Here is a 57671-nt window from a genome sequence, read left to right on the forward strand (position 1 = left end):
ATGATCGGGCTGGTGCTGCTCTTGCGCCTGCACGCCATAGCGCCGCTGCCCGATGGCCGGCTGCCCGACATCGGCTTCATCGACGAGATGGGCTGGCTGATGGTGTGGGGCACGACGCTGCTGTTCATCGACGCCATCCTCATCATCCTGATCTATGAAAAGCTTGGCCGGTATCTGCGCGAGGCGCAGTTCGCACGCATCCTGATTTGCGTCGCCTGCGTGCTGACCTTCGACCAGGCGGGTTTCTTCACCGCGCTGCATTTCGTTGCCGGCGCGCCGATCGATGTCTTCTTCGGCGGCTGGTTCGCCAAGATGGCCGCGGCCCTGGCCTTCAGCGGCATGCTCGTGGCTTACCTCAGATGGTTCGAGGAGCGCGACATTCCGCTGCCGCGTGGGCTGACCGATATTTTCCAGACGCTGACATACCGCGAGCGCTACGAAGCACTGGTCGAGCATGTCGGCCGCGACGGCCTGACCGGCCTGCTGCATCGCGGCCGCTTCGATGCTGACGGGGAAGCCGCGGTCGAGATCAGCCTGCGCACGGCGAGGCCGCTCAGCCTGCTGATCATCGATGTCGACCATTTCAAGTCGATCAACGACCGTTTCGGCCATGCCGAGGGCGACAAGGTGCTGAAGACGGTTGCGACCCTGCTTCGCGAGGTGGCCAGCGCCGAAGACCAGGTGTTCAGGATCGGCGGCGAGGAATTCGCCGTCCTGAGTTCGCGCCCGCATTCGGTCGCCAGGCTGTTTGGCGAAAGCATCCGCTACGCGGTCAAGGCATCGGCCGTCACCAGCCGCTTCGAGCTGACCGTCAGCGCCGGGGTTTCAACCGTCGGCGAAACGACCCGCTGCCTTGCCGATCTGTTCGCGCTCGCCGACCAGCGCCTCTACAAGGCGAAGTCGACCGGGCGTGATCGCGTCGTCGGCGAGCCAGGCGGCCCCGAGGCCGATATGGCGGTCGCTTGGACCAAGTCGGGGCAAATCTAGCGCCGGTCACGGGCAGGCGACGGCCGTTCGGGCGGCGCTTACTGGAACCCGATCGCGTCGACGGTGCCGGTCGGGCAACCGGCCTTGTTGGTCGGCACCGAGGCCAGCAGCAGGTCCTTGAGCGAAGCGTTCGGGCCGATCGGGCCGGCAAGGCCAAGCGTCAGTTCGCCGATCAGCCGCCGGCCGCTCGTGGGATCGATGACGCAGGACACCCGCACGCGGTCGCCTGCCCCCGCGCCGAACGCGGTGTCGAAGGCGCCGCGGATCTGGTCCGCCGTCAGCTTGCCGCCAATGTTCTTGACGAAAAGATCGCGCACCGGCGAGCTGTTGACCTGCCGCATCAGGCTGAGCGCATCCGCAAAATACTCCTGCTGGCTCTTGCCGTAGCAGGTGCCGTGCTTGATCCACTCATGCCGTTCCAGCTGGGAGGCCGTCCCCGGCATCACCTGGTCGAGCTCCTTGCGGGTGCCAGCGTCCAGATTGACCGGCGGCAGGTCCTTCCAGTGAGCCGGATTGTCGTTGGCCTTGTCGTTGGCCGCCACCTGGCAATAGAAATTGCCGTTCGGCTGCGGCCACAGGCCGTGCAGGGTGAAATTGGTGGCATCGAACTCGTTCGGGTTCTGCGCCTTGCATTCGGTCTTGTTCGACTTGGTCTCGCAAAAAGCCGGCTGCCAGCTCAGCGCGAAGACATATTCGGGCTTGCCCGAGGCGGCGGGCTTGCCTTGTCCGCCAGGTGCAGCCGGCACCGTCGCGGCACTGCTGCCCGACAGATGGCCGCAACTGACCTTCACCCAGCGGCGCTCCGGATCGGCACCCGGCACCAGGATCAGATAATGTGTCGGCGCGTCCTTGTTGCCGGCCAGCAGCTGGTAGCTCTGTCCGGCATCGGTCGAGACATTGCCGGGATTCTTGCTGTTCTTGATGGCTTGCGTTGCCGGACAGGCAGCGTCGGCGACGAAAGTGCCGCTCATCTTGACGTCGGCATGCGCCGCGCCGGCCAGCGATACCGCCAGCATGGCCAATCCGAAAACAACACCAATGCGCATGAGAATCCCCGGCTGAAGAAAGTGGGCGACAGACTGAAGCTGTCTCCATGTCAGAATTGCGATGTTTTGCTGGCCAAACGCAAGAAACATCGTCGCGCAAAAGCAGTTACTGTGGATTGACGCGAAACCGGCGCCGGCGCAAACAAAACCAACAACGATAAATGGGGAAGAGAACAGGCGGCCATGCCTTTCAGTCAACAACGCATGGTCCGCTCACCGACCGGGGCCGATCTCAATCTCCTCGTCAGGCATGCCGATGGCCGGCCACGTGCCGTCGTCCAGATCAATCATGGACTGGCCGAACACGCCGCGCGCTATGCCGGTTTCGCCGATTTCCTGGCCGCGCGCGGCCTCCACGCCTATGTCCACGATCATCGCGGCCATGGCGCGACCAAGGCGCCCGACGCGCCGCTCGGCAAGTTCGCCGACAAGGATGGCCCAGCCAAGGTGATCGCCGACGTCGATGCCATCCATGACCTGATCGCCAGCGAATGCCCTGATCTGCCGGTCATCCTTTTCGGTCATTCGATGGGCGCGTCGATAGCGCTGAACTACCTTTTGAGCCACTCGCCGCGTGTCCATGCCGCCGCGATCTGGAACGGCAACTTCTCGCAAGGGCGGCTTGGGCAGGTAGCGCTCGGCATCCTTGCCTGGGAACGGATGCGGCTGGGCTCCGACGTCCCATCGCGCCTGCTGCCGAAACTCACCTTCCAGGCCTGGGGCAAGGCGGTGCCCAACCACCGCACGCCGTTCGACTGGTTGTCGCGCGACGAGGCCGAGGTGGCGAAATACATCGCCGATCCGCGGTGCGGCTGGGACGCCTCGGTGTCGATGTGGCACGATGTGGTCTCCATGGCGATGAACGGCGGCAAGGATGCCGGGTTCACGAGCGTGCGGCGCGACCTTCCGGTCGCGATCGTCGGCGGCGAGAAAGACCCCGCTTCGGACTACGGCAAGGGCATCACCCACCTTGCCAACCGCATGCTCAGGATGGGCTTTTCGAATCTCGTTTCAAAGGTTTACGCCGACACCCGCCACGAAAGCCTGAACGAGGTGAACCGCGACCTCATCATGGACGATTTCGCCGCTTGGGCCGACGGTGCCCTGAAGGCGTGACCGATTGGCCTATTGCAAGGGCCGTGACAGCCCTTGCCGGTCTTGGTAGAGCCTCTGCTCTCGCGGCAATCACGGTGATTGCCGCAATCATGGTGATTTATGGCTGAACCCCCGCTGAAAGGCGTCCGCGTCATCGAACTCGCCCGCATCCTGGCCGGCCCCTGGGCTGGACAGTTGCTCGCCGATCTCGGCGCCGATGTCATCAAGGTCGAAAGCCCCGACGGCGGCGACGACACCCGCAAATGGGGCCCGCCCTTCGTCATGAGCCATGACGGCGAGAACCTGTCGGCCGCCTATTACCATTCCTGCAATCGCGGCAAGCGCTCCATCGCCATCGACTTTTCGACGCCTGAGGGTGCGCAAACCATCCGCCGGCTGGTCGCCACATCGGATGTGCTGATCGAGAATTTCAAGCTCGGCGGGCTCAGGAAATACGGGCTCGACCATGACAGCCTGCGCCAGATCAACCCGCGCCTCGTCTATTGCTCGATCACCGGGTTTGGCCAGGACGGCCCGTATGCGCCACGCGCCGGCTACGACTTCATCATCCAGGCCATGGCCGGCATGATGTCGATCACCGGCGAGCCCGGCCGTGAGCCGCAAAAGGCCGGCGTCGCCATCTCGGACATCTTCACCGGGCTTTATTCGGTCATCGCCATCCAGGCCGCGCTGCGGCACGCCGACCAGACCGGCCAAGGCCAGCACATCGACATGGCGCTGTTCGACACGCAGATCTCGGCGCTCGGAAATCAGAACCTCAACTATCTCGTCTCCGGCAAGTCGCCGGTGCAGATGGGCAATGCGCATATGAACATCGCGCCTTACGAGGTGGTGCCGGTCCGTGACGGCCACATCATCCTGGCGGTTGGCAATGACGGCCAATTCCAGAAATTCTGTGCCGCCGTCGGGCTGGACGATCTGTTCGTCAATCCCGACTTCGCCACCAATCCCGCCCGGGTCGCCAACCGGGTCGAGCTGCGCGCGCGTATCATCGAGGCGCTGAGCATCCTTGATCGCGATCCGCTGCTGGCAAAGCTCGAAGCCGCCGGCGTGCCGGCGAGCCCGATCAACACGATCGGCCAGATGTTCGCCGACCCGCAGACGATCGCGCGCGGCATGCGGCTCGACCTCGACGACGGCCATGGCAACCGTCTGCCTTCCGTGCGCGCGCCGATGGTGATGTCGGGCACGCCGCTGGTCTATGAACGCCCTTCGCCGCGCCTAGGCGAACATACCGACGAAATCCTCGCTGAGCTGGAGAGATCAGGCAAATGAAGACTGGTGGACAACTGATCGTCGAAGCGCTGGAAGCGAACGGCACCGACCGCATGTTCTGCGTGCCGGGCGAATCCTATCTCGCGGTGCTCGACGCGCTGCACGACTCGGCGATCCGTACCATCGTGTGCCGCCAGGAAGGTGGCGCGGCGATGATGGCTGACTGCCAGGGCAGGCTGACCGGCAAGCCCGGCATCTGCTTCGTCACCCGCGGCCCCGGCGCCACCAACGCCTCGGCCGGCATCCACATCGCCATGCAGGATTCGGTCCCGCTCATCCTGTTCATCGGCCAGGTCGCCAGCCACGCCAAGGAGCGGGAGGCGTTCCAGGAGGTTGACTATAAGAGGTTCTTCGGCGACATCGCCAAATGGGTGGTCGAAATCGACGATGCCTCGCGCATCCCGGAATTGGTCACTCGCGCTTTCGCCGTGGCGACATCGGGACGTCCCGGCCCAGTGGTCATCTCGCTGCCCGAGGACATGCTGACCAGCGTGGTCGACGCGCCGGACGCACTTCCCCACACGCCGGTCGAGACATATCCCGGCGCGGCCGAACTCGACGCGCTGGAGATGCTGCTTAACGGCGCCAAGCGCCCGTTCGTCATTCTCGGCGGCACGCGCTGGAATGAGGAAGCCGTGGCGCACATGCGCGCCATATCAGAGACATGGTCGCTGCCGGTCGGCTGTTCCTTCCGACGCCAGATGCTGTTCGATCATCTGCACCCGAACTATGCCGGCGATGTCGGCATCGGCATCAATCCGAAACTGGCCAACGCCATCAAACAGGCAGACCTCGTGCTGCTGATCGGCGGCCGCATGGGCGAAATGCCGTCTTCGGACTACACCTTGCTGAAAAGCCCCTACCCCGACCAGGCGCTGGTCCATGTTCACGCCGATGCCGGCGAACTCGGCCGCGTCTATCGGCCGACGCTGGCGATCAACGCCTCGCCCTCGGCTTTCGTCGAGGCTTTCGCCAAGCGCAGACCGGCCGCGACACCAGGCCGGGAGGACGAGCCGGCGAAACTGCACGCCGCCTATCTCGAATGGTCGACACCACCGGAAACCGGCCCCGGCCCGGTCCAGATGGGGCCGATCATGAACTATCTGGAGAAGGTACTTCCCGACGACGCCATCCTCACCAACGGCGCCGGCAATTACGCCACCTGGGTGCATCGCTTCCACCGCTCCCGCCGCTTCGGCACACAAGCCGCGCCGACATCGGGTTCGATGGGCTATGGCACCCCGGCCGCCGTCGCCGCCAAGGCGCTGTTCCCGGAGCGCACCGTGATCGCTTTTGCCGGCGACGGCTGCTTCCTGATGAACGGCCAGGAATTCGCCACCGCCGTGCAATATGACCTGCCGATCGTCGTCATCGTCGTCAACAACGGCATCTACGGCACGATCCGCATGCACCAGGAGCGCGAATATCCCGGCCGCGTCGTCGCCACCGGCCTCAAGAACCCCGATTTCGCATCGCTGGCCCGCGCCTATGGCGGCCATGGCGAGACAGTCGAGAAGACGGCTGATTTCGCGCCCGCCTTCGAGCGAGCCCGCGCCAGCGGCAAACCGGCGATCGTCGAAATCAGGCTCGATCCGGAAGCCATCACGCCGACCCGCACGCTGACTCAAATCCGCGACAAGGCGTGATTCAAAAAGGGGCTGATATCAGCCCCTTTTTGAAGTGCTTGCGCTACTTCGCAGCCTCGATCTGGCCGCGGATCTCGCCATCCTTGTTGGCGGCGGTGTGGACGTTGACATAATAATTGCCGGCCGCAAGGTCGGCAGCCTGTGCGTCCGTCAGCGTCGCGGACCCCTTGATCGGGCTCTTGAGCTTGCCTTTGAACGGGATGACGGGAGCGGCATTCGCACCCATCGCCGCCGGGCCGTGAATATGCGCTGCAACAGCCGGTCCGCTGAGGCCGGAATATTTCACGTTCCAGCTGAGCTTCTTCTTGGTGGTGTCGAAGGTGAGCGTGGCGGTGCCCTTGCCCTTGGTGGTTACGGGCGGGCTCTGTTGGCTGCCATCGAGCGTCGCCTTGTACTTCACCACCTCGGCCATGGCCGGGGACGCGAAGAAGAAAGCGGTCGAAATGGCCAACGCCGAAAGTACCGGCAAGATGGAATATGTGCGCATTAAGGACCTCCGTGGCTGTCGCATGCGTCGCGAGCCCCCGTCGCGCGCATGCCTCAACTGGAACGGTTGGACGGCCCAATGTTTCCCTGCACACGGTTTTGTGACCGGGAACGCAGCAAAAGAGGCGATCGCTCGCCCCTTTCCGAAAGCCGGAAGAGCGGCTGTCAGACCGCCGCCAGCGCCTGCGTCAGGTCGGCGATCAGATCGTCCGGATGTTCGACGCCGATCGACAGCCTGACCGTGGTCTCGAGCACCCCGATGCGCTGTCGCACGTCGAAGGGAATGCCCGAGTGGGTCATCGCCGCCGGGTGGCTGGCGAGCGATTCCGTGCCGCCGAGGCTTACCGCCAGCTTGAAGATCTGCAGGGCGTTGAGGAAGGCGAAGGCCGCCTTCTCACCGCCCCTGATGTCGAAGGAGAAGGTCGAGCCGGCGCCGCTGCATTGCGCCCTGTAGGTGCGGCCAGCCGGCGTATCCTCGCCCAGGAACGGCAGATAATGCACCTTCTCGACCTTGGCGTGATCGCGCAGGAATTCGGCGACCAGGCGCGCATTGTCGTTAGCCCGCTCCATGCGGATCGACAGCGTCTCAAGCGAACGGCCGAGCATCCAGCAGGAATGCGGGTCGAGCTGCGTGCCGATCGCGCCACGCAGCGCCTTGATCGGCTTGGTGACCGCCTTGCTACCCATGGCCGCGCCCGCGATCAGGTCGGAATGGCCGCCGACATATTTGGTCAGCGAATAGACCGAGACGTCGGCGCCGTGCTCGATCGGCCGCTGGAAGACGGGACCGAGCAGCGTGTTGTCGCAGACGATGATCGGCCTTGAGCGCTGCCCGGCACCGATCTCGTCGGCGATCGTCTTGATCAGCGCAATGTCGACCAGGCTGTTGGTCGGGTTCGATGGCGTCTCGATCAAAATGACCGAAACACGGCCCTTCGCCACCGCGGCATCGGCCGCGGCGCGCACCGCTTTCTCGTCGACACCGTCGGCAAAGCCGACTGCGCCGATGCCGAATCCGGAAAGCGTGCGCGTGAGCAGCGTCTCGGTGCCGCCATAGAGCGGCTGCGAATGCAGGATGACATCGCCAGGGCGGGCATAGGCGAGCAGCGTCGTGGCGATCGCCGACATGCCGGATGAGAACAGGATGCAGGCATCCGTCCCCTCATAGACCGCCAGCCGATCCTCGACGATCTCGCTGTTGGGATGGTTGAAGCGCGAATAGACCAGGCCCGACGCCGTGCCGCTCGGCGGCTCCTTGCGGCCGGATGTGTAGTCGAAGAAGTCGCGTCCCTCTTCCGCCGATTTGAACACGAAGGTCGAGGTCAGGAACACCGGCGGCTTGACCGCGCCCTCCGAAAGTTGCGGATCGAAGCCGTAGCTCAGCATCAGCGTCTCCGGATGGAGCTTGTGGTTGCCGATATGGGTTTTCGACGGGCGCGGCGCGGTCATGGCTCTTCCTGTTTTTCGAGGGGTATTCCGCCGCAATTTATGCGATCCCGATCAGCCAGTCCTTGCTATTCCTGGGCTTGCATGGCTGCATGTCGGCAACAATTTGCCGCGAGAGAGCGAAAGTGCAGCAGAAGATAGCCGACGACTTCGACCTCAGGATTCTCAGGGAATTGCGGGCGGATGCCCGCATCACCAACAACGAGCTTGCCGAGCGCATCGGCCTGTCGCCGTCGCCTTGCCTCAGGCGTGTGCGGCGGCTGGAGGAGACCGGCGTCATCAGGGCTACACAACGCTGGTCGACCCCGCCGCCTTCGGCTGGAGCATGGTCGCCATCGCCACCATCCGGCTCAGCCGGCAGAACGAGGACGAGATCGTCATGTTCGAGGAGGCGATCCGCGGCTGGGAAGAGGTGTTGGAGTGCCACCTCGTTACCGGTTCGCGCGACTATGTGCTGAAGGTGGTGACCGGCAGCCTGGAACAGTATGAGCGCTTCATCAAGGAAAAGATCGCGCGGCTGAAATGCGTCGCCTCGATCGAAACCAGCTTCGTCATGAACACCATAAAGGAACGGCGCCTCTGAGGCGCCGTTCCATCTGGTCGTTTGAGCATGATCTTTCCGGGATCACGCTCCCACAGGCCTATTATTTGATCGCCTTGTCGGTGATCGCCGTCGTGTAGGCGCCTTTCGGCTCCTTGGTGATGATCTTCTGGTCGAGCAGCGCCTTGGCGGTGCGCTCGTAGGTCGCCGGGTCGAGCTTGCCATCGGCATTGTCGATCAGCTTGGCGACTTCGCTCATCATCCGCTTCTGGTGGTTCTCGTCCTGGCCGCCGCCGTCCATGACGATGCCGGCGGCTTCGTCATTGTTGTCGACGGCATATTTCCAGCCCTTCATCGAGGCGCGCACGAAACGGACCATCTTGTCCTCGAAGGCCGGGTCCTTGAGCTTGTCTTCCGAGGCATAGAGCCCGTCCTCGAGCAGGTCGTTGCCCATCGCCGAGTAGTTGAACACGGTCAGCTGTTCCGGCTTGTAGCCGGCGTCGATCAGCTGCCAGTACTCATTGTAGGTCATGACCGAGATGCAATCCGCCTGCTTCTGGATCAGCGGCTGCACGTCAAAGCTCTGCTTCAAGACCGTGACGCCGTCCGGGCCGCCGTCGGTCTTCAGGCCAAGCTTGTTCATCCAGGCGTAGAACGGATATTCGTTGCCGAAGAACCAGACACCGAGCGTGTGGCCCTTGAAGTCGGCTTCGGTCTTGATCGGGCCGTCCTTCGGGCAGACCAGTTCCATGCCGGCCTTCTTGAACGGCTGGGCAATGTTGACCAGCGGCACACCCTTTTCGCGCGCGGCCAGTGCGCCGCCCATCCAGTCGACGATCACGTCGGCGCCGCCGCCGGCAATCACCTGCTCGGGCGCGATATCGGGGCCGCCCGGCTTGATGTCGACGTCGAGACCCTCGGCCTCGTAGAAACCCTTGGCCTTGGCGACATAGTAGCCGGCAAACTGGGCCTGCGTGACCCATTTCAACTGCAACGTCACCTTGTCGGCGGCCATCGCCTGGAACGCGGCCAACGACATCGCGCCGGCCAGAACGGGAATAATCAGTTTTTTCATTCTTTTACCCTCTGAAGTTAGTGCCCTTAAACCCACCGCCCCTATCCACCACGGACAGAGGGATGCCAAAACGTGACGGCTCTTTCGACAAGAGCGACCACGCCATAAAAGACCGAACCCGCAAGTGCTGCAACTGCGATTTCGGCCCAGACCATGTCGATGTTCATCCGCCCGACCTCGGTCGAGATGCGGAAGCCCATGCCGACCACGGGCGTGCCGAAGAACTCGGCGACGATGGCGCCGATCAGCGCCAGCGTCGAGTTGATCTTCAGCGCGTTGAAGATGAAGGGGGCCGCCGCCGGCAGCCTGAGCTTGATCAGCGTCGGCCAGTAACCCGACGCATAGGTGCGCATCAGGTCGCGCTCCATATGGCCGGAGGCGGCCAGGCCGGCGACCGTGTTCACCAGCATCGGGAAGAAGGTCATGATGATGACGACAGCCGCCTTGGACTGCCAGTCGAAGCCGAACCACATCACCATGATCGGCGCCACGCCGATGATCGGCAGTGCCGAGACCATGTTGCCGATCGGCAAGAGCCCGCGCCGCAGGAACGGCACGCGGTCGGCGAGGATCGCGGTGATGAAACCGGCGCCGCTGCCGACGACATAACCGAAGAGCACCGCCTTGAAGATGGTCTGCCGGACATCGGCGCCGAGCACCGGCAGCGAGCTCGCGATGCGCACGCCGATGGCGCTGGGCGGCGGCAGCAGGATGAAGGGGATGCCTGCGCCGCGCGTCACCGCTTCCCAGATGATCAGGATCCAGGCGCCGAAGATGGCGGGTATGATCAGGCGCAGCGCGTTGCGGGCCAAGCCTCTCATCGGACGAAGGCTGGACAGCACCGCCACGCAGCGCCAGCCAAGCAGCCAGGCGGCCGCGAGCAGCAGGAAATAAGGTGCCAGTGCCGCGCCTTCGAACCCCGCGATGCCCGAGATCAGCAGCCAGGCAACGAGATGGGCGCCGACAAACAGCACGACGGCCTCCGCAAGCGAAGGGATCCTGATCATCGAGATCAGTGCCGCCACGATCGCCAGGCCGAGCATCAAACCCTTGGTTCCGAGATAAGGATAGTTGATGCTGGCGGTCGGGTCCGCGAGCGCTGCCGCTTCCGGCTTCGACATCGCGCCGAGGGCGACCGCGATCAGGCAGAGCACGATCGCCAGCACCGCTTGCCAGGAAGGTTTCAGCCAGTTCATGCCGGCCTCCCGCCCATGGCGCGGTCGACGATGCGCCCGGCAATGCCGACCACCATGACCAGAAGTGCCGCCACGATGGAACCCGCGACCAGCGCCGACCAGATGTCGATGGACTGGCTGTAATAGGCGCCGGCGAGCAGCTTGGCGCCGATGCCGGCGACCGCGCCGGTAGGCAGTTCGCCGACGATGGCGCCGACCAGGCTTGCCGCCACCGCCACCTTCATGGAGGTGAACAGGAACGGCACCGAGGCCGGGACGCGCAATTTCCAGAAGGTCTGCGCACGGCTTGCATTGTAGGTGTGCATCAGGTCGAGATGCATGATCTCGGGCGAGCGCAATCCCTTCACCATGCCGACGGTCACCGGGAAGAACGACAGATAGGTCGAGATCATCGCTTTCGGGATCAGGCCGGTGATGCCGATCGCCGCCAGCACGACGATGATCATCGGCGCCACCGCAAGGATCGGAATGGTCTGCGAAGCGATGATCCACGGCATCAGGCTGCGGTCCAGCGTCGCCACATGCACGATGCCGACGGCGATGATGATGCCGAGCGCGGTGCCGAAGGCAAAGCCGAGCAGCGTCGAGGACAATGTCACCCAGGCATTGTAGACGAGGCTGCGGTTCGAATTGATGGGCCGCAGGAAGGTGTTTTCAAAGAAATTCACCGCCACCTGATGCGGCGCCGGAAGCGTCGGCTTCGGCTGCGCCAGCGTCTTGCCGATGAATTCGACCGCGCCGGGGGTTTCGTTGGCACGAGTGTCGAGATCGCGCTGGAATGGCGTGTTGAGGATGACGGCCATGACGTACCAGAGCACGACCACGCCGGCCAGGATCGAGGTGACAGGGACGAGCTTGTCGCGGAAGGAGTCCATCTAGCGCTCCCCCTCTCCTCTCCCCGCCGGGGAGAGGATGGCCGGAGCGAAGCGGAGGACGACCACCTGTTTCTTCGTCATCCTAGGGCGAAGCAAGGAGCGAAGCGACGCGGCGTAGACCCTAGGATCCATGCCGTTACCTCTATGTTCCGCAACGGTGCGGAACACGGCACCCTTTGCGCGACCGCGGCTGGAAGCCGTTCTCCGCCGGTTTGACCCCTCGCCCGACGTCACGGCATGGATCCTAGGGGCTGCGCGACGCTTCGCGCCGCTCCGCCCTAGGATGACGAACGCGTAGGACGTTCTCTGGCGAGGGCACTCAATCATCATAGCTGTGCCCTGCCCGCAGACCATCGCGCACGCGCGCGGCGATCGCCAGAAACTCCGGCGTTTCGCGGATGTCGAGCGGCCGCTCCTTCGGCAGTGTCGATTCGATGATGTCGCTGACACGCCCCGGGCGCGGTGACATGACCACGATGCGCGTCGAGAGGTAGACGGCTTCCGGAATGGAGTGGGTGACAAAGCAGATGGTCTTGTTGGTGCGCGCCCACAGTTGCAGCAATTGCTCATTGAGGTGGTCGCGCACGATCTCGTCCAGCGCGCCGAATGGCTCGTCCATCAACAAGAGGTCGGCGTCGAAGGCGAGCGCACGCGCGATCGAGGCGCGCTGCTGCATGCCGCCGGAAAGCTGCCAGGGGTATTTCTTCTCGAAGCCCGAGAGGTTGACGAGGTCGAGCGTGCGCTTGATGCGCTCCGCCTGCTCCGCCCTGGAGAGGCCCATGATCTCCAGTGGCAGCGCGACATTGCGTTCGATCGTGCGCCACGGAAACAGCGCCGCGGCCTGAAAGACATAGCCATAGGCGCGCTTCTCGCGGGCCTGCTCCGCGGTCATGCCGTTGACCGAGATCGTCCCCGATGTCGGTTTCTCCAGGTCGGCGATGACGCGCAGCAGCGTGGTCTTGCCGCAACCCGACGGCCCGATGAAGGAGACGAATTCTCCCTTGCCGATGGTCAGGTCGACATTGGACAGCGCCTGGACCGGTCCGTCATTGGTCTGGAAGGTGAGGCCAAGTTTGCTTGCCGCGACGACGGCTGGCGAAATTCCGGTCATCGGCTGCCGCCTGCCTGTTCCCGCCCCTGCGGCGCCGTCCGGATTCCGATTGCTTTTATAGCGATGTTGTTTTCCACTCGCCCAGTCCCATTGGTCTTGTCCCACTCAAATCGACGCCCGGAGTTCCCCGATGTCGCCCAAACCCACTTGCCATCTTATCCGCCCTGAAAGCACTTATGAAGGCAAGCAGGGTTTGACCTATCTCGCCGGCATTGCCACGGAATCGGTCGGCTCCACCGGCATCTGCATGCACGTTCTCACCATGCCGCCCGGCGCCCGCGCCAAGGCGCATCTGCACGAGAGCCACGAGACGGCGATCTATGTGCTCTCCGGCGAGGTCCATACCTGGTATGGCGACCGGCTCGAACACCACATCGTCGTCAAGGCTGGTGACCTCTTCTACATTCCAGCCGGCGTGCCGCATCTGCCGGCCAATCTGAGCAACGCCCCGTCTTCGGCCGTCATTGCCCGCACCGATCCCAACGAACAGGAAAGCGTCGTCCTGCTGCCGGAACTGGATGCGCTGGTCGCCTGAAGTCGACGCAAAGGCTCGTGCCGTCATTTGCACCGAGAGACTTCGCCCATGACGTTGCCGTCCTCATCGGCGATCACCAATCTCTTGGCGTTCTTGGCGCTCTTCCTGATGGTGAACTGGCCGGGCGTCTCGCCCTCCTCGCCCTCCGCCTGGCAACTGGCCTTCACAACCAGCGACCCGTCGGCCTGGACCTTTTTTTCGGTGAAGGTGCAAGCGCTCGCCACCGTGACGAATGCCTCGCTGGTCAGAAGCAGCATGTCCTCGGCATAGACCTCTTGGCCGTTCTTGTTGATGCAACCGGACTTGTTGCCATAAGGCTTGCTGAGGTCGATGCCGGCCGCCGTCGCCTGGCTTGCCGCCAGAACCATAAAAGCGCTGACAAGAAGTCCCCCGCGCCGCATCTCAAACCCCCGTCGCCGGGATGCCTGTGCGTTCCACCTTGCGCGGCGCGGTGATCTCCTTCCACGTCGACAGCGCGCGGTTGACCGCGGCGTTCGGCTCGCGCCCGACGAACTGGCCGTGGCCGGGCCTGGCCTTCACCTCGGTCTCCTCGATCGACAGTTCGCCGCGCGAGAAGACGAAGCGTGGCAGGCCGGTCACCTCGACGCCTTCGAAGACATTATAGTCGATGACGGACTGCTGCTTCTTGGCTGCGATCGTCTTCTTGCGCTTCGGATCCCAGACGATGATGTCGGCGTCAGCACCTTCAACGATGGCGCCCTTTTTCGGATACATGTTGAGGATTTTTGCGATGTTGGTCGAGGTCACCGCGACGAACTCGTTCATCGTCAGCCGCCCGGTGTTGACGCCCTTGGTCCACAGCACCGGCAAACGGTCCTCGAGCCCACCGGTGCCGTTCGGTATCTTGGTGAAATCGCCTACGCCGAAGCGCTTCTGCTTGGTGGTGAAGGCGCAATGGTCGGTCGCCACCACCTGCAGCGACCCGGCCTGCAGCCCGGCCCACAGCGAATCCTGGTGCAGTCTGTTGCGGAAGGGCGGGCTCATCACGCGCCGCGCGGCATGGTCCCAGTCCTTGTCGAAATACTCGCTCTCGTCCAGCGTCAGGTGCTGGATCAGCGGCTCGCCGAACACGCGCATGCCCTTCTGCCGCGCCCGGCGGATGGCCTCGTGGCTCTGCTCGCAGGAGACATGCACGACATAGAGCGGCACGCCGGCCATGTCGGCGATCATGATGGCGCGATTTGTGGCCTCGCCCTCCACTTCCGGCGGGCGTGAATAGGCGTGACCCTCGGGGCCGTTGTTGCCAGCGGCGAGCAGCTTCTGCGACAGGGCAGCAACCACGTCGCCATTCTCGGCATGCACCAGCGGCAGCGCGCCAAGGTCGGCGCAGCGTTGAAACGACGCGTACATCTCGTCGTCATCCACCATCAGCGCGCCCTTGTAGGCCATGAAGTGCTTGAACGAGGTGATGCCCTTGTCGACGACGGTCGCCATCTCGTCGAACACCTGCTTGCCCCACCAGGTGATCGCCATGTGGAAGGAGTAGTCGCACGACGCCTTGGAGGTCTTGTTGTCCCACATCTGCAGGGCTTCGAGCAGCGATTGCTGCGGCGCCGGCAGGCAGAAATCGACCACCATCGTGGTGCCGCCGGCAAGGGCCGCACGCGTGCCGGACTCGAAATCATCGGCCGAATAGGTGCCCATGAAAGGCATTTCGAGATGGGTGTGCGGGTCGATGCCGCCCGGCATCACATAGCAGCCGGTGGCGTCGTACTCATGGTCGCCATGCAGGTCGGAGCCGATGGCGACGATCTTGCCGTGGCTGAACAGCACGTCGGCCTTCCAGCTGCGGTCAGCGGTGACGACGGTGCCGTTCTTGATGACTTTGGTCATTTTCGTGTTCCCTTGTTCTTTTCGCGCTTCTTCGTGAGCAGCGTTTGGAATCTGGATGTCTAAAGCTCACTCCACGATGACAGCCGTCTCCACCACAGCATGGAACAGCACGTCGGCGCCCGCGCTCGCCCATTCCTTGGTAATTTCCTCGGCCTCGTTGTGGCTCAGCCCATCGACGCAGGGGCACATCACCATTGCGGTCGGCGCCACGCGATTGATCCAGCAGGCATCGTGGCCAGCACCCGAGACGATGTTGCGGTGGGTGTAGCCAAGCCGTTCGGCGGCATCGCGGATAGCCTTCACGCAGCCGGCATCGAAGGTGACCGGATCGAAATGGCCGACCTGCTCGACCTTGTACTGGATATCCAGCGCCTCGCAGATCGTGTCGATGCCTTCGCGGATGCGGCCGTCCATGGCGTCCAGCACTTCTTTCTCGGGCGAGCGTATGTCGATGGTGAATACGGTGCGGCCGGCGATGATGTTGCGCGAGTTGGGATAGACCTCCATGTGGCCGACCGCGCCGACGGCGTCGGGCTGGTAGTCCATGGCGATCTCATGCACCAGTTCGATCACGCGAGCCATGCCGAGCCCGGCATTGCGGCGCTTGGGCATCGGCGTCGAGCCGGTATGCGCCTCCTTGCCGGTCAGCGTCACCTGCAGCCATTTCAGGCCCTGGCCGTGGGTGACGACACCGATGTCGATGTCTTCGTCCTCAAGGATCGGGCCCTGCTCGATATGCAGTTCGAAGAAGGCGTGGATCTTGCGATCGCCGACCTTCTCGGTGCCCTTCCAGCCGATACGCTCCAGCTCTTCGCCGAATTTCTTGCCGTTCTTGTCCGTGTGCTCGTAGACATCGGCCTGGTCGAGCACGCCGGCGAACACGCCCGACGCCATCATCGCCGGTGCGAAGCGCGAGCCTTCCTCGTTGGTCCAGTTGGTGACGACGATCGGATGTTTGGTCTTGATGCCGAGATCGTTGAGCGAGCGCACGACTTCCAGCCCGCCCAGAACGCCGAGCACGCCGTCATATTTGCCGCCTGTCGGCTGCGTGTCGAGATGGCTGCCGACATAGACCGGCGGCAGGCTGGGATCGGTGCCCTCGCGGCGGGCAAACATGGTGCCCATCTCGTCGACGCCCATTTCGAGCCCGGCGGCCTCGCACCAGCGCTTGAACAGATGCCGACCCTCGCCATCCTCGTCGGTCACCGTCTGGCGATTGTTGCCGCCGGCAATGCCGGGGCCGATCTTCGCCATCTCCATCAGCGAATCCCACAAACGGTCTGAATTGATTCGCAGATTCTCGCCGGGTGCGGCCATTCAAAACCTCTCCAATTGCGCGGCGTCCCCCTCCCCCTCGAGGGGAGGGTGGCCGCGAAGCGGTCGGGTGGGGTCGCCTGACATAAGCTCGCCCTTCCCCTTGACCAACTGCGCGACATGCCAAGCGCTGTTTATGACATCGGGCTCGTCAACGCGAAAGATATCGAACCCGAGCGAACGCAGATAGGCATCACGAACAGCGTCGTGCCGTTTGCCCTTTGCGTGTTCGTGCAGATCGCCATCCACTTCGACCACCAGCTTCACACCAAAACAGGCGAAGTCGACGATGTATGCTCCAATCGGGCACTGGCGGCGGAATTTAATACCGGTCGATTTCAGCTCGCGCAGTTCATACCAGAGCAGGGATTCGCCCTTGGTCGCGTGAACTCGAAGCGCGCGCGCCTTCTGGCGCATTTCGAAGCTTACGCGAGTCCGGGGCATCAACGGCGGCCTCGCGGCAAAAGATCAGGTCGGCGCCCGGTCGCACCGACCCCACCCGACCGCTTCGCGGCCACCCTCCCCTCGAGGGGGAGGGATATCCGCGCCCAGATCTTCAATCGATCGACCTCAATACTTCACGCACATGGTCGATCAGTTCGTTGATCTGGCCCTTGGTGATGATCAGCGGCGGCGACAGCGCGATGATGTCGCCGGTGGTGCGGATCAGCGCGCCGCGTTCGAACGCCTTGACGAAGGCCGAGAAGGCGCGCTTGGTCGGGCTGCCGGCGATCGGCGCCAGTTCGATCGCGCCGATCAGGCCGATGTTCCTGATGTCGATGACATGCGGCTCGTCCTTCAGCGAGTGCAGCGCGTCTTCCCAATAAGGCGCCAGTTCCTCGCCGCGGGTAAGCAGGCCTTCTTCCTTGTATGTATCGAGCGTGCCCAGTGCGGCCGCACAGGCGATCGGATTGCCCGAATAGGTGTAGCCGTGGAAGAACTCGATCATGTGCTCGGGACCGGTCATGAAGGCGTCGTGGATTTCCTTCTTCACGAACACCGCGCCCATCGGGATGACGCCGTTGGAGACGCCCTTGGCCGTGGTCATGATATCTGGCGTGACGCCGAAATAGTCGGCCGCGAACGGCGCGCCGAGACGGCCGAACCCGGTGATGACCTCGTCGAAGATCAGCAGGATGCCGTGCTTGGTGCAGATTTCGCGCAGCTTCTGCAGATAGCCCTTGGGCGGCAGGATGACGCCGGTGGAGCCGGCGACCGGCTCGACGATGACAGCGGCGATGGTCGAGGCGTCGTGCAGCGCGACGATGCGCTCCAGCTCGTTGGCGAGCTCCGCGCCATGTTCCGGCACGCCCTTGGAGAAGGCGTTCTTCTCCGGCAGATGCGTGTGCGGCATGTGGTCGACGCCGCCGAGCAGCGTGCCGAACATCTTGCGGTTGGTGACGATGCCGCCGACCGAGATACCGCCGAAATTGACACCGTGATAGCCGCGCTCGCGGCCGATCAGGCGGGTGCGCGAGCCCTCACCCTTCATCCGGTGATAGGCGATCGCCATCTTCAGCGCGGTCTCGACCGACTCCGAACCGGAATTGGTGAAGAACACGTGGTCCATGCCCTTGGGCGCGATGTCGACCAGGCGGTTGGCCAGTTCGAACACGATGGGATGGCCCATCTGGAAGGCAGGCGCGTAGTCGAGTTCGGCGGCCTGGTGCTGGATCGCCTCGGTGATCTTCGGCCGGCAGTGGCCGGCATTGACGCACCACAGGCCCGCCGTGCCGTCCAGCACCTTGCGGCCATCGCTGGTCGTGTAATGCATGTCCTTGGCGGACACGAACATGCGTGGCGCCTGCTTGAACTGCCGGTTTGCCGTGAACGGCATCCAGAATGCACTGAGATCGTTCGGCGTGACTTTCAGCCGGTTGGACATGACCAAGACTTCCCCTTGTAACCTGTTTCGGTGCGTCCAACGCTTGGTCTTTGCGCCGTTTTCATGCTACGCAAATTTTTGACCGATTGGACAAACGTTAGCACCGCCCTGTCGGCGGTCAAGGGATTACTAGCGGAAATGCGGGTCCTGAAGTGCGTTCCACAGCCTGGGGAAAAACTGGTCCAGAGAATTGGTCCAGATGACCTTGAACACGAGACTTGGCAACGCGAGGGCCCGCAACTGTGAACACCGGCACGGAAGCCCCCCGCCGCACACGCATCCAGCAGGAAAAGCGCGAAGTCATCCTGGAGGCCGCGCTCGAGGTGTTCTCCACAAACGGCTTCCGAGGCTCGACCATAGACCAGATCGCCGAAGCCGCCGGCATGTCAAAGCCGAACCTGCTCTATTACTTCCGCCGCAAGGAAGACATTCACGAGACCTTGATGCAGCGTCTGCTCGACACCTGGCTGGCGCCGTTGCGCGAGCTCGACGACATCGGCGATCCCATGACCGAGCTCAGGAGCTACATCCGGCGCAAGCTCGAAATGGCGCGCGATTTCCCGCGCGAGAGCCGGCTGTTCGCCAACGAGATCCTGCAAGGCGCGCCGCGCATCATGCCGCTGCTGGCCGGCGAATTGAAGACGCTGGTGGACGAGAAGGCATCCGTCATCAAGGGCTGGATGCGTGCCGGCAAGATCGCCAAGACCGACCCCTGGCACCTGATCTTCTCGATCTGGGCGACGACGCAGCACTATGCCGATTTCGACGTCCAGGTCCGCGCGGTGCTGGGACCGAACCGCGGCGGCGACGGCCGCTTCGAGGACGCGGCGCGGTTTCTGGAGCAGTTGTTTCTTGAGGGGCTGAAGCCGAAGCCCTGATCGCTGCCGCGACGGCTCAGGCGCTGCGCCGCTCGACCGGTAGCGCGTCCAGCAAGGACTGCAGCTTGGCGATCGAGTTCTGCTCGGCGAGCGGCGTATAGACGATCAGCTTCATGTCCGAGCCGTCATCGATCGACAGGCTCATATGCTCGAACACCATCGGACCGGCCGCGGGGTGGCGCAGGTGCTTCATGCCGGACAGCCGGTGCACGACGTCGCGCTGCGGCCACCATTCCCGGAACTCGGGACTTGAGCGCATCATCAGCGCGATCAGCCGCTCGAAATCCGGATCGCCGACATACTTCGCGCTCTCGGCGCGGAACGCGGCGAGAGTAGCGCGGGCCACCTGCTCCCAGTCGACCAGCAGATGCCGCCGGTGCGGATCGGTGAAAACGCCATGGATGATGTTGCGGGCGTCGCCCTCCAACAGGCCGTAGTCGCCGAAAATGGCAACAGCCGCGTCATTCCAGGCCAGCACGTCCCAGCGCGGGCCGACCACATAGGCGGGCTGCAGAACCAGGCTTTGCAGCATGTGCAGCAAGGGCCCGTCGACCTTCGCCGGCACGATGCGCCGCCGCTCTGGCTGCTGGCGGCCGGCAAGCGTGAACAGATGCCGCTTCTCAGCCGGGTCCAGCCGCAGTGCCTCGCTGAGCGCCGTCAGCACCTCCACCGAAGGGCGCACGTCCCTGCCCTGCTCCAGCCAGGTGTACCAGGTGGTGCCGACGCCGGCGATCATTGCCACTTCTTCGCGGCGCAGGCCCGGCGTTCGCCGCCTGAGGCCTGTCGCGATACCGGTTGCCGAGGGCGTCAGCCTCTCGCGTCGCGAGCGCAGGAAAGCGCCGAGTTCGCGCCGGCGGCTGTCTTCAGCGGAATGAGAGCGAGCATCCATGACGCTTATTATAGCAGTACTGATACCAGGATAAAGTTTGAACTGTTTGAGGCCTGCCGGATGTCCCATCTTCGAGCCGGAGCGACGAAATGGAGGCTCCGGACATGGACCTGCAAGACAAGACAATCCTCATCACCGGCTCGACCGACGGCGTCGGCCGCGTCGTGGCGCAAAGACTGGGCGCCGCCGGCGCGCGCGTGCTGGTGCACGGCCGCGATGCCAAGCGCGGCAAGGCCGTGGTCGCCGAAATCGAGGCCGCCGGCGGCAAGGCCGAGTTCTTCGCCGCCGACCTCGCCTCGCTGGCCGAAATTCGCCGGCTCGCCGAGGCCGTCCGCGCCAGGACGGACCAGCTCGACATCCTCATCAACAATGCCGGCATCGGCACGGCCGGCGCCAAGCGGCAGGTCAGCGCCGACGGCTACGAGTTACGCTTCGCGGTCAACTATCTCGCCGGCTTCCTGCTGACCTCGGACCTTCTGCCGCTGCTGAAGGCGAGTGCGCCGGCGCGTATCGTCAATGTCGCTTCGGCCGGCCAGCAGGCAATCGACTTCGGCGATGTAATGTTGGCCGGCGGCTATAGCGGCGTGCGCGCCTACTGCCAGAGCAAGCTGGCCCAGATTCTGTTCACCATCGATCTGGCGGAAGAGCTGAAAGGCACCGGCGTTACCGTCAACGCGCTGCATCCGGCGAGCTACATGAACACCACCATGGTCCGGCAAGCGGGGGTGACGCCATGGAGTTCGGTCGAAACCGGCGCCGACGCGATCGTCAATCTCGCGACCTCATCCGCGCTTGAAGGACGCAGCGGCCTCTATTTCGACGGCCTGCGCGAATCCCGCGCCGACGCCCAGGCCTACGACGCCAGGGCAAGACAGCAATTGCGGAGCTTGAGCCTCGACCTTGTCGGGCTGGCAGCAGCGAAGGAAGAACATTCATGACCGGCAAGACAGAACACACAGTCATCATCGGCGGCTCATCCGGCATCGGCCTGGCCACCGCGCGCAAGCTGATCGGGCCGGGCATGAAGGTAACGATCACCGGGCGCAACCAGGACAAGCTCAACGGCGCCTGGAAGAACCTTGGCGGCGCCGCGGAAAAGGCCGCGTTCGATGCTTCAAAGCCGGATGAAGTGCGTCAGTTCTTCGAGCGCCTTGGCCCGTTCGACCATCTTGTTCTGGCGGCGAGCGGCGGCAAGGGCCTTGGCCCCTTCGAGACCCTCGACCTTGCAGATATAGGCAGTGGCGTCGAGGAGAAGGTGCGGCCGCAACTGTCCTGCCTGCAGGCAGCCCTGCCGACGCTCAGCAAGACCGGATCGGTCACTTTCATATCGGCGGTATCGGCTCAGGTCGCCATGCCAGGCATCGCCGGCATCGGCGCCATCAACGGCATGTTGCTAACCGTGGCGCCGATCCTGGCGGTCGAACTGAAGCCGCTGCGCGTCAACGTCGTGGCGCCCGGCGTCATCGACACGCCCTGGTGGAATTTCTTGCCCGACGAGCAGCGGCAGGCGGTCTTCGCCGAATATGCCGGCAAGACTCCCGTGGGCAGGATCGGCCGCGCCGAGGATGTCGCCTCGGCGATAGCCTTCCTCGTCTCCAACGGCTTCATGACCGGCCAGGTCCTGACCCGCGATGGCGGGCTGAGGTTTGCGGCATAGGCGGCAGGTCCAATGCACGGCGGCAATCACGATGCGCCGCCGAGCAACAGGCGGCCGAGGAACAACGGGGTCGAAGGCAAATCGACGGGCATCAAACGCCCCTTTGAAAACTGTGGGAGCGCCGCCCCGGCGGCGCTCCCATGGCGCTGGAAAATCAGGCTGCCTTGGCGGCCGGCATCGGATGAATGGCGTGGAACGGGATGCAGAGCCGGTTCCAGGTGTTGATCATGCCGAGCGCAACCGACAGCTTGACGAGTTCCTCGTCCGAGAAATGCTCGAGCGTACGGGCATAGAGCTCGTCCGATACGCCATTGTTGGCGATCAGGGTCACCGCCTCGGTCCAGGCGAAGGCCGCGCGCTCACGTTCGGAGAACAGCGGCGATTCCCTCCAGGCAGAGACGAGATAAAGCCGCTGCTCTGTCTCTCCGTCGCGCCTCGCCTCGCGGCTGTGCATCTCGACACAGTAGGAACAGCCATTGATCTGCGAGGCCCTGAGCTTGATCAGGTGCAGCAGCCTCACCTCCAGCCCGCATTCGTCGACCGCCTTGTTGAGCGCCGACACCGCCTTCATGATCTCGGGCGCCTTGGCGAAGAATTGCATCCTCTGTTTCATCTTGATGTCCTTTCACATCTGCTTTGGATTTCGCGGGGTGGAACTGGATTTCTGGGGCCGTTGATGACGCGCGACGAAGGCGCAGCTCGCTGCGTACGATCTGGGATCCCCTTCCGCGGCGTATTCCGCCACGATGTCGGACAGCTTCGTCTCGGCGAGCGCTGCCCGATAGGCGCGTTCGCCTTTCAGCATCGCGGCGTTGATGCCGCAGGGTTTGACATAGGCCGAGGCGTCGAGCTTGACCGGGCCGTTGCGGCGGATCTCACCGCAGCGAAAGGCCGGTTCACGCCCCTCGATGGCCAGCACGATGTCGAGCAGCGTGATGCTCTCCGCCGGCCGCGCCAGCCGGTAGCCGCCCGCCGGTCCCGAGACCGATTCCAGGATGCGCGCCGCGCACAGCATGTTGAGATGCTTCAGCAGATAGCTCGGCGACAGGCCAAAGGACTCGGCAAGAGCCGCACCCGGCATGGTGCTGTTTCCGTCCACGCTGGCCAGTGTGGCCGCACAGTGGATGGCCGCTTCAACGCCCTCGCCAAGCTTCATGATGCCGATCTCCAATTCATGGATATCTATTATCGTGGATAATTTTTATCTGCAATAAGAAAATGCAGCCCTGCTTTTGAAACGAGAATACGTGGATGGCGAAATCGGAAATGACAGCGTCTTTCTCCCCGTCACTATACGGGGAGAAATGCCCGGCAGGGCAATGAGGGGCAGCGCCAACTTAGCGATCTGATGACTAAGACCATACAAAAGCGCCCTGTGCGAACGCACAGGGCGCTTGAGCCAGATCGTCAGGGACGCATGAAATGCGGGGACTGGTGGGCAGATCATCTCAAAGGTCGCACGGCCCCTCATCCGCCTACCGGCGCCTTCTCCCCGTATAGTGACGGGGAGCAGGGAGCTACTGAGTCCTCGGCGCCCTTCTCGTGACGAACCCCTACTCCGCCGCCACCTTGGCCATCGGATTGTTCGGGTGCGTCGTCCAGTTGGCATAGATTGGCGACACCGGCTTGCCGGTGCGCTCATCCATGGCGCCGGCGGCCAGCGGCTCCATGGTGATGCAATTGTCGACCGGGCAGACATTGACGCACAGATTGCAGCCGACACACTCGGCCTCGATCACCTCGAAATGCCTGACGCCGTTGACCATGTTGGTGATCGCCTGGTGCGAGGTGTCCTCGCAGGCGATGTGGCAGCGGCCGCATTTAATGCAGGCGTCCTGGTCGATATGCGCCTTGGCGACATAGTTGAGGTTGAGATACTGCCAGTCGGTGACGTTGGGCGTGGCGCGACCGATGACGTCGTCGAGCGAGCGGTGGCCCTTCTCGTCCATCCAGTTCTCGAGACCGGCGATCATCTCCTGCACGATCTTGAAGCCATAGGTCATGGCCGCCGTGCACACCTGCACATTGCCGGCGCCAAGCGCCAGGAATTCGGCGGCGTCGCGCCAGGTGGTAATGCCGCCAATGCCGGAGATCGGCAGGCCGCGGGTCTCGGGATCGCGCGCGATTTCGGCCACCATGTTCATGGCGATCGGCTTCACCGCCGGGCCGCAATAGCCGCCATGCGAGCCCTTGCCGTCGATGGTTGGCATCGGCGCGAAGCTGTCGAGATCGACACCGGTGATCGAATTGATGGTGTTGATCAGCGACACCGCGTCGGTGCCACCCGCGTGCGCCGCCCTCGCGGGCTTGCGGATATCGGTGATGTTGGGCGTCAGCTTGGTGATGACGGGCATGCGCGTGTACTGCTTGCACCAGCGCACCACCATTTCGATATATTCCGGCACCTGCCCGACGGCTGCACCCATGCCGCGTTCCGACATGCCGTGCGGGCAGCCGAAATTGAGCTCGATGCCGTCGGCACCGGTCTCTTCGACCAGCGGCAGGATGGATTTCCAGCTCTCCTCTACGCAAGGCACCATGATCGAAGCGATCAGCGCGCGGTCGGGCCAATCCATCTTGACCTGCTTCATCTCGCGCAGGTTGGTCTGCAGGTCGCGGTCGGTGATCAACTCGATGTTGTTGAGGCCGAGCAGGCGCCGGTCCGCACCCCAGATCGCGCCATAGCGCGGGCCGTTGACGTTGACGACCGGCGGGCCTTCCTCGCCCAGCGTCTTCCACACCACGCCGCCCCATCCTGCCTTGAAGGCGCGGATGACGTTGTAGGCCTTGTCGGTCGGCGGCGCAGAGGCCAGCCAGAACGGATTGGGCGATTTGATGCCGACGAAATTGTTGCGGATGTCAGCCATGACAGGTCCCTTTCAACGGAGACGAAGGAGCAGTTCCACGGGTGCAAGAATGCCGCCTTCAAGCGCGGCGGTGATATTGGCGATCTTGGTGCGGGCGCTCTCGCCCATGATGAGGCCGACGCCGGGCGGCGGTTTTTTGCCTTCTGCTTGCGCGGCGGCCATCCGAGCACGCACAGTGGCGAAGAATTCGATGGCAAAGGCGCCGCGTGGCCGCTCGGCGGTTACCGAGAACCCCGCGTCTGCAGCGGCCGCGCGATAGTCACCGGGCGTGGCAACGAAGGACATGGTTTCATCCGATGCCCATGGCAGCGGATAGGTCAGCGCGCCGTCCTTGAGCCGCATCACATCATAAACGGCGAAGACGCCGCCCGGACGGAGCACGCGCGCGGCTTCGCTCATCAGCTTTTTCTTGTCCGGAAGGTTCATGCCGACATGCAGGATCATGGCCGCGTCGAAGCTGGCGTTTTGGAACGGCATGTCCAAGGCGCTGCCCTGCACGAAGTGCGTCCTGTCGGCCATTCCCGTGCGCTTCGACAGGCTGGTCGCGATGTCGACATAGCTTTGCGTGAGATCGATGCCGGTAACATCAGCGCCGGCTTCGTTGGCGGCAAAGCGGGCCGGACCACCCACCCCCGATCCGATATCGAGCAGCCTGGCTCCAGGCTTCAAACCCATCTGCCCGATGAGTTCCCTTGTGGCGGCGATGCCGCCAATGTGGAATTCGTCGACCGCTTCAAGATCGCCCGCACTTAGATGGGCAACGTCCACGCCCGTATCGGCGAGCGCGGCAAGGATGCGCTGCTCGAGACCCGATATGTCGTAGTGACGGGCGACGCCCGGTTCCACCGTGGCCATGATCCTTATCCCTGCGTCAGACTCCTGTGTATGCTCTCCGCCGCATCGCGCCCTTGCGCCACGGCGGAGACGGTCAGGTCGTCGCCACCAAAGATGCAGTCGCCGCCGGCCCAGACTTTCGCCAGCGAGGTACGCCCTTCCGCGTCGACCTTGATACGGCCGGCTTCGAGCTCGATCGAGGCACCGCTGCCGTTGAGGGCGGCCGGAACAAAGCTCTGGCCGATCGCCTTGAACACCTGGTCGGCGACCAGCGTCAGCGTCTCGCCGGTGCCTGCGAGCCTGTCGCCCTTCAATGCCGTGTATTCGAGTTCGATGCCCGACACCTTGCCGGCCTCGGCGATCACCCGCTTCGGCTGCAGCCAGTGGCGGATGGTGACGCCGTTGGCGGCGGCCAGGTCCTGCTCGAACTCGGAGGCGTTCATATGCTCCTGGCCGCGCCGGTAACAGATCGTCACCTCCTCGGCGCCGAGCAACTTCGACTGCACGGCCGCGTCGATCGCCGTCATGCCGCCGCCGATGACGACGACGCGGCGGCCAACCGGCAGGCCGGCGAGATCGGCGGCCTGGCGCAGTTCGGCGATGAACTCCACCGCGTTGATGACGCCGGCGGCATCCTCGCCATCGGCGCGCAGCGCATTGACGCCGCCAAGCCCCATGCCGAGGAACACCGCGTCGTAATTGCGGATCAGGTCGGAGAGCTGGTAGTCGCGGCCGAGCGCCTTGCCGTTCTGGATGTCGATGCCACCGATCGCCGTGACATAGTCGACCTCGGCCTGGGCGAAATCGTCGACGCTCTTGTAGGCGGCGATGCCATACTCGTTGAGGCCGCCGGCCTTCGGACGCGCTTCCAGGATGGTCACGTCATGGCCATGGCGGGCGAGCCGATGCGCGGCGGCAAGACCGGCCGGGCCGGCGCCGACCACGGCAACGGTCTTCCCCGTCGCCGCGGCGCGCGCATAAAACTGTTTGTTTTCGGCCATCGCGACATCGGTGGCGTAGCGCTGCAGGCGGCCGATCTGCACCGGCTTGCCCTCCGCCACCTCGCGCACGCAGACCTCTTCGCACAGCGTTTCGGTCGGGCACACGCGGGCGCACATGCCGCCAAGGATGTTCTGGTCGAAGATGGTCTTGGCCGAGCCGATCGGATTGCCGGTCGAGATCTGGCGGATGAACAGCGGAATGTCGATCGAGGTCGGGCATGCGTTCATGCACGGCGCGTCGTAGCAGAAATAGCAGCGGTCGGATTCGACCAGCGCCTCGTGGTGATCGAGCGGCGGATGCAGGTCGGAAAAATTATCCGCATACTGCTCGGCCGCGAGCCGGCCGCCGGCAATACCTTCCTTGAACTGGCCTTCTGGCATTGTCAGTTCCCCATGTTTTGTTTTGGGGAAGGCTAGCACGTTTTATTTTTTTATCAATTGGTCAATTTTCGGCGCAAGCTACTGAAAAGGTTTGATAAAAACATGATTTTTTCACTCATGTTATGCTGAGGACGGCTGGTCTTGCCGAGCTGGGTGGCGCTCGTCGTCCGGCCGGCCATGGAGTGCCCGGACCTCGTCCGCCACCAGTTCCTGCAGCCGCCACAGATTGCGGTCGTGGATGCCGAACGCCTCGAGATGGCTGACAGTGTTGTAGAGATATTCGGCGCCGGAGCCGATATGGCCGCAGGCCCTGGCCAATATGCTTGCCACCTTGTCCAGTGGCTGGCCCAGCGACGTTCCCCGCCCCTTCACGCCAACCCAGAAACCAAGCGCCCGCAACGGGCCTTGCGCCGTATGCACGGGCAGCCACCGGACTGAGCTGACGCTCTCATGGTCGCTGATCTCGCGCCGCAGCAGCCTTTCGATCTGGGCCGGTTTTTCGCCCTCCTGCAAGCGGTAGATCACGCCGTTGCACCTTCCACCTCGTTCGAGCGCCATCATCAGCCCCGGCTGCTCCGCACTGCCGCGCCAGCGCACCATGTCGAGACAGAAGGAGCGGTGCCAGCCGAAGGCCGTGGCGAGCCTTTGCTCCACCGATTCGAATTCCGGCTTCCAGATCAGCGACCCGTAGGCGAATACCCAGAGCGGCCCTTCGTCCGCTTCAGCGGCAAGCCGCATGGCAAGGGTCCGGAAATCCTCGTCGTTCAGCTCGGTCCAGCTTGGGTCCGGTCCGGGATCAGCCTCCTGCCGATGGCACAGTGCGACAAGCTCAGGCGTGAGCGACATCAGGCGCATGAAACGACAACCCCTCTTTTGCCGCAGAGAAATTGAAAAAAGTCGGGCGCGCAACCCGGGAACGCATGCCATGCGTCGACATTATTCGTCCGGGCGGATGTCGGATTTCCGTCGCCAGGATCGTCCTGCGATGGATCGGACAACGATCGATGCTGAACGGTGAGGAGACCGACCATGCCCAAATCCCCGATGCCTTTCTTCTGGTACGAGCTGATGACATCAGACCTCGATGCCGCCGAGGCCTTCTATACCAAGGTTGTCGGCTGGACGGCGCAGCCCTTCGACACGGCGCCTGGCATGCCGCGCTATATCGTCATGAATGTCGGCGAGCGCGGCGTCGGCGGCCTGATGACCATGCCCGAGGATGTCAAAAAGATGGGCGCGCCGCCTGCCTGGCTTGGTTACATCAAGACCAAGGACGTGGATGCCGCGACGAAATCATTGAAAGCCGCCGGCGGCGGCGTTCATTGTGAACCCAGCGACATTCCGGGCGTCGGCCGCTTTGCCGTTGTCGCCGATCCGCAAGGCGCGGCCTTCATGTTCCTGCAGCCGAACGGCCCCGACCAACCCGTCGTGCCGGCCAGCACGCCTGGTCATATCGGCTGGCACGAACTCTACACCAGCGATTGGAAGGCCGCGTTCGATTTCTATTCCAGCCAGTTCGGTTGGACCAACGCCGGCGATTTCGACATGGGCCCGATGGGCATCTACCAGACTTTCACGGCCGGCCCCGAATCTGGCGGCGGCATCATGAACAAGCCTGCCCAGATCCCCGTCCCGGTCTGGCAGTTCTACTTCAACGTCACCGGCATCGACGCGGCCGCAAAACGCGTCACCGACAATGGCGGCAAGATCCTGATGGGGCCGATGGAGGTGCCCGGCGGCAGCTGGATCGTGCAATGCCAGGACCCGCAAGGCGCGCATTTCGCCTTGATGGCGCCGGTGCGCTGAAAGCTATGACACCGCTGGCATGAAGCGACGGCCTTTCTTCGCACCACCGATGAAGGGCCGCATGCCTCAACCGGCCGATTTATTCCGGCGTCAGCACCGCGACCTTCAGCTCAGCCTTTTTCGCGCCACTGAACTGGATGGTGGCCGGGCCGGCCGCCAGCTTGAAGCGCACGCTTTTGCGGATACCAGGGCAGGTTTTTACCCCGCTGTAGCCGGCCGATTTAACGGCCTTGCCGTCCTGGATGACATCGATCCACGCCTCGCCCGACAGGCTTATCTGAATGGCGCCTTCGGGCGGCACGGCCACGCTGGCGACAGCGCCAAACGTGCCCTCTCCCGGAGCATGTTCAGGGGGCACGGCGAAAGCGGCCTTGTCGACCGGCACCAGCGCCAGGTCAGCGGCCGCGCCGACCGCCAGCGTCCCTCCGGACGGCGTTGCCGGCGCCGCGGCAAACAACGCCTGTTCCCGCGTCACCGGCCATTTGAAGGCCTCGCAGCCGGCGTCCTCCGCCACGGCGAAACCGGTGCCCGCGACGAGTGCGAATAGGCTGATGATGACTTTTTTCATGGCAAGGAAATCCACCTGTTCAGAGCGCTTATGCTAATACAACCTTTGCGATACAAATGCAACCCAGGCGAGAAGAATATGGGAAGGGCATACCGGGGAACATTTCCAATCACCGATTGTTGATGACATGCCAACGGAAGTGAATGGTCCGTCGCTGGGCGATAATCTATCGCCGGGCCGGGAGGGTGAAAATGGAGTTCGGATGAAACTTTTTGAAGGCCTTGCCAGATACCAGCCGCAGGCACTCGGCGTGCTGCGTATCATGACCGCGCTGCAGTTCATCGAGCATGGCAGCCAGAAACTGTTCAACTTCCCGCTAAGCGCCCAACCTCATGCCCTGAACAGCCTGTCGCTCACCGCGGGTATCCTCGAATTCGCCGGCGGCATCCTGCTGGCACTGGGCCTGTTCACGCGGCCCGTCGCGTTTCTTCTGGCCGGCGAGATGGCGATCGCCTATTTCATGGCGCACTATCCGCGCGACTTCTTCCCCGTCAACAACAGCGGCGATGCGGCGATCTCGTTCTGCTTCATCTTTCTCTATCTGGTCTTCGCCGGCGCCGGCGCCTTCGCGCTCGACAATCGCCGCAACGCGTGATGCCCATGCCGCGGGGGTGAGCCTCACCCCCGCATCCGTTCGAAATTCGCATCGAACAGCGGCGCCGCCTGGATGCGCGCCGCGTGACGCTTGCCCAGCAATTCGATCTCGAATCCGTCGCTCTCGTCGGCGATCTCTTTCGGCACATAGCCGACGGCGACCGACTTTTTCGAATGATGCGCGAAGCCGCCGGACGTCACCCAGCCACGCACCGCCCCGCCGAACCAGATCGGCTCGTCGCCGATGACATCGGCATCGTCCGCATCGACGATGAAGGCGCGCAGCCGCAGTTTCCCGCCTTGCTTGCGCTCGGCCAGCGCCGCCGCCTTCCCTATGAAATCGGCGTCCTTGCCATAGGCGACGAAACGGTCGAGCCCGGCTTCCAGCGGCCCATAGATCGGCCGGTATTCGCGTCCCCATGAGCCGTAGTTCTTCTCCAGCCGCAGCGCGTTGAGCGCGCGCGAACCGAACAGGCCGATGCTGAACTCCTCGCCCGCCGCCACCAGCGCATGATAAGCCGCGCGCTGGTATTCGGGCGCCACCCAGATCTCGTAGCCGAGATCGCCGGTATAGCTGACGCGGCCGACAAGGCACGGCGACATGCCGATATCCATCCTCGCCGCCGCCATGAACGGAAACGCCGCGTTGGAGACATCGGCGCGACTGACCTTGGCCAGCACGTCCCTCGCCTTCGGGCCGGCAATGGCAAGACCGGTGAGCTTCGCGCCCAGCGCCTCGATATGAACCGAGCCATCTCCAGGCAGGTGCGCCTCGAACCAGCGCATATGATACTGCTCGGCAATGCCGGAGCCAGCGAGGAACCAGCTATTGGCGCCCAGATTGGCCAGCGTGAAATCGCCGATCAGCCTGCCGTCCTCCTTCAGCATCGGGGCCAGCGTCATGCGGCCGGGTTTCGGCAGTTTGCAGGCGAGCATCCGGTCGAGCCAGGCAGCCGCCCCCTCGCCCGTCACCTTGTATTTGGCGAAACTCGAAATCTCCGCCAGACCGACGCCGCCGCGCACGGTTGCGACTTCCCTCGCAACATGGGTGAAATCGCTTGAACGCCGCCACGAGAACTCATCCTTGATGCCCTCCGGCGCGTACCAAAGCGGCACTTCCAGCCCATAGGCGACACCCCACTGCGCACCCCTGGCCGACAAGAGGTCATAGACGGGGGTCGTCTTCAGCGGCCGTCCGGCCGGCAGTTCCTCATTGGGGAAGCGGATCGAAAACCGCCTGGAATAGTTCTCGCGCACCTTGGCATTGGTGTAGGCCATTCCAGCCCAGTCGCCATAGCGTGCCACATCCATGGCCCATATGTCGGCGCCGGGATCACCCTCGATCATCCAGTTGGACAGTGCCAGGCCGACGCCGCCGCCCTGGCTGAAGCCGGCCATGACGCCGCAGGCGACCCAGAAGCCCGGCAGGCCGCGCACCGGCCCGACAAGCGGGTTGCCGTCGGGCGCGAAGGTGAAGGGCCCGTTGATGATCTGCTTGATGCCGGTGTGCTGGAAAGCCGGGAAGTGGCGGAATCCGACCTCGAGAGACGGCGCGATGCGGTCGATGTCGGGATCGAGCAGTTCATGGCCGAAATTCCATGGCGTCTGGTATTCGGACCATGGCTTGTTGGCCTTCTCGTAGGTGCCCATCAGCATGCCGCCGCGCTCCTGGCGCAGGTAAAGCTCGCCGTCGAAATCGACCGCATGGATGATCTCGGTGCCGGTCTTGGCGTTCCAGGCGGCGACCTCCGGCATGTCCTCGGTGATCAGGTACATGTGCTCCATGGCCAGCACCGGCAGTTCGAGCCCGACCATGCGGCCGACTTCGCGCGCCCACAGGCCGCCGGCGTTGACGACATGCTCGGCCACCACCTCGCCCTTGTTGGTGATGACGCGCCACATCCCGTCGGGCCGCCGCACGATGTCCTCGACCTTGGTGAAGCGCTCGACCTCCGCGCCGAGCTTGCGCGCGGCCTTGGCATAGGCATGCGTGACGCCCGAGGGATCGAGATGGCCGTCCTCCTTGTTTCTGACGGCGCCGACGAATTGCTTGGGATCGATCAGCGGCATCAGTTCGGCCGCCTCGGCAGGCGAAATCACTTCCAGGTCGATGCCGAGATAGCGTCCCTTGGCGACGACGCCGCGCAGCCAGTCCAGCCGCGCCTCGGTCGCCGCCAGAAGCACGCCGCCGGTCAGATGCACGCCGGTGGCCTGGCCCGACAGCTCCTCGATCTCCTTGTAGAGGCTGATCGTGTATTTCTGCAGCTTGGCGACATTGGGATCGCCATTGATCGTATGCATGCCGCCGGCCGCGTGCCAGGTCGAACCCGAGGTCAGTTCGTCGCGTTCCAGCAGCACCACGTCGGTCCAGCCATGGCGGGCGAGATGGAACAGCACGGAGCACCCGACGACACCGCCGCCAATGACCACGACCTTTGCATGCGACTTCATGGATTTTTCTCTGATATCAATGGATTGGAGGGGAAAGTGGAATCAGGACGGAAGGCATCACGGCTCGCCCTGCCCGATCGCTTCCTTACGCTTGGCCACATAGGCCTCCAGCGCCTCACGAACGGCGATATCCATCGCCGGCTTGACATAGTCCTCGAGCGCCTTCTTCCACAGCCGCGTCGCGCGCGCCGTTGCGTCGAGCCCACCTGCCTCCTGCCAGGCCTCGAAATTCTGCCAGTTGGACAGCATCGGCTGGTAGAAGGCGGTGGCGTAGCGCTCCAGCGTGTGCGGCTCGCCGAAGAAATGGCCGCCGGTCGGCACCGCGCCCAGCGCCTCGACGGCAAGCTCGGCCTCGTTGACTTCGATCGGCCGCAGGAACTCCATCATGTGCTGGATCATCTCGACATCGATGATGAACTTCTCGAACGACGCCGTCAGCCCGCCCTCCTGCCAGCCGGCGGCGTGATAGACGAGGTTGCCATGGCCGAGCACGGCGCCCCACAGCGCCATCAGCGTCTCATAGGCGCCTTGCGCATCGGCGGCGTTGGAGGCCGAGCCCGGCGTTGTCCGGTACGGCAGGCCGTAGCGCCGGGCCAATTGCCCCGAGGCGATGTTTGCCTTGGTGTTTTCAGGCGTGCCGAAGGCCGGCGCCCCGGACTTCATGTCGACATTGGATGTGAAGGCGCCATACATGACCGGCGCACCGGGTCGCACCAACTGCGTCAGCACGACGCCGAACAGCGCCTCGGCGTTCTGCTGCGCCAAGGCGCCCGCCAGTGTCACCGGGCTCATCGCCCCCATCAGGGTGAACGGCGTCACCGCCACCGACTGGCCGAACTCGGCCATCGTCATCAGCCCCTCGGCCATCATCTCGTCGAAGCGGCGCGGCGAGTTGACCGAGATGATGGTGGCGATGCCGGGATCTTCCCGCAACTGGTCCAGCGTCAGCCCGCGCGCGATCGCCATCATCTCGATACCGTCCAGCGCCCTGCCCCGGCCGATCGCCGAGACATGGAAACTCTTGTCGCTCAGCGTCAGATTGGTGAAGTAGGTGTCGAGATGGCGCGAATTGGCCGGCAGCTCGACCGGCGCGCAGACCTGGTTGCCGAGCATGTGGACGCAGTTGAAATGCTGCGCCAGCCGGGTCAGGTCGGCATAGTCGCGCAAGTTTCCTGCGCGGCGGCCTCGCTCCATGTCGTGCACATTGGGCGGCCCGGCAACGAGGGTGAAATTGATGGTGTTGCCGCCCAGATGGATTGTGTTGGCCGGGTTGCGTGGTGTCAGCGTATAGGTGGGCCGTGTGGTCTTCAGCGCCTCGTCGACCATGCCGCGATCGATGCGGACATTGGCTGTCGCATGGTCGACCCTGGCGCCGGCTTTCTCGAACAGCGACAGCGCCCGGGGGCTCATCAGCTCGATGCCGAAATTCTCCAATACATGCATCGACGCCTGGTGGATCGCCTCGATCTGGTCGGACGAAAGCAGCGCCATTGGCGGATAGGGGTTCCTCACGCGCCTTTGCGGTAGTTGCGGGATGGGCGCTGGGCCCCGGTTGCTGGTGCGCTCGGCGCCGCGCTTGCGTCTTGGTTCATTCATGCCTGGCATCAAAGCTTCGGCAAACCAGGCAAGCTGTCGGAAATACGCCGCTTACAGGCGCGATTTTAGTCAAGGCGGCATCTTCGCAGTGTCATTTTATAAAAAGCGACAGAGGGCGTCGGAATGCCGATATGGCATTTTCCCGAGCGCTGATGGCCGCGGAGCATTAACGGAGCCGGCAAGATTCCCTTTATGATTTCGGCCTATTGCTCATCCAATGCGTAGGTCGAGTTTTAGTAAAATTGTAGCGGTTGGCGTGTTGCTGGCATTGTCGGCCTGCGCGACCGCGCCCAGCCATATCAACAATGTCTGTGCCGTCTTCGACCAGAATGACGGCTGGTTCGACAATTGGCAGTCGGCGGCCGAACGGACAGAGCGGAAATACGGCATCCCCGTCCCCGTGCTGATGGCGACGGTGCGCAAGGAATCGGGCTTCAAGAGCAATGCCCGGCCGCCGCGCACCAAGCTGCTCGGCTTCATTCCCTGGAAGCACGTCTCGTCGGCCACCGGCTTCTCGCAGGCGCTGGACGGCACATGGTCGCAATATCAGCGAGAGACCGGCAACTGGGCGGCGCGGCGCACCAAATTCGCCGACGCCGTCGACTTCGTCGGCTGGTATCATTCCAAGACATCAGACACCTACGGCGTCGCCCGCAACGACACCTACAATCTCTACCTCGCCTACTATCTCGGCTGGACCGCCTATGGCCGCGGCAACCGCGGCGACGCCGGGGTGCAGGGTTACGCCCGGGCCACCGACAAGATGGCCCGAGACTATGAAGCTCAGCTACGGCAATGCGGCTCCTGATACCTGCCTAGGTTAGTGCCGCCTCGTCGTGTCTTTCGGCTTCGAAACACCGGTTTCGGAGACCTCGTCGCGGACTTCGTGGCGACGGGCCCGCATGCCGGCCTCGCCCTGCTCCACGGCGTCCCCGATCTGGTCGGCTTCCGCGCTGCCCGTTTTGCCACGCGGCCGGTTGGGCGCTGTCCCGGCCAAACCGGGCCCGGTGCCGTGCGCATCGTCCGGCACGCCCTCATGCGCGGCGTGTTCCTTGTCGAACTTGATCACCGGCTCCATCTTCGCCAGCACGTCATCGGCCAGCCAGCACAAGCTCATATGGCCGTCACCGAGATGCTTGACCGGGGGCACCTTGGTCTCGCACAGATTGTCGGGCACGAGCTTCTTGTAGCCGCAGCGTGTCTGGAATGGGCAGCCAGACGGCGGATTCATCGCCGACGGGATGTCGCCCTCCAGCACGATGTGCTTCTTGACCACGCTGGTGTCGGCGATCGGGATCGCCGACAGCAGCGCCTCGGTATATGGATGATAGGGCGGCGCGAAGATCTGGTCGGTCGTGCCTTGCTCGACGATATAGCCGAGATACATAACGACGACGCGGTCCGCGATATAGCGCACGACGGACAGATCGTGGCTGATGAACAGCATCGTCGTCTTGTTCTTGCGCTGGATATCCATCAACAGTTCGGTCACCGCCGCCTGCACCGACACGTCGAGTGCGGAGACCGGCTCGTCGGCCACCACCACCTTGGCGTCGCCGGCAAAGGCGCGCGCCACGCCGATGCGCTGCTTCTGGCCACCGGAAAGCTGGCGCGGCTTGCGCGTCTCGAAGGCGCGCGGCAGCTTCACCAGGTCGAGCAGTTCCAGCATGCGCTTGCGCCGGTCGGCGACCGTCTTGCCGACGTTGAACTTCTCCAGCGTGCGGATGATCTGCGAGCCGACCGAATGGCTGGGATTAAGCGTGTCGAACGGGTTCTGGAACACCATCTGGATCGAGGACACGGTATCGACGCTGCGCTTCTCGATGCCGGTCGACTGGATCTCCTTGTTGCCCAGCGTCACCGTGCCTGCACTTGCCGTCTCCAGGCCGAGCAGAACCTTGGCCAGCGTCGACTTTCCGCAGCCGGATTCGCCGACGATGGCGACCGTCTCGGATTCGCGCGCCATGAAGGAGATGGTCTCGTTGGCCTTGACGACACGGCCTTCGCTCGACCCGAACACCTCGCTGCCGCCGACCTTGTAGTACTTCCTCAGATCCTCGATCTTGAGCACCGGCGCGCCGGGCACGACACGCTCATTGACCTTCTTTGCGCCGGGAGGCAACGCTTCCCAGTCGATCTCGTTGAAGCGCACGCAACGCGAGAAATGGCCGTCATGGCCGGCGACCTCGACCATGGGGATTTCGGCGGCGTTGCAGACGCCCTCGACGAAATGGTGGCAGCGCGGGCCGAAATTGCAGCCCTTGGGCCGCTCGTGCGGCAGCGGCAACTGGCCCGGAATGGCGATCAGCGGCCGTGAATTCTTGTCGGCGCCCGGCAGCGGGATCGAGCGGAACAGCCCCTGCGTGTAGGGATGGCGCATGCGGTCGAAGACGTCCTTGATCTTGCCGGTCTCGACCGCCTCGCCCGAATACATGACCGTGATCCTGTCGCAAGTCTCGAGGATGAGGCCCAGATTGTGCGAGACGAAGATCATCGAGGTACCGAACTTTTCGCCCAGCCCCTTGACCAGTTCGACGATACCCGCCTCCACCGTCACGTCGAGCGCCGTCGTCGGCTCGTCGAGCAGAAGCAGCGCCGGCTTCGACAGCAGCGCCATGGCAATGACGATACGCTGCTGCTGGCCGCCCGACAGCTGGTGCGGATAGGAGCGCATCATGCGCTCGGGGTCCGGCAGCTTGACCGAGCGCACCATTTCGACCGCGCGTCTATAGGCCTCTTCCTTCGACACCTTGTCGTGGATCAGCGGCACTTCCATAAGCTGCTGGCCGATCTTCATCGCCGGATTGAGGCTGGCCATCGGCTCCTGGTAGATCATGGCGATCTTGTTGCCGCGGATGGCGCGCAGCTCCTCCTCGGAGAGCTCGCCCATATCCTTGCCCTGGAACTTGATCTTGCCGCCGACGATCTTCCCGATGTTGGAGAGGTCGCGCATGATACCGAGCGACACGGTCGACTTGCCGCAACCGGATTCGCCGACGATGCCCATCGCTTCGCCGGGCATGACCGTGCAGGAAAAATCCATGACGGCCGGTATCTCGCCCTTGCGGGTGAAGAAGGAGATCGACAGGTTCTCGATTTCGATGATCGGCGCAGTGCTCGGCCCAGGGGTCGGCCCAGGGGTCGGCTTGTCGGGATTTCGAACTGCCTCGTTCATGGGTCGCTCCAATCCAAATTATACCAGAGGCGGGCCAAGGCCCGTCAATCAGTCTTTCATCGATTGCTCGCGCAGCGAGTCGGCCAGCAGGTTGAGCCCCAGCACGAACGACATCAACGCGATCGTCGGTGGCAGCGCCGGATGGATGAAGGAGCGCAGCAGCCGGCTGGCATCCTTGATCGCCGTGCCCCAGTCAGGGCTTTCCGGCGCCAGGCCGAGGCCGAAATAGCCGAGCGTCCCGAGCAGGATCGTGGTGTAGCCAATGCGCAGGCAGGCATCGACGATCAGCGGGCCGCGCGCATTGGGCAGGATCTCCCACAGCATGATGTACCAGGGTGATTCACCACGCGTCTGCGCCGCCGCCACATAGTCGCGCGTCTTGATGTCCATCACCAGGCCGCGCACGATGCGGAACACGCCGGGGCTGGAGGCGAACACCACCGCCACGAAGATGTTGAGCTGGTTGGGGTCGATATGCACGATGTGCAGCGGGTCCCTGTCGAAGACAAGGCCGAGATAGATCCAGCCGCCAACGATCAGCGTCAGGCCGAGCAGGATGTAGATCCGGTCCGGCCGGTTCTTGAAGCGCGTCCAGAACAGGACGCAGAAGAAGATGATCGGAAACAGGAAGAAGACGCCGGCCAGCGCATAGGGGATCGGCGTGTCCATGATCCCGGGCGTCACCAGCAGGTAGAACAGCAGGATCACGGGGAAGGCCAGAACGAGGTTGGCCAGGAACGACAGGATGGAATCGATCTTGCCGCCGTAATAGCCGGCCGGCAGGCCGAGCGTGATGCCGACCATCAGCGCGAAACCGGTTGCCGCCGGTGCGATGATCAGCACGATCTGGCTGCCATAGACCATTCGCGAAAACACGTCGCGCGCCAGCTTGTCGCCGCCGAAGAGATAGACGAGCCCCGATTGCGGCTCGATGGCGCCCGGCAGCGTGTCCTTCATGATCGGGATCTGGCCCAGCGGATCGAACGGCGAGATGGTCGAGGCAAAGATCGCCGTGAACAGCCAGAACAGGCAGATGAACACCCCCGCTATGCCGACGCCGCTGTCGAAAAGCTGGCCATAGAGCGCCAGCTTCTTCTTGTAGAGAAAGCTCGCCCCCATGACGATGGCGAGCGCGACCCAGACCGGCCAGAAGCGCCACAGCACTTCGAGGATGATGGTGGAGGCGCCGATATATTGAGCTTGCATGCGCCTTCTCCCTACTGAACCCGGATGCGCGGATTGAGGAACGCGTAGCCGACATCGGAAATGAGCTGCGTGATCAGGACGATGAACACCGAGACCAGCGAACAGCCGAGCAAGAGATCGATGTCGTTGTTGCCGGCGGCCTCGACCAGCGTGTAGCCGAAGCCCTGGTAGCGGAACATGACCTCGACGATGACGACGCCGGTGAGCAGCCAGGGAAACTGCAGCATGATGACGGTGAAGGGCGCTATCAGCGCGTTGCGCAGCGCGTGCTTGACCACCACGCCGCGAAAGGAAAGGCCCTTCAACCGCGCGGTGCGGATATATTGCTGCGTCATCACCTCGACCATCGAGGCGCGCGTCATGCGCGCGATGTAGCCGATGCCGTAGATCGCCAGCGTGATCACCGGCAGCGTGAAATTGTAGAAGGTGATGCCCTGGCTCGCCGAGGCGGCCGAGCCGTTCAGCCAGCCGAGCCAGGAGGCGAAGACGACGGTGAAGATGACGCCCGACACATATTCAGGCGTCGCCGTCGAGGCGATCGAGGCAACAGAAAGCACCCGGTCGGTTCGTGAACCCTCGCGCATGCCGGCGAGAATGCCGATCAGCAGCGAAACCGGCACCATCACCACCAGCACCCAGAACATCAGGATGCCGGTGGCGCCGAGCGCCGGGAACAGCTTGGCCGCGACCGTGGTCTTGAACTTTGTCGAGCAGCCGAAATCGCCCTCGATCACGCCGGAGAATGTCGGCACGGTCGGGTCGTTGCAGAAGGTGAAGCGCTGGGTCGTCTTGCCGGTCGCCGGATCGGTGATCGGCTGCTTGGGCAGCACGCCGAGCCACTGGCCATAGCGCGAGAAAAAGTTCTGACGGTAGCCATGGTTGACCAGCCAGCTTTCGAGCTGATCGGCCGATGTGTGCATTTCGGTCTGGCTGATCGCCAGCTTCTTCAGGTTGGGTTCGAGATTGACGAGGAAGAAGACGACCAGCGTCAGGCACAGCATCGTGAGCAGGATCGTGCCGATGCGTCTGATGATGAATGAGAACATGCGTGCCCCCCTGCCGGCCGGGTTGGGGTCAGATATGGTCAACCCTGTGACGAAAACCTTGCGACGTCACGCCGCCGCTGCATCTCATGCAACGGCGGCGATCCTGCGAATGCGAAGGGCGATGCCCTTCGCATTCATCAAGCTGTGGGTCACGCCTGATCGAGCCAGACCTTGCCGAAGTCATGCTCGTAGGTGGGGTGCATCGAGTGGTTCTTCACCTCGGGCTTGATGTTGATGTAGAGCTTGCGCCAGTAAGGCTGGATGATGATGCCGGAATCCTGCAGCATCTGCTCGATGTCCTTCATCACCACCTTGCGCTTCTCCGCATCGGCGATCCCGAGCGCCTCGTTGACCTTCTTGTCGAAGTCCGGATTGGCGTAGGCCGTCTCGTTCCAGGCCTCGCCCGTGCGGTAGGCGATGGCGATGACCTGGATGCCCAGCGGACGCATGTTCCAGTTGGTCTCAGAGAACGGATACTTCGTCCAGTCGTTCCAGAAGGTCGAGCTCGGCAGCACGGTGCGCTTCACCTTGATGCCGGCCTCGCGCAGCTGGGCCGCGATCGCGTCCGTGGTGTTCTTGTGGTAGTCCTCGTCATTGCTGATCAGCTCGTGCTCGAAATCGATCACGCCGGCTTCCGTCAGCATCTGCTTGGCCTTGGCGATGTCGCGCTTGATCTTCGGCAGTTCGACATATTCCGGATGGATCGGCGCGACATGGTGGTTTTCGGCCGGCGTTCCGGCGTTGCCGTAACCAAGCTGCAGCACCACCGAATTGTCGACGGCCAAGCACATCGCCTGACGCACCTTCTGGTCGCCATAAGGCTTGGCGTTGACGTTGAAACGCGACACCACGGTGGCCGCGGTCACAACTTCCGAGGCCGGCGCGCCGACGCCTTCGATGATCTTGACGTAGTCGGCGGTCGTCTCGTGGTTGGTGTGCACTTCGCCCGATTCGAAGGCCGAAACCGTCGCAGCCGGATCGGTGCCGTAGTCGATAAACTCGACGCCGTCGAGGAAGGCCTCGCCCTGCCACCACTTGCCGGTCGTGCGGCGCTTGTAGACGACCTTCTGGCCGACATCGTAGGACACGAGTTCGAACGGACCGGTGCCGATCGGGCAGTTCTTGAAGTTCGCGCCCTTCTCGTCGAAGGTCTTGTGGACGATGAGGCCGGGATAGTCGCACAGGTTCGGGATGATGGCGATATCCGGCTTGGTCAGCTTGAGCTTGACCGTCATGTCGTCAACCTTGACGACCGAGCCTTCGCGCAGCTTCTTGGTCGTATCATCGACGAGGCTGCCGAGGCGCCCCGGCATCGAGTTGCCTTCGGCGGACTTGTCGGCCCAGCGAGTGAAATTGTGGATCACGTCGTCGGCCGTGAACTTGTCGCCATTGTTCCATTCGACGCCTGGCCGCACATGCAGCGTGTATTCGGTGGCGTCGTCGTTGATGTCCCAGCTCGCCAGCAGATACGGCGCGAAGGTGTACTCCTTGGTGTATTTCACCAGCGGTTCGAGCGCCTGGCGCTCGGCATTGGAAATCTCCGACCAGTCCGCCGTGCGCGGATCCTTGGGATCCTTGACCGACATGGCGACCTTGATCACGCCGCCCTTCTTACCCTGCACGTCCTCGGCCCTGGCCGGCGTCGGGGCGGCGAGGCCGAGCAGACCGTAAGCCATGGCCGTCGACGCACCGAAGACGCTGGCAAGCGCCAGGAATTCGCGGCGGTCCACTGTTCCCGCCTTGGCTTCTTCGGCCATGGCCAGGATGTGATCCGGAACGCTGTCGCCGTTACTTTTATAGATTGTCATGACTAACTCCCATTGTTGGCTTTCCGCCGATTAACATTCCGCATCCAGGCCATGATGTCAAAGATGGCTTGGAATGGGAACATGTTAGGGAATGTGCAACTTTGAAAAGGGAGCGGTACGCGCGATAGCGACAGTCTTGACGCAAAATTGCTAGTGCGCCCAGATTCCGCCCAAATCTCCTCGGGCGAGTAAACTGAGGCATTGGCGCTGGTTACGACAGCGCCAGCCGCGGCCATGGTGAGGGCCAGCCCCTCAATATTCCTTCTCGTAGAAGATGCCGCCCTTGGCCTCGCCGGCGTCCGTCGCCTCGCCGCGCAACTTGACGCCACGCCCGACATTGAGGTCGATGGTCGCCTTGCCCGAACCCGGCTTGTCGCCCTTCTGGATGGTCACATAGGTGCGGTCGTTCAGGTATTTGCCGGCTGACACCGCCGTCCCGCCCTTGCTGTCCGTGGTCACATCGAGATCGTCGACGCCGATGGCGCTGCGCAGGTTCTCGAGCAGCGAGGTCGAGCCGCCGACGCCGGCCAATTGCGCGGCGGCTTCGGCAAGCTGCGCGATCTGCAGCGGCGACAGGTTCGACATCGACCGGCCGAAGATCAGTTGCGCCAGCACCTCGTCCTCCGGCAGCGCCGGCACCGAGGAGAAGGTGAATTTCGGGTTGGTTGCCTCGCCCGACACCACGATGGTGACGGTGGCGCCGGTCGTCGTCGTGGTCGCCGTCAGGTTGAGATAGGGCACCAGCGAACCGGAGAAGCCGACAGTGCCCTCGGTGAAGGTCAGCCGCTTGCCGAGGATCGACAGCCTGCCGCGCTGCAGGGTGAAGGTGCCGACCGCCTGCGGCGAAGAAGCCGGGCCGGTCAGGCGGAGCGAACCGCCGAGTTCGGCATCGACGCCCCTGCCCTGGATGAATATCTGGTTCGGCGCATTGACGGTGACATCGAGCGCGAGACCGCTGCCGCCGCTCTTGCCGCTGGTCGTCGCCGGGCGCAGCGCCTTGTCCTGCGCCTTGACGGCGCTTGGCGCGTTCTTGTGCTTGACGTCGAGCGCCGAGAGCGAGCCCGGCAATTTGTCCGGAACTGTGATGACTGTCTTGGCGAGATTGACGGTACCGGCAATCGCCGGTGCTGATGTCAGCGGCCCCTTGATCGTCAGGTCGCCGCCGAGATTGGCGGTCACAACGCGTCCATCCGTATAGCGGCCGTCGGTCAGCTTGATCGAAAGGTCGGCCGGGAAGCCTTGCGCCGGGTCGATGCCGACCGTGCCGCTCGCCGACAGGCTGCCGCGCGTCGACAGCGTTCCGGTAAGCCGGTTGATCCTGGCGGCGCCGCCGCCGATCGAGACATCGGCCGTGAGATCGTTGACGGCCAGGCCCGAGCGCGCATCGACGAGCCGCGCGCCCGAGGTGCTGACGCTGCCGCCGATGACGGGCGACGTCGCGGGGCCACGCACCTGGACATTGACATTGGCGGTTCCCGTCAGCGCCAGGCCCTGCGCGGCAAGCTTCTGGCTGAGGAGGCCGAATGGCACGGCGCCATTGAAGTCGAGCACCAGCGCCGGCGTGCCCCCCGTCGTCACCGTGCCGCCGCCCTTGAGGCCAAGGCCGGCTCCGTCGCTGACATTGGCGTTTAAGGTCAGCTTGTTGCCGGCAAAAGTGCCGGACGACGAAACGCTTACCGCGCCGACGCCGGCGCCGCGGGTCTGCGACGTCTGCACGCCGGTCGCATCGATGTTGAAGGCCACGGCCGGACTGGCCGGCGCGCCGGTCACTTTCACCGTGCCCGAAATCGAACCCGCCGCGTCGAGGCCCGGCGAGAAGCTGTTGGCGAGCGACATCGGCACCCGCGCCAGCGTCCCATTGATGTCGAGCGCCTGCCCGACCTTGCCGGTGACCGTCGCCGTGCCGCCGCCGAGATTGAGCACCAGCCGGTCGAGCGTCGTCGTGCCGTTGGCGATGCTGACGGTCGACGCCTGGGCGATCGCCGCCTTGATGCCCTGGATGGTCGCCTGGCCCGAGGCGAGCTCGATCGTGGTCGTGCCATTGGCCACCTTCACGCGGCCCGCGGCCTTGGCCGGAATGCCCTTGACCGTGGCACCGCCGGAAAAGCCGGTCCAGTCGCCATCGCGCTTCAGATCGACATCGATGCCGCTGATCACGGTGCCGCCCGATATGACGCTGTCGGCACGGATCTTGCCCGAGATCACCGGCGCGGCGAGATAGTTGGCGATCAGCGCGTCGATGGAGACGGCCTTCGCCTGCAGGTCGCCGCGCGTGATCGAGGCGGTGGCCGCCTTGATGGCAACCTGGGGTGCGGCGCCATTCCTGGTGAAGGCAATCGTGCCGCGCACATCGCCTTCGGCCTTTTCCAACGCCAGCGCGGCGAGCGGGCCTATATCGGGCAGGTCGAGCGAGATCGTGCCTTCGGGCACGAACTTGTCGTCCAGCGCCAGATCGCCGGAGATCTTGTTCTGGCCCAGCGACAGGAGGAGGCCGTTGATGGCGCTCCTGCCGTCCGCCGTCGCCAGCACCGCGCTGCCTTGCAGGGCCTGTCCCGCGACATTCCCGGTCAGTTGCACATTCGCCGCCGGGTTGGCGGCATCGGCCTTGCCGGTGGCCGTGAGCCTCAGGCCGGTGATCTCGCGCTCCGCCACCAGCAGCCGATCGCTGTTGACCGTCAGCGACAGGTCGGGCGCAATGGCTGGCCCCTGGGCGTTCAGAGCGAAGGCAATGGCGCCCTTGGCATCCTTGGATAGCAGCGAGATGTCGCTCAGCGCGCCTTTGATGTCGGCGGCCAGCTTGTTGTCGGCAAGGCTGGCTTGCCCGCCGGCGGTCAGCGCGCCGGAGACCAGCTTCAGCCCATCGACATTGATGCTGCCGTTGGGATCGCGCTTCAGCGTGGCGCTGATCTGTGCCCGTTCACCGAGCATGCCGCGCGCCGCGGCCGGCAAGGCCGATGACGGAGCATCCGCATTGAGCTTGAGGTCGATGGTGCCGTCGCGCAGCGATACCTGCCCTGCAACCTGGCTGTTGAGCGCATCGCTTTTGAGCGAGCCGCTGTCGATCGCGACGGAATCGGCGCTCAGCCGGGCATTGAGAGCGGCCGTGACCTTGCCGGCGATCAGCGGCGCGATCGCCGCATTGTCGAGGCCGACCTTGTCCACCGACACCGTGCCGGAAACCGCTCCGGCGCGGTTCTTGAGATCGAAAGCGTCCGAATGCAGCGCCAGGACAAGTCCGTCCACCCTCGCCGGGCTGGTGACGACCGAAGGCAGGATCGCGGAGACATCCAGGCGAGCCTTGGTGCTCTCCCCCGCCACCTTTGCCGACAAGGACTTGACCTCGATCTTCACGGGACTCTCGGCGCTGCCGACGGTCAGCGGCAGGCTGGGGCCGGACGAGGTGAGATCCAGCGCAAAATCGCTGGCGCCGTTCGGATTGATGGTGCCGGCGGCCGTGCCGGAAATCTTGTCGCCGGACAGCGTCGCATGGTCGAGGGCGACGCCGCCGGCCAAGGTGTAGCTGCCGGCAGCATCGACCGCGAGCGGCCCAAGCCCGGCCTGACGGGTCTGGCTGGTTTCGGCGCCGGCAAGCTGCGCGCTGAACCGAACGTCCGGGGCGGCTGGCGTTCCCGTCACCTGCGCCGTGCCGCCGAGCGTACCCACGGCATCGAGGCCGGGCGCAAAATCATTGGCAAGCGCCGCCGGCAGCGCCGAGAACTGCGCGGCGAGATCGAGCGTCTGGCCGGCGCTGCCCGACAACGTCACCGCGCCGCCGCCGCCAATGTCGAGCGCCAGCTTCTCGATGCTGGTGGTGCCATTGGCGATGGTCAGTGTCGAGGGTTGGGCGATTGCCGCCTTGATGCCGCGCATCGTCGCTTCGCCCGAGGCGATCTCGACGCTGGTGGTGCCCTGGGCGATCTTGACCCGGCCGGCCGCTGTCGCCGGAATGCCCGCTATCGTCGCGCCGCCGGTGAAATTGGTCCAGTCGCCGTCGCGCTTCAGGTCGACGCCGATGCCGCTGATCTCGGTGGCGCCCGACGTGACCGAGTCAGCCTTGATGGTGCCCGAGATCGCCGGCGCCTTGAGATAGTTGGCGATCAGCGCGTTGACGGCGATCGCCTTGGCGGTCACCTCGCCACGCGCGATCGAGGTGCTCCTGGCATCGATGGTGACCGATGGCGTCTCGCCGTCCTTGGCGAAATTGATGGTGCCGTTTATATCACCCGTCACCGCCTGCCCGGCGAGTGCCGCCAACTGGTCGATTGCGGGTGCCGCGAGCGTCAGCGTGCCCAGGGGCATGAACTTGTCATCCAGTGCCAGGTCGCCCGAAACCTTGTTGTCGCCCAGCGAGATAAGGAAGCCGTTGATCGACCGTTTGCCCTTGCTCGTCACCAGCGCCGCCTTGACATCGAGCGGCTGATCGTTGACGGCGCCGGTCAGCGAAACATCGGCGGAAGGGCTCGCTATGTCGGCCTTGCCGCTTGCAGTCAGCTTGATCGCCTTCACCGTGCGGCCCGAGGCCGTCAGGCTGTCGCTATTGGCGGAGACGGTGAAATCCGGGGCTGTCCTGGCGCCGCTGGCCGACAGCGCGAAATCGACGCCGCCGGCGACCGGCACGCCGACCATCGGCGACAGCACCGAAACGTCGCCGAGCGTGCCCTTGATGTCGGCCTGGATGTCGGAGCCTTGCGCGCTGGCGGTGCCGCTGGCGCTGAGCGTCCCGGAGGTCAATGAGATCGAATTGGCGGCGAAAGCCCCTTGCGGATCGCGCGTCGCGGCGGCCGAGAATTTCACCCGCTCGCCGAGCACCGAGCTGATCTGCGGCGGCAAGGCGGTCGACACCGCATCGGCATTCATCTTGAGCTGCATCGACAGGTCCGCGAGCGCCACCGTCATCGTCAGGGAGGCATTGAGCGCATCGGAACGCAGCGTGCCCTGGTCGATGATGATGGCATCCTTGCTCAGTGATCCGGCGAGATCGACATCGACCTTGCCGGTGACCAGCGGCGCCAGCGTCGCCACGTCGGTCTTCAGCCCGCCCGCTGTCAGCTTGACGGCGACCGGTCCGGAGCGATTCTGGATATCGAAGCCGTCGGAATGGATCTGCGCCGCAAGGTCGTTCAGTTGCGTGCCGCCCGCCACCACCGAAGCCAGCGAGGCACCGATATCGACGATCGGCGCCTTGCCGTCGCCGAACGCGCGCGCGGTCGCGTTCCTGATCGCCAGCGTGATCGGTTGCGCGGCACTTCCCACGGTGATCCGCACAGGCGCGCCCTTGGCGGCAATTTCCACGGACAGGTCGCTGGCGCCGGCCGGATCGGCGATGCCGGTCGCTGTGCCATGCACGGCATCGCTTTCGATGCTGGCCCGGTCGACACTGATGCCGCCGGCCGATGTCGCGGTGCCCGCGACATCGAAACTGGTCTTGCCGGCAAACAGCGGCTTCAAGTTCTCCGGCAGGAAGCGGGCAAAATCGCCGTCACCCTTGGCCTCGACGTGGCTGCCCTTGTCGGTCGACTGATGGCGGCCCGTCAGCTGAGTGACGATCTCGCCATCCACCGTGAACGTGGCAATGCCGTTCCAGTTGGCGAGCGGCCCCGTGCCTGAGACGGTTATATCGACCGGCGGCGTATCGGGCAGCTTGAGCAGGTTGGCGATGATGCCGCCTGCGGGCTCAGAAGCCTTGAGCTCGAGGTCGAGCCTGTTGTCGGCTGGCGCAAAATGGATATTCGCATCGACATTGCCTTGCTTGCCATCATGGCGGGTGACGTTGAGCCTGGTCTCGACCGCCAGCGGCGCCGCGTCGGCCTTGAGCATCCCCTTGGCGGCGAGTTCGGCGATGCCGCTGCCGGCCAGCTGCTGGCCAAGCGCGATTTCCGGCAGGTCGATCTGCTTGATGTCGATGGAAACCGGCAGCGTCGCCGTGCCGCCGCTCGGCGCCGGCTGTTGCGTCCCGGCCACCGGCAGGCGTGCCAATTCGATGCGCTCGGCCGCGATGCGGTCGGCACTGAAGCTCTTCGACAGCAGCGCCAGCGGCGACCAGTCGACGGCGACCTTGCGCGCCACCAGCCAGGCCCCGTTGCGGTCTTCCAGCACGACATGATCGACGCTGAGCGCGCCCGACCAGATGCCGTCGATGCCGCTGACCGTGACCTTGCGGTCGTCGCTCGAGGCCAGCCGCGAGATGATGCCGGCGAGATTGTCGCGTCCGCGCTCGGTCTTGGTCAGGACAACGAGTGCGCCGATCGCGCCCGCGACAACAATCAGCAGCGTGTAGAGAACAATGCGAAGGATGCGCCGGACCGTCTTCATGTCAGAACGCCTGCCCGATGCCGGCATAGATGCCGAAATGCGGATCACTGGGATCGCGGTTGAGCGGCACCGCGGCATCGATGCGCAGCGGCCCGAATGGCGTCACATAGCGCAGGCCGACGCCGGCGCCGACCTTGACGTCGGAGAAGTTCGGAACCGACTTCGTCGACACCGTGCCGGCGTCGACGAACGGCACGATGCCGATCGTGTCGGTGACGGCGATGCGCATCTCCACCGAGGTCTCGAAGAAGGACAGGCCACCGATCGGCTGGCCGGTGAAGTCTTTCGGGCCGATGCCCTGATAGGCATAGCCGCGCACCGAACCGCCGCCGCCGGAGTAGAAGCGCCGGTCGGCCGGAACGTTCTCGAGCCCGGTGCCGACGATCGAGCCGACGGCGACGCGCTCGGCCAGCACGAACTTCGAGGCCGTATCCAGCGACTGATAGGCCGATCCCTCTCCCTTGAGCTTGAGGAAGGCGGCCCCGCTCATGATGTCGTAGCTCGGCTCGGCATAGGCCAGCACCCGGAAGCCCCTGGTCGGGTTCAGCCTGCTGTCCCTGTTGTCATAGACATATTGCAGCGGAACACTGGCGATGAGGTAGGTGTGTTTGCCGAACGCATCCGTGATCCTGGAATAGTCGAGCGCCACCTCCGCCGAGACGGTCTGCTTCTTGTCAAGCTCGTAGGAAAGGCCGGTGCTGCCCTTGACCGAGAAATGGTCGTAGGCGTCGGGATGCTCGAGTACGGTCTTCACGCCGGCAAAGAACTTCGACGCCGGCCCGATCACGCCGGGTTTCTCGAACATGATGCCGGCATTGTAGTTGAGATCGGACAGATTGTTGCTGCCGATGCCGCTGATGGCGCCATCGATGCGCAGCTTTTCCGCGTGACCAAACAGGTTGCGGTGTCCCCAATAGCCTTCCAGGCCGAGGCCTTCCGTGTTCGAGAAGGTGCCGCCGAGGCCGAAATAGCGCGGCTTGCGCTCGCTGACCTGGACGCCGATCGGAATGTTGCCGTCGGCATCGAGCTTGTCGGCCTCCTTGAAGGTCACGCTGTTGAAAACCTCGAGCGCCAGCAGCCTGTCGCGCGCATCGCTGATCTCCTGCGGCGAGTACTGCCGGCCGCGCTTCAGCCCGGTCATGTATTCGGTGAAGTCGCGGTCGACCTTCTCGGTGCCTTCCACCGTGGTCGCGCCATAGCCGGCGACGGGGCCTGCCGCGACCGTCAGCGTCACGTCGAGCGTCGAGGTGGCATGGTCGGCGACGATCTGCCGGCCGGTCACCTTGGCGAGCGGCCTGCCCTGTTCTTTCAACGTGCGCACGATCAGCGCCTCGGCCTTCAGCACCGCGCCCGACCCGGCGTCGCCGCCCGATATCAGGCCGTAATCGGCGCTCATCAGCCCCGCCGCGTCCCCTTTCAGCCTGATATCGCCGAGAGTGAACTTGGGGCCGGTCGCGATATTGATCGCCACTGGAATAGGCTGTGGGCCCTTGAATTCGGCGTCCGGCGGTAGTTCGTCGAGCGGCTTGCCGTCGATGGTGATGGTGACCACGCCTTCGTAGCGGGCATCGGCATAAAGCGCGGCGACCAGCTGTTCGCGGTCGCTGCGCGCCTTCGCCATCAGCCCGAGCGAGCCGGAGACCGGCCGATCCTCGTCGCCCTTCAACGCCGAGGCGTTCTCGAGCTTCTTGACAAGATCCTTGTCCGCATCGGGCACCGTGATGGTCACGGCATAGCGCAGCGGGTCGACAATGTCGGCGTCCTCGTCGTTGGACGAGCCCCAAAGCTTGATTCCGAAAAGCTCGAACGCAGCCGCGGACCTTGATTCGGCGCCCAGCACGGTCGAGCAGATCATGGCCAAAAGCAGGGCGCGCGAAAGAACGCGCCCTGGCGCGGTCCCTCCTGACATCTGCTTTTCATGCGCTGGCATTAAGACAACCTAGGTTACAAAACTAAAATTGGAATGAAGTTCTGAAGCGCACGTAAAGGGGCCACAATCCAATTGTCTGAAATAGGACGGGCTTGGAATTCACACCTTCTGCGTTTCCGCAAGAAAGCGTGATCCCCTGTCCTATGGAGGTTACTGTCCGCATACCGGTCCTTGGCCGGAAAATAAACCGTTGGCAGGTGGAGCCTGCCGCGTCCGCGCGTTGACAAGCTCGACTGAAGCTTGAACATGCCGGGACGTCTGCACTTGTCTGGAGGGTGTTATGGCAATGCGCACGGCTCGTGGTCTGTCGATTCTGATCCTTCTTTTCTTCGCCTGGGCCAATGCCTTGGCCTGGAACGACGTCGCGCAAGCGGCCGAGGCCCGGCGAATCGCAACGACCGACAATTCCGATTATTTCGGCTTCGACCTGCGATCCGACCAGAATGTCACCCTCGACCAGTGCAAGACAACATGCCTTGGCGACCCTGCCTGCCGCGCCTTCACTTACAACACCAAGGCCAAATGGTGCTTCCTCAAATCCGACTACAACCAGCTGAAGCCGTTCAACGGAGCAGTTGCCGGCAAGATCGTCAACATTGACGGCGATCCGGATATCGGCGCGCCGCCGGAACTCGCCTTCTTCCCCAACTGGATGGCCGATCAGGCGCAGCAATACCGCAACAGGCTGCTTGGCCCGGCCTATGACAAGCCGACCGAAGGCATGGCGGCCCTGATCAGCTCCGCCGAGCAGGCCGTGCAGACCGGCGACCATCGCTCCGCCATGCAGAAATACGAGGCCGCTGTCTCGGTGATGCCCGATGATGGCCAGCTCTGGCTCAATCTGGCGCGCGAAACGCTGGCCGTGCAGCCCGCCGCCAACACCTCCGAAACGTCTACCTTGCCGATGAACGCCACTTCGGCCGCCTTCAACGCCTACAAGCTCTTACGCACCACCAAGACCCGCGCCGACGTGCTGGCGCAGCTCGGCGCCGGCCTCGACAGGCGCGATCTATACCGGCCGGCGCTGCAGGCCTATGAGGCGAGCCTTGCGCTGGTCACGTCGCCGGCCGTCCAGGCCGACTATGCCGATCTGAAGGCCCGCAAGGGTTTCCGCGTGATCGACCACAGCGTCGATGCCGACACAAGCGCGCCGCGCATCTGCGCGCAATTCTCCGAGGAACTGGTCAAGACCGGTGTCGACTACGCGCAGTTCGTGACAGTCGACAACGCTCCGCCGAAGGGCGTCGAGGCCAAGGACAAGCAGATCTGCGTCGAAGGGCTCGAACACGGCCAGCACTACGACGTTACCTTCCGCGCCGGCCTGCCGGCGGCAATTGGCGAAGTGACCGCCGCACCCGTGGTGCTGTCGATCTATGTGCAGGATCGCGCTCCGTCCGCCCGCTTCACCGGCGACAGCTTCGTGCTGCCGGCCGGCGCGCGCCGTGGCATTCCGGTCGTCACCGTCAACATGAACGCCGCCGAAATGAAGCTCTACCGCATCGGCGACCGGTCGCTCGCGCAGCTTCTGTCGGGCTACCAGTTCCTGCACCAGCTCGACGGCTATGACATCTCCAACATTTCCGAGCAGATGGGCGCGCCGGTCTGGCAAGGTCAGCTCGACATAGTCAACGACCTCAACAAGGAGGTCACCACGTCCTTCCCGGTCGACGAAGCGCTGCCGCAACGCAAGCCCGGCGTCTATGTGTTGACCGCCCAGGCCGTCAACGGCAAGAGCGACGACTACAATTCGATGGCCACGCAGTGGTTCGTCGTCTCCGACATCGGCCTGTCGACCTATACCGGCCAGGACGGGCTCAACGTCTTTGCCCGTTCGCTGGGTTCCGCCAAGCCGATCGCCGGCGCCGAATTGACGCTGGTTGCCCGCAACAACGAGGTTCTCGGCACCGCGACGTCGGATGCCGACGGTCACGCCGTCTTCAATCCCGGCCTGACACGCGGCGACGGCGGCATGGTGCCGGCCGTGCTGATGGCCAAGCAGGGCGACAATGATTTCGTCTTCCTCGACATGTCCAAGGCCGGCTTCGACCTGTCCGACCGCGGCGTCACCGGGCGCGCGGCGCCCGGTGCGCTGGACGTCTATGCCTGGACCGAGCGCGGCATCTACCGCGCCGGCGAGGATGTCCATGTCGCGGCCCTTGCCCGTGATGGCGCCGCCAAGGCGGTCGAGAACCTGCCGCTCACCTTCATCTTCTCGCGCCCCGACGGCGTCGAGGATCGCCGCATCGTCAGCGACGGCGCCTCGGCCGGCGGCCATGCCGTCGACCTGCCGCTTGAACCCAACGCCATGCGCGGCACCTGGTCGGTATCGATCCACACCGACCCGAAGCAGCCGGCGGTCGCCAGCCAGATGTTCCTGGTCGAGGATTTCGTGCCGGATCGCATCGAATTCGACATGAAGGCCGACAAGCAGGAAATCGCGCGGGGAGAAACCGCCAACATCAACATTGACGGCCGCTTCCTCTATGGCGCGCCGGCGGCGGGCCTGGCGCTGGAAGGCGAGTTGACGCTGTCGACGTCGCGCGACTGGGACCGCTTCCCCAACTTTTCCTTCGGCCTCGCCGACGAGCAGTCGGCGGAGCCGACGGTAACGCCGCTCACCAACCTGCCCGTGGTTGGCGATGACGGCAAGGCGACCTTCCCGATCTCCGTCGATCAATTGCCCTCGACCACCAAGCTGGTCGACGGCAAGGTGACGGTGCGCATGCGCGAAACCGGTGGCCGCGCCATCGAACGCTCGCTCAACATCGGCATCCGCCCGCAAGGCCATATGATCGGCATCAGACCGGACTTCGCCGATGGTGAAGTGCCGCAGGGCGGCACGGCCAAGTTCAGCCTGATCGCCGTCGACCCTGATGGCAAGCGCGAGGCGCTGAAGGGCGCGCAGTGGACGCTGGTCAAGGTCGAACGCAATTACCAATGGTACCGCTCCAACAATTCGTGGAACTACGAGCCGGTTACCTTCACCAAGTCGATCGCCAACGGCCAGGTCGACCTCAACGCCGATGGCGACGCCACCGTCTCCGTGCCGGTCGACTGGGGCCAGTACCGGCTCGAGGTCGAGACCTCGGACCCCGAGGGGCCGGCGACCAGCTATGAATTCGACGCCGGCTGGTATGTCGCCTCGACGACCACCGAAACGCCTGACGGACTGGAGATCGCCCTCGACAAGGACAACTATGCCGCGGGCGAAGTGGCCAAGCTGAAAGTCTCGCCGCATTTTGCCGGCGAACTTCTGGTCAATATCGGTTCCGACAAGCTCTTGAAGACCATCACGGCGACCGTTCCGGCCGGCGGCGGTACCGTCGACATTCCGGTTGGCGACGATTGGGGCGCCGGCGCCTATGTCACGGCGACCCTGTTCCGGCCGGGCGATGCGCAGGAGACGCGCATGCCGGCCCGCGCCATCGGCGTGAAATGGCTGACGGTCGATCCGGGCTCGAAGAAGCTCGCCGTCACCCTGACACCGCCGGACAAGACGATGCCGCGCCAGCAACTGTCGATCCCGGTTTCCGTGGCCGGCGTGCAGCCGGGCACCAACGCCTATGTCATGGTTGCCGCCGTCGATGTCGGCATCCTCAACCTGACCAACTACAAGGCGCCGGATCCGGAGAACTGGTTCTTCGGCCAGCGCATGCTGGGCATGGAGATCCGCGACATCTATGGCCGCCTGATCGATGGGTCGCTCGGCACCACCGGCAAGCTCAGGACCGGCGGTGACGGCGCCAACATGCAGGCGCAAGGCAGCCCGCCGACTGAAAAGCTGGTCGCCTTCTTCTCCGGCCCGGTCGAGCTCGACGCCGACGGCAAGGCACGGATCGACTTCGATATCCCGCAGTTCAACGGCACCGTGCGCGTCATGGCCGTCGCCTGGACCAAGGAAGCGGTCGGCCATGCCCAGTCGGACGTGATCGTGCGGGACCCCGTGGTCATCACCGCCGGCCTGCCACGCTTCCTGGCGCCTGGCGACAACGCCGTCATGCGGCTCGACGTGGCCGACACCGACGGTCCGGCCGGCGACTATGCCTTCTCGATCGACACGACCGGCGACCTGTCGACCGGCGACAAGCCCCTGCCCCAGAAGCTGACGCTCGCCCAGGGCAAGCGCCAGACGCTGACCGTGCCGCTGATCGCGAAGACGGCGGGCAATGCCTCGCTCACCATCAGGCTTGCGCACGCCGACGGCACCAAGGTCGAGCAGACGCTTTATGTGCCGGTACGTCCGGCGCAATTGCCGGTCACCACGCGGCTTGTGGTCGACCTCAAGGGCAATGGCGGCGCGCTGCGTGTCGACAAGGAACTGCTTGCGGCAAGCCTGCTCGACGGCGCTTCCGTCAGCGTCGGCGTATCGCAGGCGGCAGCCTTCGACGTGCCCTCGCTCCTGATGACGCTCGACCGCTACCCCTATGGTTGCGCCGAGCAGACCACCAGCCGCGCCATGCCGCTTCTCTATGTCAACGAGCTGGCCTCGGGCATCGGCATGGAAAGCGACCCCGACCTTCACGGCCGCATCCAGGATGCCATCTACAAGGTGCTGAGCTATCAGTCCTCGAGCGGCAGCTTCGGCCTGTGGGGCCCGGGCTCCGGCGATCTATGGCTGGACGCCTATGTCAGCGAGTTCCTGACCAGGGCGCGCGAGCAGAAATACGACGTGCCGGCTCTGGCCATGAACCAGGCGCTGAGCAATCTGCAGAACTCGCTCGGCTATGACCAGAGCGTACAGGACCGCGGCAGCGAGATCGCCTACGCCCTCTACGTTCTGGCCCGCAACAAGAAGGCCTCGATCGGCGACCTGCGCTACTATGCCGACACCCAGCTCGAGGCCTTCTCGAGCCCGATGGCCGTTGCCCAGCTGGCGGCGAGCCTTGCGCTCTATGGCGACACGCAGCGCTCGGAAGCGACGTTCAAGACTGCGCTGCAGCTCGCCAAGTCGAGCAGCGACTACGACTGGTACCGCTCCGACTACGGCTCGGCGCTGCGTGACGGCGCGGCGATGCTGTCGCTGGCGGCGGAATCGAAGCCCGTGTCGACGATCGTGCCGGAGCTGGTCAAGCTGGTGACCAGGGAACGCGCCGAAGCCCGCTGGACCAGCACCCAGGACGATTCCTGGATGCTGCTGGCGGCCCGCGCGCTGAAGGAAGGCAATGATTCGATCACCCTGACCGTCAACGGCGCGCCGCATTCAGGCGGCTATTCCAACCAGGTCAACGGCTCCGAGCTGGTGGACAGCCCGCTCGAAATCGCCAACACCGGCAAGACCCCGCTGCAGGCCGTCGTCACCAGCGTGGCGTCGCCGATCCAGCCCTTGCCGGCCGGCGGCGACGGCTTCACCATCAGCCGTACCTACTACAAGCTCGATGGCACGGAAGCCAATGTGACGGAGGCAACCCAGAACGAGCGCTATGTCGTCGTGCTCAAGGTCACCGAGCAGAACAGCTGGCCGTCGCGCCTGCTGGTCACCGACCTCTTGCCGGCCGGCTTCGAGATCGACAATCCCGGCCTGGTCTCCAGCGCCCAATTGACGAACTTCTCCTGGCTGGCACAGACCGACGCCGCTCACCTCGAATTCCGCGACGACCGTTTCGTCGCGGCATTCAACCCGGCCGACGGCGACCATGACCATAATCTGACGCTCGCCTATGTCGTGCGCGCCGTGACCCCGGGTACCTACGCCCATCCGGCGGCGACGGTGGAAGACATGTACCGGCCGCAATATTCGGCCCGCACCGCCACCGGCATGATGGAGATCAAGGCGCCGTAAGATGTTGCCGACGAACATGAACAGGACGATGGCGCTGCCCCTCATCCGCCTGCCGGCACCTTCTCCCCGTATAGTGACGGGGAGAAGGGAACTGTCCCGATCGTCGGCAACTGTTCTGCAACTTTGGAAATTGGCGAAAACCTCCGCGCAGGCCTCTTTCTCCCCGTCTCTATACGGGGAGAAATGCCCGGCAGGGCAATGAGGGGCAGCGCCATGCTTTCAAGAAAACTTCTCCGCCGTGCCGCCACAACCGTAGCAACCGTCACCGGCATTCTCGCCCTTTCCGTCGCCTCTCTCTGGGAACTCGACCGCGCTTTCCCGCCGCCATTGCCCGCGACGCTGACTGTCTCCACCGAAGTCCAGGATCGTGACGGCCAACTGTTGCGCGCCTTCGCCACGCCGGACGGCTACTGGCGGCTCGAAACCCGTCTCGACCAGGTCGACAAGCAGTTCGTCGACATGCTGGTCACCTATGAGGACAAGCGCTTCTGGGACCATGAGGGTGTCGACGTGCTGGCGCTTTGCAGAGCCGCCGGCCAGTTCGCAACCAGCGGCCACATCGTCTCCGGCGGCTCGACCCTGTCGATGCAGCTTGCGCGCCTGATCGAGCCGCGCGAAAGCCGCAGCCTCGGCTCCAAGGTCAAGCAGATGCTGCGCGCCATCCAGATCGAGCGGCGGCTGTCCAAGCGCGAGATCCTCGAACGCTATCTCACGCTGGCGCCCTATGGCGGCAATCTCGAAGGCGTGCGCGCCGCTTCGCTCGCCTATTTCGGCAAGGAGCCAAAGCGGCTCACCGTCTCCGAAGCCGCCTTGCTCGTCGCGCTGCCGCAATTGCCGGAAAGGCGGCGGCCCGACCGCAATCTCGAAATCGCTCACGCCGCCCGCGACCGGGTGCTGACCCGCATGGTTTCGTCAGGCCTGATCGGCGAACGCGAGGCGGCACGCGCCGCCCTCGACGACGTGTCGGGCCTGCGCCGGACTCTGCCGGCGCTCGCCGCGCACGCCGCCTACGCGATGCTGCCCCGGGCCGTTCCCGGCCAGCCGCTCAAGCTGACGATCCGCAAAAGCGTCCAGCAAGGACTGGAACAGGTGGCACGCGACGCCGCCGCCAAGCTCGGGCCGCGCCTCTCCGTCGCCATGGTGCTGGCCGATTCCCGAACCGGCGACATCCTCGGCGAAGTCGGCTCGGCCAATTTCTTCGATTCCAGCCGCTCCGGCTGGATCGACATGACCAAGATCGTGCGTTCGCCCGGCTCGACGCTGAAGCCGTTCATCTATGGCCTCGCCTTCGAGCAGGGACTGGTGGCGCAGGAAACGTTGATCGAGGACAGCCCGGTCGATTTCGGCGGCTACAGGCCCAAGAACTTCGACATGGGCTACCAAGGCGATGTCTCGATCCGCCAGGCGCTGCAACTGTCGCTCAACGTGCCGGCGATCCGCGTGCTCGACGCGGTCGGCCCGGCCCGGCTGACAGCACGCTTCCGCCAGGCCGGGGTCAACCCGATCCTGCCGATCAACGAGGCGCCCGGCCTGGCCATCGGCCTTGGCGGCGTTGGCGTGACGCTGCGCGATCTCGTCCAGCTTTATACGGGCCTCGCCAATGGCGGCAAGACGCACACGCTGCATGACGGCACCGAGCCGGCCAATGCCGAACGCACCACTGCCACCATCCTCAACGAGCAGGCGAACTGGCAGATCATCGACATATTGTCGGGCGTGAAACCGCCGGAAGGCGCCTTGCAGCGCGGTATCGCCTACAAGACCGGCACATCCTACGGCTACCGCGACGCATGGTCGGTCGGCTTCGACGGCCGCTATGTGCTGGGCGTCTGGGTCGGCCGCCCCGATGCCAGCGCCGTGCCGGGCCTCTCCGGCTATGTCTCGGCCGCCCCGATCCTGTTCGAGGGCTTTGTCCGTTCCGGCCTCGCCACCGTGCCGCTGCCGGGCAAGCCGCCCGGTGCCTTCACCCCCAAGCGCGAGGATCTGCCGGTGACGCTCGCCCGCTTTGGCGCCGGTGCCGACGGGCTGGTGCAGGCCACGCCCACCGAGCCCGCCCCAACCATCATCTTCCCGCCGGACGGCGCCCGCGTCGATCTCGCCACGAATTCGGCAGATGCCTCGCCGCTTGTGCTGAAACTGCAAGGCGGCCGTGCGCCATTCCGCTGGCTGGCCAACGGCAAGCCGCTCACTGGCATCGACCGCCGCCGCACCGCGACCTGGCTGCCCGACGGCGCGGGCTATTCGACGCTGACTGTCATCGACGCCGTGGGGCGGGCGGCCAGCGTAAAGGTGTTCGTCGAGTGAACGCACTCCTTGAATAGAATGCGCCAGGCGATTCAGCGCGTTGGCTTTTGCGCACTGGCGCTTGGGGCTTTAGTTCCCCAGGCACATGCCGATACCCTTTCCGCCGGCTTCGTTCGGCTCGCCGATATCGATCCGTCCATCCGCCAGGACATCCGTTACGCCGGACCCGACGATTTCCTTCACCGCAAGGTGAATGGCTAC

42 protein-coding genes and 1 pseudogene (2 of these 43 only partly in view) are annotated in these 57671 nt (G+C 64.2%); 15 read left to right on the forward strand and 28 right to left on the reverse strand.

Going from position 1 to position 57671, the window contains the following annotated elements; genetic code table 11:
• Nucleotides 1–987 carry the 3' portion of a GGDEF domain-containing protein gene (locus AC07SZ_RS08175; protein WP_494914164.1) on the forward strand. Its footprint begins 300 nt before the window's first position, so the window shows 987 of its 1287 coding nt (coding positions 301–1287); its start codon lies off the left edge, out of view; it ends in the stop codon at nt 985–987.
• 38 nt (nt 988–1025) lie between these two features.
• On the opposite strand, the gene AC07SZ_RS08180 is transcribed toward AC07SZ_RS08175, so the two are convergent.
• The gene (locus tag AC07SZ_RS08180; protein ID WP_494913923.1) at nt 1026–2033 is read right to left on the reverse strand and encodes a ribonuclease T2 family protein; all 1008 of its coding nucleotides are present in this window, start codon (nt 2031–2033) and stop codon (nt 1026–1028) included.
• Nucleotides 2034–2216: 183 nt separating this feature from the next.
• On the opposite strand from AC07SZ_RS08180, the gene AC07SZ_RS08185 reads away from it, so the two are divergent.
• The 3 genes from AC07SZ_RS08185 to AC07SZ_RS08195 all read left to right on the forward strand — a co-directional run bounded on the left by AC07SZ_RS08185 (nt 2217) and on the right by AC07SZ_RS08195 (nt 6070).
• The gene (locus tag AC07SZ_RS08185; RefSeq protein ID WP_494913924.1) at nt 2217–3149 is read left to right on the forward strand and encodes an alpha/beta fold hydrolase; all 933 of its coding nucleotides are present in this window, start codon (nt 2217–2219) and stop codon (nt 3147–3149) included.
• A gap of 99 nt (nt 3150–3248) precedes the next feature.
• Nucleotides 3249–4424 (forward strand): CaiB/BaiF CoA transferase family protein, encoded by a 1176-nt coding sequence (locus tag AC07SZ_RS08190; RefSeq protein WP_172373208.1) that lies wholly within the window; start codon nt 3249–3251, stop codon nt 4422–4424.
• Nucleotides 4421–6070, forward strand: a complete 1650-nt coding sequence (locus tag AC07SZ_RS08195) for a thiamine pyrophosphate-binding protein (protein ID WP_494913925.1) — start codon at nt 4421–4423, stop codon at nt 6068–6070. Before AC07SZ_RS08190 ends, AC07SZ_RS08195 begins: the two co-directional genes overlap by 4 nt.
• A 43-nt stretch (nt 6071–6113) precedes the next feature.
• Here the strand turns inward: AC07SZ_RS08195 and AC07SZ_RS08200 are convergent, their stop codons facing one another.
• Together AC07SZ_RS08200 and AC07SZ_RS08205 are read right to left on the reverse strand one after the other, a co-directional pair.
• Nucleotides 6114–6557 carry a CHRD domain-containing protein gene (locus AC07SZ_RS08200; RefSeq protein ID WP_056571975.1) on the reverse strand — a complete coding sequence of 148 codons (444 nt, stop codon included), beginning with the start codon at nt 6555–6557 and terminating at the stop codon, nt 6114–6116.
• 164 nt (nt 6558–6721) lie between these two features.
• Nucleotides 6722–8005: a cystathionine gamma-synthase family protein gene (locus tag AC07SZ_RS08205; RefSeq protein ID WP_172373206.1), complete on the reverse strand. Its 1284-nt coding sequence runs from the start codon at nt 8003–8005 to the stop codon at nt 6722–6724.
• 122 nt (nt 8006–8127) lie between these two features.
• On the opposite strand from AC07SZ_RS08205, the pseudogene AC07SZ_RS08210 reads away from it, so the two are divergent.
• Nucleotides 8128–8585 (forward strand): annotated as a pseudogene (locus tag AC07SZ_RS08210) (Lrp/AsnC family transcriptional regulator).
• 61 nt (nt 8586–8646) lie between these two features.
• Here AC07SZ_RS08210 and AC07SZ_RS08215 read toward each other — a convergent pair.
• The 4 genes from AC07SZ_RS08215 to AC07SZ_RS08230 all read right to left on the reverse strand — a co-directional run bounded on the left by AC07SZ_RS08215 (nt 8647) and on the right by AC07SZ_RS08230 (nt 12800).
• Complete coding sequence (locus AC07SZ_RS08215) at nt 8647–9618, reverse strand: ABC transporter substrate-binding protein (RefSeq protein WP_056571965.1); 972 nt, start codon at nt 9616–9618, stop codon at nt 8647–8649.
• A gap of 41 nt (nt 9619–9659) precedes the next feature.
• Nucleotides 9660–10814, reverse strand: coding sequence for an ABC transporter permease (locus AC07SZ_RS08220; RefSeq protein ID WP_494913926.1), 1155 nt, complete (start codon nt 10812–10814; stop codon nt 9660–9662).
• The gene (locus AC07SZ_RS08225; protein WP_494913927.1) at nt 10811–11689 is read right to left on the reverse strand and encodes an ABC transporter permease; all 879 of its coding nucleotides are present in this window, start codon (nt 11687–11689) and stop codon (nt 10811–10813) included. Before AC07SZ_RS08225 ends, AC07SZ_RS08220 begins: the two co-directional genes overlap by 4 nt.
• 319 nt (nt 11690–12008) lie before the next feature.
• Nucleotides 12009–12800, reverse strand: coding sequence for an ABC transporter ATP-binding protein (locus AC07SZ_RS08230; RefSeq protein WP_056571950.1), 792 nt, complete (start codon nt 12798–12800; stop codon nt 12009–12011).
• A 130-nt stretch (nt 12801–12930) separates the two neighbouring features.
• On the opposite strand from AC07SZ_RS08230, the gene AC07SZ_RS08235 reads away from it, so the two are divergent.
• The gene (locus tag AC07SZ_RS08235) at nt 12931–13335 is read left to right on the forward strand and encodes a cupin domain-containing protein (protein ID WP_494913928.1); all 405 of its coding nucleotides are present in this window, start codon (nt 12931–12933) and stop codon (nt 13333–13335) included.
• 23 nt (nt 13336–13358) lie between these two features.
• Here AC07SZ_RS08235 and AC07SZ_RS08240 read toward each other — a convergent pair whose 3' ends face one another.
• The 5 genes from AC07SZ_RS08240 to aptA all read right to left on the reverse strand — a co-directional run bounded on the left by AC07SZ_RS08240 (nt 13359) and on the right by aptA (nt 18388).
• Entirely contained in the window at nt 13359–13736 is a 378-nt protein-coding gene (locus tag AC07SZ_RS08240; RefSeq protein WP_056571945.1) for a hypothetical protein, read from the reverse strand.
• A 1-nt stretch (nt 13737) separates the two neighbouring features.
• Entirely contained in the window at nt 13738–15189 is a 1452-nt protein-coding gene (gene hydA, locus AC07SZ_RS08245; RefSeq protein WP_056571942.1) for a dihydropyrimidinase, read from the reverse strand.
• A gap of 66 nt (nt 15190–15255) precedes the next feature.
• Nucleotides 15256–16506, reverse strand: a complete 1251-nt coding sequence (locus tag AC07SZ_RS08250) for a Zn-dependent hydrolase (protein ID WP_056571939.1) — start codon at nt 16504–16506, stop codon at nt 15256–15258.
• Nucleotides 16507–16920 carry an endonuclease domain-containing protein gene (locus tag AC07SZ_RS08255; protein WP_244494089.1) on the reverse strand — a complete coding sequence of 138 codons (414 nt, stop codon included), beginning with the start codon at nt 16918–16920 and terminating at the stop codon, nt 16507–16509.
• Between the two features lie 139 nt (nt 16921–17059).
• Nucleotides 17060–18388 (reverse strand): omega-aminotransferase AptA, encoded by a 1329-nt coding sequence (gene aptA / locus AC07SZ_RS08260; RefSeq protein ID WP_056572164.1) that lies wholly within the window; start codon nt 18386–18388, stop codon nt 17060–17062.
• 242 nt (nt 18389–18630) lie between these two features.
• On the opposite strand from aptA, the gene AC07SZ_RS08265 reads away from it, so the two are divergent.
• Entirely contained in the window at nt 18631–19266 is a 636-nt protein-coding gene (locus tag AC07SZ_RS08265; protein ID WP_172373199.1) for a TetR family transcriptional regulator C-terminal domain-containing protein, read from the forward strand.
• 16 nt (nt 19267–19282) lie between these two features.
• On the opposite strand, the gene AC07SZ_RS08270 is transcribed toward AC07SZ_RS08265, so the two are convergent.
• A complete protein-coding gene (locus tag AC07SZ_RS08270) occupies nt 19283–20155 on the reverse strand; it encodes a helix-turn-helix transcriptional regulator (RefSeq protein ID WP_494913929.1) in 873 nt (290 codons plus the stop codon).
• A gap of 104 nt (nt 20156–20259) precedes the next feature.
• Here AC07SZ_RS08270 and AC07SZ_RS08275 point away from each other — a divergent pair, with 104 nt between their 5' ends.
• Nucleotides 20260–21093 carry an SDR family oxidoreductase gene (locus tag AC07SZ_RS08275; protein ID WP_494913930.1) on the forward strand — a complete coding sequence of 278 codons (834 nt, stop codon included), beginning with the start codon at nt 20260–20262 and terminating at the stop codon, nt 21091–21093.
• Nucleotides 21090–21812, forward strand: coding sequence for an SDR family oxidoreductase (locus AC07SZ_RS08280; protein ID WP_494913931.1), 723 nt, complete (start codon nt 21090–21092; stop codon nt 21810–21812). The genes AC07SZ_RS08275 and AC07SZ_RS08280 overlap by 4 nt, the downstream gene beginning before the upstream one ends.
• Before the next feature lie 154 nt (nt 21813–21966).
• Here AC07SZ_RS08280 and AC07SZ_RS08285 read toward each other — a convergent pair whose 3' ends face one another.
• The 6 genes from AC07SZ_RS08285 to AC07SZ_RS08310 form a co-directional block, all read right to left on the reverse strand.
• Nucleotides 21967–22425, reverse strand: coding sequence for a carboxymuconolactone decarboxylase family protein (locus AC07SZ_RS08285; RefSeq protein ID WP_056571921.1), 459 nt, complete (start codon nt 22423–22425; stop codon nt 21967–21969).
• 12 nt (nt 22426–22437) lie between these two features.
• Nucleotides 22438–22968 (reverse strand): RrF2 family transcriptional regulator, encoded by a 531-nt coding sequence (locus AC07SZ_RS08290; protein ID WP_494913932.1) that lies wholly within the window; start codon nt 22966–22968, stop codon nt 22438–22440.
• A gap of 397 nt (nt 22969–23365) precedes the next feature.
• Nucleotides 23366–24679, reverse strand: coding sequence for an NAD-dependent dihydropyrimidine dehydrogenase subunit PreA (gene preA, locus AC07SZ_RS08295; protein ID WP_172349760.1), 1314 nt, complete (start codon nt 24677–24679; stop codon nt 23366–23368).
• Nucleotides 24680–24691: 12 nt separating this feature from the next.
• Complete coding sequence (locus tag AC07SZ_RS08300; RefSeq protein WP_494913933.1) at nt 24692–25534, reverse strand: class I SAM-dependent methyltransferase; 843 nt, start codon at nt 25532–25534, stop codon at nt 24692–24694.
• Between the two features lie 5 nt (nt 25535–25539).
• Complete coding sequence (locus AC07SZ_RS08305; RefSeq protein ID WP_056571913.1) at nt 25540–26895, reverse strand: NAD(P)-dependent oxidoreductase; 1356 nt, start codon at nt 26893–26895, stop codon at nt 25540–25542.
• Between the two features lie 120 nt (nt 26896–27015).
• Entirely contained in the window at nt 27016–27750 is a 735-nt protein-coding gene (locus tag AC07SZ_RS08310; RefSeq protein ID WP_056571909.1) for a gamma-glutamylcyclotransferase, read from the reverse strand.
• A 174-nt stretch (nt 27751–27924) separates the two neighbouring features.
• Here AC07SZ_RS08310 and AC07SZ_RS08315 point away from each other — a divergent pair, with 174 nt between their 5' ends.
• A complete protein-coding gene (locus AC07SZ_RS08315; protein ID WP_494913934.1) occupies nt 27925–28701 on the forward strand; it encodes a VOC family protein in 777 nt (258 codons plus the stop codon).
• Between the two features lie 79 nt (nt 28702–28780).
• On the opposite strand, the gene AC07SZ_RS08320 is transcribed toward AC07SZ_RS08315, so the two are convergent.
• Nucleotides 28781–29269, reverse strand: coding sequence for a hypothetical protein (locus AC07SZ_RS08320; protein WP_056571904.1), 489 nt, complete (start codon nt 29267–29269; stop codon nt 28781–28783).
• Between the two features lie 202 nt (nt 29270–29471).
• On the opposite strand from AC07SZ_RS08320, the gene AC07SZ_RS08325 reads away from it, so the two are divergent.
• Nucleotides 29472–29864, forward strand: a complete 393-nt coding sequence (locus AC07SZ_RS08325) for a DoxX family protein (RefSeq protein ID WP_494913935.1) — start codon at nt 29472–29474, stop codon at nt 29862–29864.
• Nucleotides 29865–29887: 23 nt separating this feature from the next.
• On the opposite strand, the gene AC07SZ_RS08330 is transcribed toward AC07SZ_RS08325, so the two are convergent.
• Together AC07SZ_RS08330 and AC07SZ_RS08335 are read right to left on the reverse strand one after the other, a co-directional pair.
• Nucleotides 29888–32314, reverse strand: coding sequence for a GcvT family protein (locus tag AC07SZ_RS08330; protein ID WP_494913936.1), 2427 nt, complete (start codon nt 32312–32314; stop codon nt 29888–29890).
• A gap of 57 nt (nt 32315–32371) precedes the next feature.
• A complete protein-coding gene (locus tag AC07SZ_RS08335) occupies nt 32372–33910 on the reverse strand; it encodes a trimethylamine methyltransferase family protein (protein WP_494913937.1) in 1539 nt (512 codons plus the stop codon).
• Between the two features lie 217 nt (nt 33911–34127).
• Here AC07SZ_RS08335 and AC07SZ_RS08340 point away from each other — a divergent pair, with 217 nt between their 5' ends.
• A complete protein-coding gene (locus tag AC07SZ_RS08340; RefSeq protein WP_056571892.1) occupies nt 34128–34718 on the forward strand; it encodes a transglycosylase SLT domain-containing protein in 591 nt (196 codons plus the stop codon).
• Between the two features lie 12 nt (nt 34719–34730).
• Here the strand turns inward: AC07SZ_RS08340 and AC07SZ_RS08345 are convergent, their stop codons facing one another.
• The 6 genes from AC07SZ_RS08345 to AC07SZ_RS08370 all read right to left on the reverse strand — a co-directional run bounded on the left by AC07SZ_RS08345 (nt 34731) and on the right by AC07SZ_RS08370 (nt 49387).
• Nucleotides 34731–37085 carry a dipeptide ABC transporter ATP-binding protein gene (locus AC07SZ_RS08345; RefSeq protein WP_494913938.1) on the reverse strand — a complete coding sequence of 785 codons (2355 nt, stop codon included), beginning with the start codon at nt 37083–37085 and terminating at the stop codon, nt 34731–34733.
• A gap of 48 nt (nt 37086–37133) precedes the next feature.
• Nucleotides 37134–38291: an ABC transporter permease gene (locus AC07SZ_RS08350; RefSeq protein ID WP_056571887.1), complete on the reverse strand. Its 1158-nt coding sequence runs from the start codon at nt 38289–38291 to the stop codon at nt 37134–37136.
• An 11-nt stretch (nt 38292–38302) separates the two neighbouring features.
• Nucleotides 38303–39337 carry an ABC transporter permease gene (locus AC07SZ_RS08355; RefSeq protein WP_056571884.1) on the reverse strand — a complete coding sequence of 345 codons (1035 nt, stop codon included), beginning with the start codon at nt 39335–39337 and terminating at the stop codon, nt 38303–38305.
• A gap of 149 nt (nt 39338–39486) precedes the next feature.
• Complete coding sequence (locus tag AC07SZ_RS08360) at nt 39487–41145, reverse strand: ABC transporter substrate-binding protein (RefSeq protein ID WP_172373193.1); 1659 nt, start codon at nt 41143–41145, stop codon at nt 39487–39489.
• A gap of 252 nt (nt 41146–41397) precedes the next feature.
• Nucleotides 41398–47457, reverse strand: a complete 6060-nt coding sequence (locus AC07SZ_RS08365) for a translocation/assembly module TamB domain-containing protein (protein WP_494913939.1) — start codon at nt 47455–47457, stop codon at nt 41398–41400.
• Nucleotide 47458: 1 nt separating this feature from the next.
• Nucleotides 47459–49387: an autotransporter assembly complex protein TamA gene (locus AC07SZ_RS08370; RefSeq protein WP_494913940.1), complete on the reverse strand. Its 1929-nt coding sequence runs from the start codon at nt 49385–49387 to the stop codon at nt 47459–47461.
• A 280-nt stretch (nt 49388–49667) separates the two neighbouring features.
• On the opposite strand from AC07SZ_RS08370, the gene AC07SZ_RS08375 reads away from it, so the two are divergent.
• The 3 genes from AC07SZ_RS08375 to AC07SZ_RS08385 all read left to right on the forward strand — a co-directional run.
• Nucleotides 49668–55166: an alpha-2-macroglobulin family protein gene (locus AC07SZ_RS08375; RefSeq protein ID WP_494913941.1), complete on the forward strand. Its 5499-nt coding sequence runs from the start codon at nt 49668–49670 to the stop codon at nt 55164–55166.
• Nucleotides 55167–55379: 213 nt separating this feature from the next.
• Nucleotides 55380–57470 carry a penicillin-binding protein 1C gene (gene pbpC, locus AC07SZ_RS08380; RefSeq protein WP_494913942.1) on the forward strand — a complete coding sequence of 697 codons (2091 nt, stop codon included), beginning with the start codon at nt 55380–55382 and terminating at the stop codon, nt 57468–57470.
• Nucleotides 57471–57488: 18 nt separating this feature from the next.
• Nucleotides 57489–57671: the beginning of a M15 family metallopeptidase gene (locus AC07SZ_RS08385; protein WP_494913943.1), read on the forward strand. 540 nt of this gene lie beyond the right edge of the window; 183 of the gene's 723 nt are visible here — the first part of the coding sequence; it begins with the start codon at nt 57489–57491; the stop codon falls past the right edge of the window.

Source organism: Mesorhizobium sp. GW821-FHT07A06 (assembly GCF_059419085.1).

Excerpts from the sequence above, each read along its gene's own strand:
- aptA (WP_056572164.1), bottom strand. The coding sequence starts at position 18,388 with ATGTCCAACCGGCTGAAAGTCACGCCGAACGATCTCAGTGCATTCTGG.
- pbpC (WP_494913942.1), top strand. The coding sequence starts at position 55,380 with ATGCTTTCAAGAAAACTTCTCCGCCGTGCCGCCACAACCGTAGCAACC.
- AC07SZ_RS08290 (WP_494913932.1), bottom strand. The coding sequence starts at position 22,968 with ATGAAGCTTGGCGAGGGCGTTGAAGCGGCCATCCACTGTGCGGCCACA.
- AC07SZ_RS08205 (WP_172373206.1), bottom strand. The coding sequence starts at position 8,005 with ATGACCGCGCCGCGCCCGTCGAAAACCCATATCGGCAACCACAAGCTC.
- AC07SZ_RS08360 (WP_172373193.1), bottom strand. The coding sequence starts at position 41,145 with ATGACAATCTATAAAAGTAACGGCGACAGCGTTCCGGATCACATCCTG.
- AC07SZ_RS08185 (WP_494913924.1), top strand. The coding sequence starts at position 2,217 with ATGCCTTTCAGTCAACAACGCATGGTCCGCTCACCGACCGGGGCCGAT.
- AC07SZ_RS08350 (WP_056571887.1), bottom strand. The coding sequence starts at position 38,291 with ATGCAAGCTCAATATATCGGCGCCTCCACCATCATCCTCGAAGTGCTG.
- AC07SZ_RS08370 (WP_494913940.1), bottom strand. The coding sequence starts at position 49,387 with ATGCCAGCGCATGAAAAGCAGATGTCAGGAGGGACCGCGCCAGGGCGC.
- AC07SZ_RS08280 (WP_494913931.1), top strand. The coding sequence starts at position 21,090 with ATGACCGGCAAGACAGAACACACAGTCATCATCGGCGGCTCATCCGGC.
- AC07SZ_RS08195 (WP_494913925.1), top strand. The coding sequence starts at position 4,421 with ATGAAGACTGGTGGACAACTGATCGTCGAAGCGCTGGAAGCGAACGGC.
- AC07SZ_RS08215 (WP_056571965.1), bottom strand. The coding sequence starts at position 9,618 with ATGAAAAAACTGATTATTCCCGTTCTGGCCGGCGCGATGTCGTTGGCC.
- AC07SZ_RS08305 (WP_056571913.1), bottom strand. The coding sequence starts at position 26,895 with ATGCCAGAAGGCCAGTTCAAGGAAGGTATTGCCGGCGGCCGGCTCGCG.
- AC07SZ_RS08345 (WP_494913938.1), bottom strand. The coding sequence starts at position 37,085 with ATGAACGAGGCAGTTCGAAATCCCGACAAGCCGACCCCTGGGCCGACC.
- AC07SZ_RS08375 (WP_494913941.1), top strand. The coding sequence starts at position 49,668 with ATGGCAATGCGCACGGCTCGTGGTCTGTCGATTCTGATCCTTCTTTTC.
- AC07SZ_RS08240 (WP_056571945.1), bottom strand. The coding sequence starts at position 13,736 with ATGCGGCGCGGGGGACTTCTTGTCAGCGCTTTTATGGTTCTGGCGGCA.
- AC07SZ_RS08255 (WP_244494089.1), bottom strand. The coding sequence starts at position 16,920 with ATGCGCCAGAAGGCGCGCGCGCTTCGAGTTCACGCGACCAAGGGCGAA.
- AC07SZ_RS08180 (WP_494913923.1), bottom strand. The coding sequence starts at position 2,033 with ATGCGCATTGGTGTTGTTTTCGGATTGGCCATGCTGGCGGTATCGCTG.
- AC07SZ_RS08355 (WP_056571884.1), bottom strand. The coding sequence starts at position 39,337 with ATGTTCTCATTCATCATCAGACGCATCGGCACGATCCTGCTCACGATG.
- AC07SZ_RS08365 (WP_494913939.1), bottom strand. The coding sequence starts at position 47,457 with ATGAAGACGGTCCGGCGCATCCTTCGCATTGTTCTCTACACGCTGCTG.
- AC07SZ_RS08335 (WP_494913937.1), bottom strand. The coding sequence starts at position 33,910 with ATGAATGAACCAAGACGCAAGCGCGGCGCCGAGCGCACCAGCAACCGG.
- AC07SZ_RS08330 (WP_494913936.1), bottom strand. The coding sequence starts at position 32,314 with ATGAAGTCGCATGCAAAGGTCGTGGTCATTGGCGGCGGTGTCGTCGGG.
- AC07SZ_RS08235 (WP_494913928.1), top strand. The coding sequence starts at position 12,931 with ATGTCGCCCAAACCCACTTGCCATCTTATCCGCCCTGAAAGCACTTAT.
- AC07SZ_RS08270 (WP_494913929.1), bottom strand. The coding sequence starts at position 20,155 with ATGGATGCTCGCTCTCATTCCGCTGAAGACAGCCGCCGGCGCGAACTC.
- AC07SZ_RS08230 (WP_056571950.1), bottom strand. The coding sequence starts at position 12,800 with ATGACCGGAATTTCGCCAGCCGTCGTCGCGGCAAGCAAACTTGGCCTC.
- AC07SZ_RS08250 (WP_056571939.1), bottom strand. The coding sequence starts at position 16,506 with ATGGCCGCACCCGGCGAGAATCTGCGAATCAATTCAGACCGTTTGTGG.
- AC07SZ_RS08225 (WP_494913927.1), bottom strand. The coding sequence starts at position 11,689 with ATGGACTCCTTCCGCGACAAGCTCGTCCCTGTCACCTCGATCCTGGCC.
- AC07SZ_RS08220 (WP_494913926.1), bottom strand. The coding sequence starts at position 10,814 with ATGAACTGGCTGAAACCTTCCTGGCAAGCGGTGCTGGCGATCGTGCTC.
- hydA (WP_056571942.1), bottom strand. The coding sequence starts at position 15,189 with ATGACCAAAGTCATCAAGAACGGCACCGTCGTCACCGCTGACCGCAGC.
- AC07SZ_RS08340 (WP_056571892.1), top strand. The coding sequence starts at position 34,128 with ATGCGTAGGTCGAGTTTTAGTAAAATTGTAGCGGTTGGCGTGTTGCTG.
- AC07SZ_RS08310 (WP_056571909.1), bottom strand. The coding sequence starts at position 27,750 with ATGCGCCTGATGTCGCTCACGCCTGAGCTTGTCGCACTGTGCCATCGG.
- AC07SZ_RS08190 (WP_172373208.1), top strand. The coding sequence starts at position 3,249 with ATGGCTGAACCCCCGCTGAAAGGCGTCCGCGTCATCGAACTCGCCCGC.
- AC07SZ_RS08315 (WP_494913934.1), top strand. The coding sequence starts at position 27,925 with ATGCCCAAATCCCCGATGCCTTTCTTCTGGTACGAGCTGATGACATCA.
- AC07SZ_RS08300 (WP_494913933.1), bottom strand. The coding sequence starts at position 25,534 with ATGGCCACGGTGGAACCGGGCGTCGCCCGTCACTACGACATATCGGGT.
- AC07SZ_RS08320 (WP_056571904.1), bottom strand. The coding sequence starts at position 29,269 with ATGAAAAAAGTCATCATCAGCCTATTCGCACTCGTCGCGGGCACCGGT.
- preA (WP_172349760.1), bottom strand. The coding sequence starts at position 24,679 with ATGGCTGACATCCGCAACAATTTCGTCGGCATCAAATCGCCCAATCCG.
- AC07SZ_RS08200 (WP_056571975.1), bottom strand. The coding sequence starts at position 6,557 with ATGCGCACATATTCCATCTTGCCGGTACTTTCGGCGTTGGCCATTTCG.
- AC07SZ_RS08275 (WP_494913930.1), top strand. The coding sequence starts at position 20,260 with ATGGACCTGCAAGACAAGACAATCCTCATCACCGGCTCGACCGACGGC.
- AC07SZ_RS08325 (WP_494913935.1), top strand. The coding sequence starts at position 29,472 with ATGAAACTTTTTGAAGGCCTTGCCAGATACCAGCCGCAGGCACTCGGC.
- AC07SZ_RS08285 (WP_056571921.1), bottom strand. The coding sequence starts at position 22,425 with ATGAAACAGAGGATGCAATTCTTCGCCAAGGCGCCCGAGATCATGAAG.